A 55,623-nucleotide genomic window follows, 5' to 3' on the forward strand; every position below is an offset into this window, starting at 1 on the left:
TCCGCTGGGCTTGCTCTCTCAGGCGCTGTACGTGCTGATCGGGGCGCAGCTGGTCGCGCGGGGAAGCGCGCACTGGACGATGAACTGGACCGGCCCGGGCACCCTCGTGCCGCCCGAGGGCCTCGCGCCCGGGACGATCCGGGACTGGGCCGACACCGCCGTACGCGAGCCGGGCCAGACCCAGCGCCTCGCCCTGTACCTGGCCGCGCTGGGCGTGAACGAGCGGGCGCCGCTGCCGGGGGTGGCGGGGGACGCGGCGCGGGAGCCGGTGAAGAAGGCGGCCATCAGCATCGCCCCCGGCGTGGACGAGCCCGCCCGGCGGCGTATCTCCGGCATCCGGGTGCTGGCGCTCACCGTGCTGCTGGGGCTGACGGGCGTGTCCTGGCTGCTGTGGGCCGACCGCGAGGAGCGGCCGTCCCCGAGGCCGGCGTGGCAGCCGGTGACCCCGACCGCCACCTACGATCCGGTGCCAGGCGGTACCGGCCTGCCCGGGGAGATGCCGGGCGGAGCCTCGGGCGGAATCTCTGGTGGCATCCCGACCCGCTTGCTGCCCACGGGCCCGATCTGGACACCCGGGCTGTCGCTGCGGCCGAGCTTCGACCTCGAGTCGCTGGTGCCCAGGCGCCACACCCCGTGACCCGCCCGGCGCCTCAGCCGGCCGGGATTGCCCGCATCAGTACCGCGTACCCGGCCGCGGCCAGCGTTCCCGTCACCGCGCACGCCGCCCAGAGCACATCCGCCCCGTAGTGGTCGATCACCGTCCCGCCCGCGAGCGGGGCGACGAGCGCCGCGAGCGACCAGGAGAGCACATAGACGCCCTGGTAGCGGCCGCGCCCGTGGGTCGGGGAGAGCCGGGCCACGAGCCCCATCTGGATCGGGGTGTTGATGATCTCGCCGATGGTCCAGACGCACACGGTCAGGGCGTACATCCCGACGGACCCGGCGAAGGCGGTGAGCCCGAAGCCGTAGCCGATCAGCAGCGCGGCGCCGACCAACAGCCGGGTGGGCTCGCGGTGCTCGATGAACCGGGTGACCGGGATCTGCAGGGCCACGATCAGCACCCCGTTCGCGGCGACCGCCAGCCCGAAGTCCGAGCTGGACAGGCCGCTCGCGCCCATCGCCACGGGCAGCCCCACGAAACCCTGCTGGATGATCGTCGCGATCAGGAACGACAGCGCCACCACGGCCATGAACCCGCGGTCGCGTAGCACGGCCCCGAGCCCGGCCTCCGGCTCGTCCACCGCCGGCCCCATCGCCCCGTCCTCCCCGTCCTCCCGCACCGGGCGGGACTCCGGCAGCTTGACGAAGACGACGACGGCGCACAGCAGCGTCATGATCGCCTCGCCCAGGAACAGCGCCAGATAGCCGTGCTCGGCGATCAGCCCGGCCACGGTCGCGGAGAACGCGAAGCCGAGGTTGACGGCCCAGTAGTTGAGCGAGAAGGCGCGGATCCGGTCTTCGGGGGCGACGATGTCGGCCATCATGGCCTGCACCGCGGGCCGCGACCCGTTGTACGCCATGCCGACGAGGAAGGCGACGGCGGCGATCGCGGCCGGATCCTGGACGAAGCCGAGCACGGCGACGCTGACCGCCGTGGCGCTCTGCGAGATGAGCAGCGTGGGACGCCGCCCCAGCCGGTCCGTCATGACCCCGGCACCCACCGCCGACACCGCCCCGCCCAGCCCGTGCAGCGCGCCGACCAGACCGGCGTACGTGGCCGAGTAGCCGCGGTCCACGGTCAGGTACATGGCCAGAAACGGAGCGACGAAGCCGCCCAGCCGGTTCACCAGCGTGGAGGTCCACAGCCACCAGAACGCCCGCGGCAGCCCCGAGACGCTCTCCCTCGCTGCCTGCCTCATCCGGGCGACGGACGGTACGGCGACGGACATCGGGCGACCCCCAGTGCGCGGGATGTAAGTGGCGCAAGTGCTAGCCGCAAATTACCGACCGCGTCCCCCGTGCGCCACCGGATTGACCGGGTGTGTCAATCGGGGCGTTCATGCGGGTCAAGTAGGGTCAAGTAGGCTCGACGGCATGGCCGACGCACCGTACAAGCTGATCCTCCTCCGCCACGGCGAGAGCGAGTGGAACGCGAAGAACCTGTTCACCGGCTGGGTGGACGTCAATCTCAACGAGAAGGGTGAGAAGGAGGCAGTCCGCGGCGGTGAGCTGCTCAAGGACGCCGGCCTGCTCCCCGACGTGCTCCACACCTCCCTCCAGAAGCGCGCCATCCGCACCGCGCAGCTCGCCCTGGAGGCCGCCGACCGCCACTGGATCCCGGTCCACCGCTCCTGGCGGCTCAACGAGCGCCACTACGGAGCGCTCCAGGGCAAGGACAAGGCCCAGACGCTCGCCGAGTTCGGCGAGGAGCAGTTCATGCTCTGGCGCCGCTCGTACGACACCCCGCCGCCGCCGATCGAGGCCGACTCCGAGTGGTCGCAGGCCGACGACCCGCGCTACGCGACCATCCCGCCGGAGCTGCGGCCGCGCACCGAGTGCCTCAAGGACGTCGTCGAGCGCATGCTCCCGTACTGGTACGACGGCATCGTCCCGGACCTGCTGGCCGGCCGTACGGTCCTGATCGCCGCGCACGGCAACTCGCTGCGCGCGCTGGTCAAGCACCTCGACGGCGTCTCCGACGCCGACATCGCGGGCCTGAACATCCCCACCGGCATCCCGCTCTCCTACGAGCTCGACGCCGACTTCCGCCCCCTCAACCCGGGCGGCACCTACCTCGACCCGGAGGCCGCGAAGGCCGCCATCGAGGCGGTCAAGAACCAGGGCAAGAAGAAGTAAGCCGACGCTCGTAGGCCCCCTACCCGCGGTTTCTCCGCGAGTAGGGGGCTTACTGCTGGGCCGGGGCCGAGCGTCCGCGGCCCTGGGGTTACTGGGACGAGGAGTCGAACCGTAGTAGCTGGACCTCGGCGAGGTTGGTGTTGCCGCCGTGCCCGTCGTAGACGCGCAGCATCGGGATCACGGTCCGCTGAGGCAGCTTGAAGGTGTACCACTGCTGGTCACTGGTCATGCCCGTGATGGTCAGGAAGGTCGTCCAGGTTTTCCCGCCGTCGGTGGAGCCCTGTAGCACCGTGCCGTTGGCCCGGTCCGGGTACTTCGCGCGGGGGCGGATCATCACGGCGTCGGCTGCCAGGGAGGAGCCGTCGGTCGGTTTGACGGTCACCCAGCCGTTCGAGGTGGTGGTATCGGTGTAGGTGGCGATGTCGCTGTCGAACATCCGCCATCCGTTGGCTGCCGTGGTGCCGCTGCCCGGCCATTGCGGGGTGGACGCGTCGACCCAGGCCTGGTCGATCCGGTCGGACACGATGTGGGTGTTCCACAGTTGGAGCGACGACCCGTCGGTGGTATGGAAGACCGTCGAGCCGATTTCGTCGTCGGCCGTTGTGTAGTCGGCCGTGAAGCGCAGTGCGCGGCCGAAGTCCACGTCTTCCGGCAACACCACCGTGGCGCGCCAGTGCTCACTGTCGGTGCTGGTGACGTGCGCGTCGGTGTCCTCGATGCGCACGTTCACCTTGGCCAGTGGATCCGTGGTCACCAGGTCGAGGGTCACCTTGTCGCCGTTGACGGCCCGTGCCGGGTCGTCATTGCTGGAGGAGAGCGTCGCCGACTTGACGGCCTGCGCTGTTTCGATCCGGGAACCGTGGATCCGGAATTCGCCGAAGGAGGAGATCCCGGGGTAGCTCGGGTCGGTGGGCACGCCCGGGTCGTCGACCTGGACCTTGAGGAAGCGGAACGCCTTGTCTTGGACCTTGGAGAGAACCGGGATGGTCTCCATCTTGAAGTCCGGGGTCGTGTTCGTGGTCTCTCGTGAGGTCAGCAGGGTCCAGGTGGAGCCGTCGTTCGACCCGTAGACGTTGGCGCCCTGGGAGCGGTTGCCGAAGTTGTACCGGGCCTGTAGCCCGAACGCGTCGGCCCGCACCCGGAACCCGGTTCCGAAGTCCAGCGTGAACGGAGCCTTCAGATCGCCGGAGAAGGTGTTGATGTCACTGTCGGTCATGTTCCAGACATTGGGTGCGGACAGGGACGAGGTCACCAGCGGCGGGTAACTCAGGGTGCCGTCGGCGAGCTTCGGATTGAGCAGTTGCAGCGCTTTCACCGCGTCCTGCACGGTGACCAGCCCGGCCAGGAAGGTGCTGTCATCGGCCGTGTCGATCGTGGCCTTGACGGAGGACACCGCGTCCTCGAATCCCTGGAGGGGCTCGCGGACGTACGTCGCCTTGGGATCGAACCCGTCCTGTGCGGCGGTGAGCGCGCCCGCCCGGTCCGGTGCGACCACCAGGTCGAGCTTCAGGACGGTGTCGGTCTTGCCGTCGGAGGCGACGACGGACGCGTGGACGTCACCTGTCCGGGAGCTGGTGGGTGTCCAGCTGAACGCTCCGGTGGTGCTGTCGAGCGTGGCGCCCTCGGGAAGACCGGAAGCCTCGTAGGTGAGGGTCTCGTCGCCCGAGTCGGTCGCGGCGAGCGACCGCTTGAGCGGCGCCCCGGCCACACCGACCAGTGTGGTCCGCTGCCCCTGCGGGAAGGTCGGCGGGGTGAGCTGGGCCTTGGCCTGGAGGTTGACGCTGTCGATGTCGACGTTCACGTCCGAGGCGCCGACGACCGTGTAGTACGCCAGGTTGTCGCCCGCGGTGCTCCCGTGAAGGATGCCGAGGTCCATGTCGTACGTGACGTAACGCCACTTGCCGTGGGTGTCGGGCAGGCTCACCGTGTGGTACGGCTTCAGCGACATGTCCTTGCGGATCTCCAGGGTCGCCGGGCCGTTGGTGCGGATCAGCACCCCCACAGGGCTGTATCCGTTACGGCTGTCGTACATCAGGGTGCGGACCGCGATGGTGGCGCCCTTCTTCGACGCCCGCATCCGGACCATGTCGCGTCCGTCCTCCTCGCGGACCCCGGAGCGGCCGTCGAGGGGAATGCTGCGGTGCGCCATCCGCACCAGGGGTTTTTCCTGCTTCGGACGGGTCTGCCCGGCCACCTTCTCGGGCAGCGACAGCCAGTAGTCCGGGTTGTAGTCGGGGTTGCTGTTCCAGAAGTTGTACGCCCCTGTGCCCCAGAAGAACTCGGGGCCGTCGGCCTGCTCCTTCACCTTCGCGAGGTTGGGGGCCGCTTCCTTGACGTCGACCCCGAACTCGTACCGGTAGATGTTGTAGAGCTCGTCGATGGGTTGGAACACGCGTCCCCGGTAGGCCTCGGAGAGCTTGCCGGGACCGCCCGTGGTGTCGATCCAAGGGACGGTCTTGCCCGTCATGTACGCGTACCAGGCGTCCGCTCCCGCGAGAAGCCGGTCGTTGCCGAACCGGAACGGGGACACGGCGTTCGGCTTGGTGGACACGGTGCCGGCGACCGGGTCCAGCCGGGTTTTCTGCACCGTGAGCATGCGCGAGATCTCCGTCGCGATGTCGATGCCGTCCCATGCGTGCGCCTGGTCGCGGCCCATCTCCTGGTGCTGTACGAACGAGTAGCCGTAAGTGTTCAGCGGGTCGTCCGCGCTGATCACGCGGAGCAGGGAGTTCAGGGCCCCGTTGGTGTGGCGGTTCGGGTTGGACTTGTTGACCGAGAACCACTCGACAGCCTGCTCGTAGCCGGCCCGGTTGTCGGTGAACACGTAGCCGGCCAGCTCACCGACGATCGGGTACAACTGCTGGTTCATGAAGAAGGTGTTGCCGTAGAGCAAGGTCTTGATGACGGGCGTCACGAGGTTCTTGGTCAGGTTCGTGGTGTCCGCGTCGGTCCAGGTGGTGTCGTAGCCGTCGGAGCCGGGATTCACGCTGGAGTAGCGGAAGATCTCGGCCGCGGCGAGCATGCGCATCAACGGGACGCCGGCGTGGATGTGGTCGTCCGGATACGGCGCGACCTTGTCCGGGTCCATGTGGGACCACGTCCGGATGATGTGCATACCGTTCGCGCGGTAGACGGGGTCACCCGTGATGAAGTACTCGATCGCCTGGGTGTAGGCACCGAAGGCATCCTCGATGAACCTGGACTCGATGCCCTGCGAGTTGAACGCGTCCGACTTCGGGGTGTCGACCCCCGATCCACCGTTGACGGGGGTGAGGGTGCGTGACGCGTACTTGGTGCCGTGCATGGACGCGTAGTAGGAGGCCCACGGCTCCACGCCGTCCAGCACCTGCCGACGGGCCAGCCGCAGGCTCGACGCGCTCACCGCGATACCGGGGTGGACGAACCCGTCGCTGCTCGTGACCTCCTTCAGCGTGACGGCGGGGAATTCGCCGGCCGCCGGATCGGAGGTCGTCGCCGCTGCCGCGGAGGACGCCGGAACAAAGGTCGCGAGCAGAGCACATACCACGGTGGCCATCGCCCACCACCGCGTATGTCTGAGCCTCATCCCTGGTTCTTTCCACATACAACTCTCCATGGGGTGTGGTGCCTGCCGGCCCGGGCCCGGACGCCGGTGGTCGTGGGCCGCGGTCGGCCGATCGAGGAGGCATGAGTGGGGGGCGAGGGTTGGACTCCGGTCGGACGGCGCCCTGGGTGAGAACCGCGAGGTTGGAATACGTTTTCTTCATCCGCGGGTCGCGACGGTGCCCGATGCGGGTGAGTACGGCTGTAACGCGCTCCCCATGCCCAGGTGACGCCGGTTCCCCGCGTGATTCCGCATCACGCGGACCTCCTAGAAACCGATTTCTACGAACCATAGGTACCTGGGCCCCACCACACAAGAGGCGTGAGCAGAGAGTTCCGACAGGCATATGCGGCCGCGCCCCGGCCGCCCGCCGCCCGTCGCGCGGCGCCGAAGCCGGCGAACGCGTCGGGATCAACTACCGGACGGGCAAGCGGTGGCGTAACGGCCGGGCGGCCTCGGGCAAGGACAGGGCGGCACCGCCGGTCCCTGCCGTGACGGCGCCTGAGGGCCCGTCGAGGTATCTGGACCCCGGCGGCGCATGCCGAAGGGCCTTCGACCGGCATCCGGTCGAAGGCCCTTCGGCATGAGGTGAATGCGATGAAGCGAATGCGATGAGAAGAGGGCGTCAGCCGCAGTTGCCGCCGCATGAGCAGGATCCGCCGGACTGGCAGCCGCAGGAACAGCCGGAACCGCAGCCGCAGGCGCCGAGGATGGGCAGCGGGGGGCGGTGTTCGGCCGCCGGCCGGGTGGGGTCGGCGGGGGTGGGAGTGGGGAAGTCGGCCATGAGTCGCCTCCAGGGAGGTCTCGGGAGGGTGCACCTCCTGCCCATGGTGCCGGTCCCCCGGCCCCTGCCCGTAGCGGCGCATGGACGGCGCGCGGATGCACGGGGCTCGCCGCGCGGTGGGCGCGCGCCCGGCGCGTGAGGGCGCACAGCGCCGCCCTCACGCCCCGAACCGAACCGAACCGGGCCGGCGGTCACGCGCCCTCGGGCGCCTCCGCCTGCGCGATCTCGTCGGCGTGCTCGCCGGTGACCAGGTACACCACACGCTTGGCGACCGAGACCGCGTGGTCGGCGAACCGCTCGTAGTAGCGGCCCAGCAGCGTCACGTCGACGGCCGTCTCTATGCCGTGCTTCCAGCGGTCGTCCATCAGGTGCTGGAAGAGGGTGCGGTGCAGCAGGTCCATCGCGTCGTCGTCCTCCTCCAGCTGGAGCGCGAGGTCGACGTCCTTGGTGATGATCACCTCGGCGGCCTTGGCCATCAGCCGCTGCGCCAGCTGGCCCATCTCCAGGATGGTCGCGTTCAGGTCACGCGGAACGGCCGAGTCCGGGAAGCGGAGCCGGGCCAGCTTGGCGACGTGCTGCGCCAGGTCGCCGGACCGCTCCAGGTCGGCGCTCATCCTCAGGCTGGTCACCACGATCCGCAGATCCGTGGCGACCGGCTGCTGCCGGGCCAGCAGGGTGATGGCCCGCGCCTCCAGGTCGCGCTGAAGGTCGTCGACCTTCTCATCTGCGGCGATGACGCTCTCGGCGAGCTTGAGGTCCGCGTCGAGTATCGCCGTCGTCGCCCGTCCGATCGCAGAGCCCACCAGCCGGGCCATATCGACCAGGCCATCCCCGATCGAGTCGAGCTCCTCGTGGTACGCGTCCCGCATCACTGACCTTCTCTCGCTGTTGTCTCGCTAGTGGATCTCGGTGGACTCGCGGACTCGCCGCCCCCCCAGGCTTCCACGTTCCGGCCAAAACGCGTCGGGCTCCGGCATCCGGAGTGAACCGCCACTGACTCCCCGGTGAACTCTGGGAAACGTCTCCCTGAGGGTGCCCGTCTGGGACTGTGGAGCTGTCTCGCGCCGCGCATAACCTGGATGCATGAACGTGAACGCGGCGATCGCCGCACTGGCGGCGCTCGCCGGGCTGTGCACCGGCGTCATCGCCATGCTGGCGTTCCGCTGGAGCGAACGCGAACAGGCGAAGCCTACGCGCTCCTCGCTGCACACCGATGCCGTGCTGCCGCCCGGCGTGGACACCGTGCTCTCCGTACTCCGCTCCTCGGCAGTCGTCCTCGACGAGGCGGACTCCGTGGTCAAGGCCAGCTCCGCGGCGTACGCGCTCGGGCTGGTCCGCGGCGGGAAGCTGGCCGTGGAGCCGATGCTCCAGATGGCTCGCGACACCCGGCGGGACGGGGAGATACGGCAGATCGAGCTGGACCTGCCCCGGCGCGGCACGGGCCGCGGCGAGGCCCTCGCCGTGTCGGCCAGAGTCGCCCCGCTGGGCTCCCGGCTGGTGCTCCTGCTGGTCGAGGACCTCACCGAGGCCCGCCGGATCGAGGCCGTGCGGCGCGACTTCGTCGCCAACGTCAGCCATGAGCTCAAGACTCCGGTCGGCGCGCTGTCCCTGCTGTCCGAAGCGGTGATGGACGCGTCCGACGACCCCGAGGCGGTCACCCGCTTCGCCGGGCGGATGCAGATCGAGGCGACCCGGCTGACCAGCCTGGTCCAGGAGCTCATCGACCTCTCCCGGGTACAGAACGACGACCCGCTGGAGGACGCGGAGCCGGTCCGCGTGGACGAGCTGGTCACCGAGGCCATCGACCGGTGCCGCCACCAGGCGGGCACCAAGCAGATCACCATGGCCACCGGCGGCACCGCCGATCTGCATGTGTGGGGCAACCGCGGCCAGCTGGCCGCCGCGCTCGGCAATCTCGTCGAGAACGCGGTGAACTACAGCCCGGCCCGCACCCGTGTCGGCATCGCCGCCCGCCGGCTCCCCGCCACCGGTGGCGATCTGATCGAGGTCGCCGTCACCGACCAGGGCATCGGCATCTCGGAGAAGGACCGCGAGCGGATCTTCGAGCGCTTCTACCGGGTCGACCCGGCACGCTCGCGGCAGACTGGCGGGACCGGCCTCGGGCTCGCCATCGTCAAGCATGTGGCCGCCTCGCATGGCGGGGAGGTCACTGTGTGGAGCGCCGAGGGACAGGGCTCCACCTTCACCCTGCGGCTGCCGGAAGCCGGCTCGGTACGCGACCGCGACCGATCCCGCGACCGCTCGTCGCGAGAGCCGTACGAGACCAACGCTGACCTCGATGGAGAGGACCAGGACCGGCCGTACGAGACCAATTCCTGTGATCACCTTTCTGCCCCGGAGGTCCTTCCGTGACCCGAGTTCTGGTCGTCGAGGACGAGGAATCGTTCAGCGACGCGCTGTCGTACATGCTTCGCAAGGAGGGATTCGAGGTCGCCATCGCGGCAACGGGACCCGAGGGGCTTGACGAGTTCGAGCGCAACGGCGCCGATCTGGTGCTGCTCGACCTGATGCTGCCGGGCCTCCCCGGCACGGAGGTGTGCCGCCAGCTGCGCGGCCGCTCCAACGTCCCGGTGATCATGGTGACCGCCAAGGACAGCGAGATCGACAAGGTCGTCGGCCTGGAGATAGGGGCCGATGACTATGTGACCAAGCCCTTCTCCTCGCGCGAGCTGGTGGCCCGCATCAGGGCCGTGCTGCGCCGCCGCGGGGAGCCGGAGGAGGTCACCCCGGCCGCGCTGGAGGCGGGGCCGGTACGGATGGACGTGGACCGCCACGTGGTGACGGTCGGCGGCGGCAAGGTGGATCTCCCGCTGAAGGAGTTCGACCTGCTGGAGATGTTGCTGCGCAACGCGGGCCGGGTGCTGACCCGGATGCAGCTGATCGACCGCGTGTGGGGCGCGGACTACGTGGGCGACACGAAGACGCTGGACGTCCACGTGAAGCGGCTGCGCGCGAAGATCGAGCCGGACCCGGGCGCGCCCCGGTACCTGGTGACGGTCCGCGGTCTGGGCTACAAGTTCGAGCCGTAAACCCGGGCCCGCGATGGCCGGGCGGAGTCCGGCGCAGCGTCCCGAAGCCCGTGAGGCCCCCTGGGGCCGATCGGTGCGAGGGGCGCACGGGGGAGGGGGTTCGAGCCGGACCCGGGCGCGCCCCGGTACCTGGTGACGGTCCGCGGTCTGGGCTACACGTTCGAGCCGTAAACCGTAAGTAAGCCGTAAGCCACACGCTGCTGGGCCCTGGAAGTCGCTTCCAGGGCCCCAGCGGCGTCTGTACGTCGGTGGCCTACTGGTTGGGCGCCGGCTCGCCCGAGGCGATGCCGTTGGACGGCGCGTTGCTCTCGCCCGCCTCGCCGGACGGCTTGTTCGTGGCCTCACCGGACGGCTTGTCGGTTCCCGTCCCGGTGCCGGACGGCGTGCTGCCCGGCTTGCTGCTCTGCTTGCCGGCCGGGGTCGTCGGCGTCGTGTTCGTGGGGGGCGCGGTCGGCAGCTGCGAGGGGCCCCAGCCCTCGAAGTAGTGCTGTGCCGGAACCACGAACGCGGTGATCGGCACGTCGCCCGTCTTGCTGAGGTCGAAGACGACCCGCTGCGCGTCGCCGTCCCTGGCGGCCTCGCGCCCGTTCGCGATGACCGCGGAGGGGTTGCCCTTGCCGCCCAGGAGTACCGCGCCGCCGGCCGGGACGACGACCGGGCCCGTGCCCTTGGCCGGGGACACCTTCACCGTGGAGCTGGTCCCGGGGAGGGTGATGGCCTTGATGGTCTGGTCGGAGCCGCCGTTGTTGAAGATCTTGGCCGTGACGACGGCCGGGCCCTTCGCCTCGCGCTCCGGCTGGGTCACGATGCTGGCGTTCTGGATCTTGATATCGCCGACGGACGTCGCGGCGTTGTCCGGCTTGACCTCCAGCGTCTGCGCGTCGTTGCCGGCTGCGCAGGCGGAGATCGAGGCGACCGGGACCACGAGGGCGGCGGCGAGGACGCCGCGTCGAAGGCTGCTGCTCACGGCGGCGGCATCTCCTAGGGCTAGGTAGGGCTGTGTAAAAACTGGATCAGCGGGCTTAGGTTACCGATCCCCCTGCCCGGGGCCGCACCCGACCCACCCGGTGCCACGCCCCGCCGCTGTGGCGCCGTCCGGTGATCCGATCTTCGGCTCGTCCACGGCCCGTCTTCGGTCTGACTTCGGCCCGTCTTCGGTCTGTCTTCGACCCGCCGGGTTCACTTCTGAGCGCGCGTGTCCCGCTTCTGACTCCCGTCTCCGACGTGCGTGACGAATATCGGCCCGGTGTCGGTAGAGGCGATTATCGGTAAGGAATGTGTGGACGTCCGAGAATTGATCAACACTGTTGATCCACCCTTGATCCATCCTTGATCCACTCTGGCGTGATCAATTCGGGAAACGGGATGGGAACAGTCGCTCCGGGCCCGAACGGAGTAGCGGAAGTCCTTCGACCGGACTCCGGCATAACGGGACGTAAGGTCACTCTTGGGGGGCTGTCGGGGGGTGTAACGTACGGGTTTCGCCGTGCCCGCGCAGCCGCTCCCACCTGCGAATACCCGCTTCCACGGGCCCCGCCCAGCACGTTCCGCCTGCTGTTGTCAAGCCCCGAGATATGCCCTGACCTGCGAAAACGCCATTCAGAAGAAGGCGTTCCCGTGTTACCCTGGATAGCCACGGAAGGGGTACCTGTCACATGACGTTCAAGGTTGGCGACACCGTGGTCTATCCCCATCACGGGGCCGCGCTGATCGAGGCCATCGAAACTCGCCAGATCAAAGGCGTGGACAAGACCTACTTGGTGCTCAAGGTCGCTCAGGGTGACCTGACGGTTCGTGTGCCGGCGGACAATGCGGAGTTCGTCGGTGTGCGTGATGTGGTCGGCCAGGACGGGCTGGACCGGGTCTTCGAGGTGCTGCGCGCGCCGTACGCCGAAGAGCCGACGAACTGGTCCCGTCGCTACAAGGCAAATCTCGAGAAGCTCGCCTCCGGCGACGTTATCAAGGTTGCCGAAGTGGTGCGCGACCTGTGGCGTCGAGAGCGGGAGCGCGGACTTTCCGCCGGTGAGAAGCGCATGCTTGCCAAGGCACGCCAGATCCTGGTGAGTGAGCTCGCCCTCGCGGAGAACACCAACGAAGACAAGGCCGAGGCCCTGCTCGACGAGGTCCTCGCGTCCTGACACATAGATGCCGCGGTGCCCGAGTGACTCAGACCTAGCGTGACCTAGCGTCTGTCGTGTCGCCGGGCGCTGCGGCATGTGCGCATGCCGGTGCTTGCCGCCAGTGATCCGGCTGCTGGTCCCACTGCCGCCGGCTCCGCGCCGACGGTGCTGGTGTGCCGGGCCCGGGCAGCTGGCTCGACCAGTCGTCACGGAAGGGGCTGGTCGGGGCATCGCGCCCGGCACGCTGTGGCCATACCCACTTCGGTTGAGGAAGCAAACCTGAACGCCAACTCAATGTCCGCATCAGGGCAGTCCGCGAATCCCGGGGGCGCCGAGAGCCCCGCCCGCCCCACCCGTACCGCCGCCGTCATCCCGGCGGCGGGCCGCGGGGTGCGGCTCGGGCCCGGCGCGCCGAAGGCGCTGCGCCCGCTCAGCGGCACGCCGATGCTGGTCCATGCCGTACGGGCGATGGCCCGGTCCCGTTCCGTCACGCTCGTGGTCGTGGTCGCCCCGCCCGACGGGGCCGATGAGGTCCGCCGGCTGCTCGACGCCTACCCGCTCACCGGGAACACCGACGTGGTGGTGGTGCCCGGCGGCGAGACCCGTCAGGAGTCGGTCCGGCGCGGCCTGGCCGCCGTCCCCGAGGACGTCGCGATCGTCCTCGTCCATGACGCGGCGCGCCCGCTGGTCCCCGTGGACACCGTGGACGCGGTCGTCGCCGCCGTACGGGAGGGGGCGCCCGCCGTCGTGCCGGCGCTGCCGCTCGCCGACACCGTCAAGCAGGTCGAGCCGCGCACCGGTGACCGGGCGGGCGAGCCCGAGCCGGTGGTCGGCACCCCGGAGCGCGCCCGGCTGCGCGCCGTACAGACCCCCCAGGGCTTCGACCGGGCCACGCTGGTCGCCGCGCACGAGAAGATCGTCCTGGAGGGCGACGGTGCGACGGACGACGCCGGGATGGTGGAGCGGCTCGGGGCCGAGGTCGTGGTGGTGCCCGGCCACGAGGAGGCGTTCAAGGTGACCCGGCCGCTGGATCTGGTGCTGGCCGAGGCCGTGCTCGCCCGGAGGAGGGCCACCGATGGCTTCTGACCTGACCGGGCTGCCGCTCGTGGGCATCGGCACGGATGTGCACGCCTTCGAGAAGGGCCGCGAGCTGTGGTGCGCGGGTCTGCTGTGGGAAGGCGATGAGTACGGAGGATATGGCCTGGCCGGGCACTCCGACGGCGATGTCGCCGCGCACGCCGCCTGCGACGCGCTGTTCTCCGCCGCCGGGGTCGGCGACCTGGGGGCCCACTTCGGCACCGACCGCCCCGAGTGGGCCGGGGCCTCAGGGGTCACGCTGCTGGCGGAGGCCGCCCGGATCGTCCGGAGCGCGGGCTTCGAGATCGGGAACGTGGCGATCCAGGTGATCGGCGTGCGCCCGAAGATCGGCAAGCGGCGGGACGAGGCGACGAAGGCGCTCTCGGCGGCGGTCGGCGCCCCCGTGGCCATCTCGGGCACCACCACCGACGGACTGGGCCTCACCGGCCGCGCCGAGGGCCTCGCGGCGATCGCCACGGCCCTCGTGGTGCGAGCGGCCTAGCCGCCTGCGGTGAGCGGGGGAAAGTCGCTCCGCCGAACGGTCCTCTCGCGGGGATTTGACGGTGTGTCGGGCGCCCATCGGGTATCCGACACACCGTACGCATCTCGTGTACGTATCGCGCGAGGGAAGGAACCGCCGTGTCAGCCGCACTCTCCGACGAGCTCAAGCGTCTCCTCGACACCCCCGTCTTCGTGACCGTCGGGACCATCCAGCCCGACGGCAGCCCGCAGCTCTCACCGGTCTGGGTGATGCGGGACGGCGACGAGCTGCTGATCTCGACCACCATGGGGCGGCAGAAGCAGAAGAACATCGCCCGGGAGCCACGGGTGTCGGTCGTGGTGCAGCCCTCCGAGGAGCCGTACACGTACGCGGAGATCCGCGGCAGCGCCGCCTACAGCACCGAGGGCGCCGACGCCCTGATCGACGAGCTGTCGCTCAAGTACACCGGGAAGAGGTACGCCGAGTTCAATCCGGCGGCCGCGGAGGACGCCCAGCGCATCGCCGTACGGATCACCCCGCGCAAGATCGTCGGAAGGGTCTGAGCCGGCCGGAGCGTCCCAAGTGTCACGCTTCTGTGTCCCTGCGGCCATAAGGTCGCGGGGCACTGCCCCCTTCCGTCTACCCTTGATGCGTGACTATTCGCCTGTACGACACCAGCGCCCGGCAGATTCGTGACTTCACCCCGCTCACGCCGGGCTGTGTCTCGATCTACCTGTGTGGCGCGACCGTGCAGGCCGCCCCGCATATCGGGCACATCAGGTCGGGCCTCAACTTCGACATCATGCGCCGCTGGTTCACCTACCGCGGCTATGACGTGACGTTCATCCGCAATGTCACCGACATCGACGACAAGATCATCGCCAAGTCGGCCGAGCAGAACCGCCCGTGGTGGGCGATCGGCTACGAGAACGAGCGCGCCTTCAACTCCGCGTACGACGTCCTCGGCTGCCTGCCCGTGACCTACGAGCCCCGGGCCACCGGTCATGTGCCGGAGATGATCGAGATGATGCGGGGCCTGATCGAGCGGGGCCACGCCTATGCCGCCGAGGGCAGCGTCTACTTCGACGTGCGCTCGTACCCCGGCTATCTCCAGCTGTCCAACCAGGAGCTGGACGGGCTGCGCCAGCCCTCCGGCGAGGGTGAGTACGGCAAGCGCGACCCGCGCGACTTCGCCATGTGGAAGGCGGCCAAGCCCGGCGAGCCGAGCTGGGAGACCCCGTGGGGGCGCGGCCGGCCCGGCTGGCACCTGGAGTGCTCGGCGATGGCCCACAAGTACCTGGGCTCGGCCTTCGACATCCACGGCGGCGGCGTCGACCTGATCTTCCCGCACCACGAGAACGAGATCGCGCAGGCCAAGGCGTTCGGCGACGACTTCGCCGCGTACTGGGTGCACAACGCCTGGGTGACCATGAGCGGCGAGAAGATGAGCAAGTCGCTCGGCAATTCGGTGCTGGTCTCCGAGATGGTCAAGCACTGGCGCCCCATCGTGCTGCGCTACTACCTCGGCACCCCGCACTACCGCTCCATGATCGAGTACAGCGAGGAGTCGCTGCGCGAGGCCGAGTCCGCGTTCGCGCGCATCGAGGGCTTTGTGCAGCGGGTCACCGAGAAGGCGGGGAAGGTCGTCCCGCCCGCGCCCGAGGTGCCGCCCGCGTTCGCGGAGGCGCTGGACGACGACTTCGGCGTCCCGCAGGCGCTCGCGGTCGTCCACACCACCGTCCGCCAGGGGAACTCCGCCCTGACCGCCGACGACAAGGAGTCGGCGGTCGCGCGGCTGGCCGAGGTGCGTGCCATGCTCGGCGTGCTGGGCCTCGACCCACTCGACGAGCACTGGGCGGGCGGCCCGGACCGGGGTGAGGATCTGCACGGCGTGGTCGACTCGCTCGTACGGCTGGTCCTGGAGCAGCGGCAGGCCGCGCGGACCCGTAAGGACTACGGGACGGCGGACGCCATCCGCGATCAGCTCCAGCAGTCGGGGCTGGTCATCGAGGACACCCCGAGCGGGCCGCGCTGGGAGCTCGGCTCGCGCTGACCCGGGCCCGCCCCGCCCTGACCGACGCGGTGTGCCGACCGGCACACCCACCACGACATGACACAAGCAGGCAGCCGCCGGACCAGGCCCGGCGGCACAGCCGCGCGAAGCCGTGAGGCCCCCAGGGCCGGGCGGCCGGCGGGCGGCCACGGATGAGAAACAGGTGAACCCCATGGCCGGCAACAGCCAGCGCAGGAACCGCCGCACCGCCAACAAGAAGGGCGCGACGGTCGGCAGCGGCGGCAAGCGGCGCCGGGCCCTGGAGGGCAAGGGCCCCACCCCGCCCGCCGAGATGCGCAAGGGCCACGCCAAGCAGCGCGTCGCCCATGCGCGCGCCAAGCAGGCGGCCCGCCGTCCGGCCCCCCGGCGCGGCGGCGGCAAGGGCACGAATGAGCTGGTGGTGGGCCGTAACCCGGTTGTCGAGGCGCTGCGCGAGGGCGTGCCGGCCATCATGCTGTACGTCCAGCAGTTCATCGACAGCGACGACCGTGTGCGCGAGGCGCTGAAGCTGGCGGCCGACCGCGGCGGCATACACCTCATGGAGGCCCCGCGCCCCGAGCTGGACCGGATGACGAACGGCCTCAACCACCAGGGGCTGGTGCTCCAGGTGCCGCCGTACGAGTACGCGCACCCCGAGGACCTGGTCGCGGCCGCGGCCGACGAGGGCCAGGACCCGCTGATCGTCGCCCTCGACGGGGTGACCGACCCGCGCAATCTGGGCGCGGTGGTGCGGTCGGTGTCGGCGTTCGGCGGCCACGGTGTGGTGGTGCCGGAGCGGCGCGCGGCCGGGATGACGGCGGGGGCGTGGAAGACCTCGGCGGGCACCGCGGCGCGTACGCCGGTGGCGCGGGCGACCAACCTCACGCGGGCGCTGGAGGCGTACAAGAAGGCGGGCCTGATGGTGGTCGGCCTGGACGCGGACGGCGACACCGAGGTGCAGGACGCCGAGGTGCTGGAGGGCCCGGTGGTGATCGTGGCCGGCAGCGAGGGCAAGGGGCTGTCCCGGCTGGTCGCCGAGACCTGCGACGTACTGGTGCGCATTCCGATGCCCGGCGGCGCCGAGTCGCTCAACGCGGGCGTCGCGACGGGCGTCGTGCTGTACGAGGCGGTCCGGCACCGGATGTGAGCCGACCGGGTGTCCGGCAGGGCTTGTGTGATCATGACTTGACGGGCCTCGGACACCCCGGGGCGGTCACGGCAGTGTCTTATCCGCGCGTCACTCGGTTAGATGAGCGTGGAGACCAGAACACCCCGCACGCCCACGGGGGGACGCGCACCGGGTTTTGACGACGAGCCACAGCTGGCCATGGCCAAGGTGCCGAGCGATCCGGCGCAGGTCACCGTCAATCCCGCGAGCTTCCGGGTACAGCTCGCCACCCCGGTGGTGAGCAGCGCGCTGTCGGACACCACGCGGCTCGCCCGCGTCCCGGCCGCCGCCAGGCGCCGCCCGCCCGTGGTCTGGAGCGGCCGCACCCGGCCCGGCGGCGACGTGGCGGCCACCCGGCTGCTCCAGGCCGTGCGGTACGCGGGGGAGGGACCCGCGGAGACGGGCGCCGTCGGCGGGGACGGCGTCGAGGAAGCGGCCGCCACTCAGGTGCTGCCGCGCCTCACCTTCGACGACGGCCCGCCCACGGTCGTCGGCCCGCGCCGCAGCCCGCGTGACGAGGCCCTGCCGCCGGCCGACCGGGCCGGGGCCGGGGCCGGGGCGCGGCACGGGGCACCGCGGGAGCCGCGCGCGCCGCAGGGGCGGGCCGCCCGCAGCGCGGATGTGCCGCGCCCGCGCCGCCACTCCGACTCCGCGCGGCACCAGGCCTACTACCCCGGCCGCCGGATGAACCTGGGCGTCGTGCTGCTCCCGCTGCGCATCTTCCTCGGCCTCATCTCCGTCTACGCCGGCATGGGCAAGCTCTCCGACCCGGTCTACTTCGACGGCGGCGAGCGCGGCTCCATGGTCACCTGGCTGCGGTCGCTGCACCCCTGGCCGATCGCGGAGCCGCTGCGCGACCTCGCGCTCGGGCACCCGGTGGGCGCGGGCCTGACGGTGGCCTTTCTCCAGGTCGTGGTGGGGGTGCTCACGGTCCTCGGGCTGTGGCAGCGGCTGGCGGCCTTCTTCGGCGCGACGCTGTCGGCCGCGCTGATCCTCACCGTGAGCTGGCGGACCGTGCCGGTGTACGACGCGCCGGACATCATCTACCTCGCCGCCTGGAGCCCGCTGATCATCGCGGGCGCCCCGGTGTACTCGGCTGACGCCCGGCTCGCGGGCGAGGCGTGGCGGCGGCTCGGGCCGCGGGTGGGGGTGTGGGAGCTGCGGCGGCGGGTGCTGCGCCGGGGCACCTTCATGGCGCTGATCGTGGCCGGGCTGACGCTGCTCCTCGGTTCGATGCTCGGCGGCGCCGTACGGGCGTCGGAGACGGTGCGCGGCCCGGAGCCGAGCGACATCCCGACCAACAACCTGCCCGGCTCGCCGCTGCCGCGGCGGGCCGACCAGAGCCCCACCGGCGCCACCCGCGGGCCCCTCGGCGGGGGCGGGGCGCCGTCCCCGCGCGCGCCCGTGACCAGCCCGACGCCCCCGTCGGCCGCCGCGTCGACGGGGGCGCCCAGCGCGTCGGCCCCGGCCGTCGGCTCCGCCCGCCCCAGCCACTCCCCGGGCGGCGCGCGGACCGCCCCGCGGCGGCCGGGGCGGCCCGTCGCGCCGGAGACCCCGGAAGGGCCGTCTTCGGCGGGCGGCCGGGCGGGCCGGGGCGGCCTGGGGATCGGCGAGGGCGAGACCTGGCCCGAGACGGTCACGGGCAGCGGCGGCACGTCCGGCGACGCCTACGGCTACACCGAGGGCGCCACGGAGGGCAGCAGCGGCGCACTCGGCGGCCTCCTCGGCTGACGCGCACAGCGACGCCGACACCGACACCGACACCGATACCTACACAGACGCCGACCCGGCTCAGGCAATGCCTGGGCCGGGTCGGCTGCTGTCGGGGCTTGGTGGCTCAGCACGCCCCTGGGGCGGCCGCCCCAGGGGCTGCGCTCACGCCTGCTGCGCGGCGGAGGCCTGGCCCAGCGAGCCGTGCGGCGGGGACCCGGCGGCCAGCTCCTTCGCCGCCTCGGTCAGGTCCTTGGCGGTGTCGATGGCGCGCCAGTACGCGCCGTGGGGCAGCGGGAACCCGGCCAGGCGGCGCTCGCGGGCGAGCCGGGGGAAGGTGGTGCGCTCGTGGTCCCCCCGGTCGGGGAGCAGCTCCGTGAAGGCGGCGGAGAAGACGTAGACGCCGGCGTTGATGAGGTATGGCGACGGCGGCGCCTCGATGAAGTCGAGGACGTGGCCGAACTCGTCGGTCTCCACCGCGCCCCAGGGGATGCGCGGGCGGGCCAGGGCGAGCGTGGCGACCGCGTCCCGCTCGCGGTGGAAGTCGGCCATCTCGCGGAGCGAGAAGCGGGTCCAGATGTCGCCGTTGGTGGCGTACCAGGACCGGTCGGGGTGCGGGAGCGACGCCGCGGCGAACTTCAGACCGCCGCCGCGGCCGAGCGGCTCCTTCTCGACGACCGTGGTCACCCGCAGCGGCAGGTCCGCCGACTCCAGCCAGTCCTGGAGCACCGCCGCGAGGTGACCGCAGGAGACCACGGCGTCGGTGACGCCCTCGGCGGCCAGCCAGGCGAGCTGGTGGCCGATGATCGGGGTGCCGGTGCCGGGGATCTCGACCATCGGCTTGGGGCGGTCGTCGGTGTAGGGGCGCAGCCGTGAGCCCTGGCCTCCGGCCAGGACGACGGCTTGCGTGGGGCGGGCCGGCAGCGGGTGCCGCGCGGCGGTGCGGGCGTCATCTGTCATGGGCCGCACGATATGCGGGACCGCCGAGGACATAAGGGTGGGGGCCGCGAGCCGCGTCAGGGGCGGGACCGGGCCACGCCGGTCGCGTACGAGGTGTCGCAGACCGGGCGGGAGTAGGCCTGGGCGCGGTCCGTGCCGCCGTACTTGGCGACCGCGGCGCGGCCGAGGGCGCGGGCGATGGAGGCGCAGTGCCTGGCCAGCGAGGGGCGCTCGGAGGTGGCGACCTGGAGGTGGGTGAGCGCCACGCCCGGGTCCTTCTCCTGGAGCTCGGCGAGCAGCCGGTCGCGCAGCACTTCGTGCGGGGCGCGGTGGACGGCGCGGGTGGACGCCTTGTCGGAGGAGGCGGTGAGGATCTGCGACTCGGACGCCGGGGATGCCCACGGGACGCGGGTGACGGCGAGCGTCCCGGAGAGGACGAGGACGACGGGGAGGACGAGGGCGAGAGTTCTGCCGATGCGGCGTGCTGCGGTGTTCAAGGACGTTCCTCGCGGTTCGTGGCCGTGCTCGACGGTCGGTGCGTACGGGACTGAGGTACGCGGCGATCGTAGCGAGGAGCGATGATTTGGCGACATTTAGTCACCGTTTCGGGGGATGCGATACCCCTGGGAGTGGGATGCGCCTTGACGGGTTGGGGTGAAATGCCTGATATGGAAGGGTATTTATCTGTCGGGGTATTTGTCGATACGGCAACAGATGCCCGCTCATGTCGACGCAACAGACGGCGGCGCCGCCCGCCCGCACGAGGCGGAGGGGCGGCGCCGCGGAGTCGAGTCGTTCGCCGGTCGGCGACCGTCGGCTGACCTCGCTCAGTCGGTCAGGCGCTCGCCGGTGGACGTCGAGAAGACGTGGGTCTCGCCCGGCCGCGGAACGACGTGCAGCGTGGAGCCCTTGTCGGGCACCGAACGGCTGTTGACGCGCACGACGAGGTCCTTGGTCGCGCCGTCGACCTCGACGGTGCCGTAGACGTAGCCGTCGGCGCCCGTCTCCTCGACGACGTTCACGGAGACGGCGAGGCCGGCCGGGGCGTCCTTGCTCTCCTTGGTGAGGGCCTTGGCGGCGGCGCCGTTCTCCTCGACCACGTCGAAGTGCTCGGGGCGGACGCCGACGGTGACCGTGCGGTCGCCCTTGTCCGCCGCCGCGCTGAGCGCCTCGCGGCTGACCGGGACGACGCTGTTGCCGAACTTCACGCCGCCGTCGGTGATCGGCACCTCGATGAGGTTCATCGCCGGGGAGCCGATGAAGCCGGCGACGAAGAGGTTGGCGGGCTTGTCGTACATGTTGCGCGGCGAGTCGACCTGCTGGAGCAGCCCGTCCTTGAGCACGGCCACCCGGTCGCCCATGGTCATGGCCTCGACCTGGTCGTGGGTGACGTACACGGTGGTGATGCCCAGCCGGCGCTGGAGGCTCGCGATCTGGGTACGGGTCTGCACACGGAGCTTGGCGTCCAGGTTGGACAGCGGCTCGTCCATGAGGAAGACCTGCGGCTCACGCACGATGGCGCGGCCCATCGCGACACGCTGCCGCTGACCACCGGACAGCGCCTTGGGCTTGCGGTCCAGGTACTCGGTCAGGTCCAGGATCTTGGCCGCTTCCTCGACCTTCTGCCGGATCTCCGTCTTGTTGACGCCGGCGATCTTCAGCGCGAAGCCCATGTTCTGGGCCACGGTCATGTGCGGGTACAGCGCGTAGTTCTGGAACACCATCGCGATGTCCCGGTCCTTGGGCGGGAGGTGGGTGACATCGCGGTCGCCGATCCGGATCGCGCCGCCGTTGACGTCCTCGAGGCCGGCGAGCATCCGCAGGGAGGTGGACTTGCCGCAGCCGGAGGGGCCGACGAGAACGAGGAACTCGCCGTCCTCGATGTCGATCTCGAGCTGATCGACGGCGGGCTTCTCAGTGCCCGGGTAGATCCGGGTCGCCTTGTCGTACGTAACCGTGGCCATGCTGATCTGGTCCCTTCACCGGCAGGAACGTGCCGGACGATCCGAGTAAAGGCAGGGGTCTAGTCCACTCTCATGGACTGGCCGCGACCTTACTTCGGGGTGGGGCTCCCTGTCTCTACCTGTGCGGATCAAAGTTTGGACCGGCGGGGAATTTCGAACGGATCACCCCTGCGGCGTGGGTACACTGCTGTGGACGCGCCGACTTAGCTCAGCTGGTAGAGCACCGCTCTTGTAAAGCGAAGGTCGTCGGTTCGAGCCCGACAGTCGGCTCCATGCGCGCGCGGCCCTTCGTGGCGGATCACGGGGGGCCGTTCGTCTCGCTCCGTGAGCATCCCCGCTTCCACCCCCCGCCGCGGCTGTCAACAAATTGCCAGCCTCGCCCCTCCTTGATCGCCCACCGTGGCCTTCCGGATGCGCTGCGCGTTCGTGGTGGGGGCGTCGGGGGCGTCGGGGGCGGAGTTTCCCGGTCGGTGTGCAACTTGCTGACAATCCCGTGGGTGCCGCGTCATTGCGTTAAGCAGAAGTGGCGCAAAGGTGAGTGATTTTACCTGATCTTTACGAACTGAAGTGCGTTGACTGGCTTGCTGAGGGCGAACTAACCTCGCGCCGCAGGGGCTTGTGCGGCCTTTCCGGTCACAATCCACCCACTGGACAAGGGCTTCTTGGCTGCGGAAGAGAAGAGTTACTCGCGAGTTGAGAACCGGTGGGCCACGGTGGCGTGGAAGTTCGGTATGCGGAAGTTTCGTGATTCTGGTTGGCGGCGGTGTCATTGCAGATTCAATTACGGGGCGGCCGCCGACCGCCATCGCGGCCGTTCTTGGTCACCTTGGACGGTCGGCAGCAACCGACGGGTATGCGACGGACGTGTCGTGTGCCGCATGGGGGAGTCATGGCTGAACTGTCCAGTCTGAAACTGTCCAGTACGTCCAGTACGACCAGTGCGACCTGCATGAAGGAAGAGCCGGCGGTGTCCGTACTCGGCGCCCCGGCACAGTCCCCGCCGATGGTGCTGGCCACCGACGGCCCCGCCGTCAGACAGGCCATCGGGCAGCTGCTGACGCGCGCCAGGCACAGCATCAGCCTGATCGTGCCCGGCACCTTCGAGCGGGCCAAACCCATCCTCCCGCAGATGGGCCGGTTCACCGCCGTCGCCAACTCCGGGGTCACCGTGCGCGTGCTCTGCACCCCGCAGGTCCTGGCCCCGCTCGGCATCCTCGCCGCCGCGCGGCGCGGCCCCCTGGGCTATGAGGTCCGGGTCGCGGACGTCGATCTCCAGGGGACCGTGATCGCCGACGGCAGGGCCGCCTTCGGCCGGTCCGGCGGCGAACACGGCGGCCGCTACGCGACCTTCAACACCGACCCCGCCTCGGTCCGCGCGCTGGACCTGATGTTCGCCGGGGCCTGGGGCAGCGCGATGCCGTTGGAGGAGCACCAGCGCCTGGCCGAGCGGCTGCGCTCGGACTCCGTACGGATGATCCTGGAGCGTCTGCGAGAGGGCCACACGGACGATGTGGCGGCGCGCCAGATCAGGGTCTCGCTGCGCACCTATCGCCGCCATGTCGCGGCGATCATGCGTGACGTCGGGGCCAACTCCCGCTTCCAGGCCGGGGTGCGCGCCGTCGAGCTGGGGCTGTTGTCGGACGTCGACTGACGTGACCGGGCACGAGGAGGGCCGCACCGACAGCGAGCGGGCCGATGAGGCCATCGCCCAGGAACTCCTGGCGGTTCGCGCGCTCATAGCATCCACGGTCGTCGAAGCCGCCGCCGCCGAAGCCGCCGCCGCTGAATCCGCCGCCGCTGAATCCAGGGCCGCCGATTTCGCTGCCGCCGGATCCGTGACCGGTGAATCCGCGACGGCCGAATCCGTGACGGGTGAATCCGCGACGGCCGAATCCGTGACGGGTGAATCCGCGGCCGGCGAATCGGTGATCGGTGATTCCGCTGCCGCCGAGGGCTCCGGGCGACCGCTCGGGAAGTCCTGGGTCGCGGCGGTGGAAACGGACGAGGGAGAAATTCGAACGGCTGCCGAAGAGCTGATCCGGGAGGCCGAGGGGAATGTCGACGTCGTGCTCGCGGCGGAGGCCGCGCATGTCGGGGCGCTGCATTCCGTACTGAGCGAATGGCTCCGTTCCGGCGGCGAGGACGTGAGAACACGCGTGCTGTGCGCTCAGAACTCGCTCGACTGGAATTTTGTGCGGCGGCACGCCCGGGACGGACGGCCACTGGAGGTCCGGGTCGCCCGGATTCCGCTGCTCGCCGCGTTCATCGTCGACGGCCGCGCCGCGCTGGTGTGCGCCGACTCGGCGGTCGGACGCCGGGCCTCGGCGATCCGGGACCCGGGGGTCATCGAGACCCTCCAGACCCTCTTCGACGGGATCTGGCGCAACGCGGTGGTGGTGAACGAACAGGTCGATCTCGGCGGCCACGCCCGGATGGAGATGGTGCGGCCGATCCTGGAGTGGCTCAGGCTCGGCGTCACCGACGAGGTCGCCGCGCGCGAGCTGTCGGTCTCGGTGCGCACCTATCGCCGCTACGTCGCCGAGATCATGGCACTGCTGGGCGCGAGCTCCCGGTTCCAGGCCGGGGTGCGCGCCGCTGAGCTGGGGTTATTGCCGGCCAACCCGCCCGGTGACGCCCCGCGGGAGCCGCCGCGGGACGCCCCGCGTCACCGGCGCTGAGCCGGTGGCGGGGCGGGGCGGGCCGTGGCCGGTTGAGGTGCTGGCAGCTTCCTGTAGCCGCATTGCGGGTGCTCTGGGCGGACGGCTAGACATGATGAACTGACCTGACGAAAGCCGTGGTTGCGGACGGTCCTGGCGCATGGGAGTGACCGGCCCGACAAGGAGGCACTCTTATGGCGATCTCAACTCCTGAAAAGGTCCTGACGAGTCACCGGAAGGCGACGCGCGGAAAGCCGGCCCCGGCGGCTCCGGCGGCCCAGCCGGCGCCGATGGCGCCGACCGTCGCGGAGCGGACCTCTCCGGAGCAGCTGCTGAGCGGGGTCGGCGTGCTCGACAAGGCCTCGCTCCTGCTCGGCGTCCTGGAAGCGGGCCCGGCGTCCCTGGCCAGGCTGGTCTCCGCCACCGGCCTCAAACGCCCCACCGTGCACCGGCTGGTGCTCGCCCTTGAGCGGCTTCGGCTGCTGGCCCGGGACGCGCAGGGCCGGTTCATCCTGGGGCCGAGGCTCGGGCTGATGGCCCTGGAGGCGTGTCGGGACCACCTGGCGACATCGGCGGAGCCGGTGCTCTGCGAGCTGCGCGATCTGACCGGCGCCAGCGCCCGGCTCTACCGCCGCCGCGGATACATGCGGATCTGTGTCGCCGAGGCCCCGGTGGACGGCAACCCGGTCGCGCAGGACCGGGTGCCGGTCGGCGCCTCCCTGCCGATGAACGCCGGTCCCGTAGCCCAGGTGCTGCTGGCCTGGGAGCGGCCCGAAGACCTGTACGAGGGGCTGCGCGGCGCGCAGTTCACGGCCGCCACCCTCTCCGGCGTACGGCGCCAGGGCTGGGCGCAGAGCGTCGGCGGGCGGGAGCACGGGATAGCCGCCGTGGCGGCCCCGGTGCGCGGCCCCGGCGGCCGGGTGGTCGCCGCGCTGTCGATCTCCGGGCCCGTCGGGCGGATGTCCGGCACCCCGGGCCGGGTCTACGGCAGCGCGGTGATCGACGCGGCCGTCCGGCTGGGCAGCGGATTCCAGCGCTGACGCGCGGGGGGCGCTGACGCGCCGCCGGTACGGAGGGCTGAGCCGGGGGTGCCGCGGTCCGGGCGCTTCGTGTCGTGGGGCCCGTCGGCTCCGGCCCCTCACCAAGGCCCCGCCGCGGGGCCCGCGCCCCTGTCGCGGGTCTTCCGCCCCCTGTCGCGGGGTGGGTGCCGCTGCGGGATGCTGTCCGCATGCCGACGCCCGCCGAGCAGCAGCTCGCCCCCATGACCCTTGAGGACTACACCGCCCGGATGGCCCGGGCGGCCCGTACCGCCGCCGACGCCGGGCTGGCCGGGCTGGTGGTCACCCCCGGTCCGGACCTGACGCATCTGTGCGGCTACCGCCCCCCGGCGGTGACCGAGCGCCTCACCGCACTCCTGCTCGTCCCCGGGCAGACGCCGCGGCTGCTGGTACCCCTGCTGGAGCGGCCCGACGCGCTGGCCGCGACCGGCGCCGGGGCGATCGAGGTGACCGGCTGGACCGACGGCAGCGACCCGTACCGGACGGCGGCGGACACGCTGCCGGCGCGCGGCCGTTACGGCGTCTCCGACGAGACCTGGGCCGCCCACCTGCTCGGCCTCCAGCGCGCCCTCCCCGACACCTCCTACTCCGCGATCGGCGAGGCGCTGCCCATGCTGCGCGCGGTCAAGGACACCCACGAGGTGCAGCGGATCGCGGCGGCGGGGGCGGCGGCCGACGCGGCGTACGAGGAGATCGTGCGGGTGCGCTTCGCCGGGCGGCGGGAGCGCGACATCGCCGCCGACCTCAGCGAGCTGCTGCTGCGACACGGGCACAGCCAGGTCGACTTCACGCTCGTGTGCTCCGGCCCGAACGGCGCCGATCCGCACCACGAGGCCGGGGAACGGGTCATCGAGGAGGGCGACATGGTGGTGCTGGACTTCGGCGGCCTCAAGGACGGCTACGGCTCCGACACCACGCGCACCGTGCACGTCGGCGAGCCCACGAAGGAGGAGCGCAAGGTCCACGAGGTCGTACGGGAGGCGCAGCAGGCGGCGTTCGAGGCGGTCCGCCCGGGGGCGGCCTGCCAGGACATCGACCGGGCGGCGCGCCAGGTGATCACCGAGGCGGGCTACGGCGAGTACTTCATCCACCGCACCGGCCACGGCATCGGCGTCACGACGCATGAGCCGCCGTATATGACGGAGGGCGAGCAGCTCCCGCTGGTGCCGGGGATGTGCTTCTCGATCGAGCCGGGGATCTATCTGCCGGGGCGCTTCGGGGTGCGCATCGAGGACATCGTGACCTGCACGGAAACGGGCGGGCGGCGGCTGAACAACACGGCGCGGGAGCTGCGCGTGGTGGCGTAGCGGGCCTGGGCCTGGGCCTGGCCTCGGGTTTGTGCCCCGCGCCCCGCCGGGCCCGTCCCGCTCTCCCCACGTGGAGCGGGGCGGGACCCGGCGGGGCGGGGTGATCAGGGGACCAGGACGACCTTGCCCATCGTGGCGCGGGTCTCCAGGGCCCGGTGGGCGGCGGCCGCCTCGGCGAGGGGGAAGCGGTGGACGGCCGGGACGAGGCGGCCGGACGCGGCCTCGGCCATGGAGCGCTCTTCGAGGGTGCGGATCGGGTCCGGGCCGCCGGCCCTCTCCAGCATCGGCGGGCCGAGCACGACCTGGGAGGTGATGCCGCGCGCCGCCAGCTCCTCCTCGCCGAACTCCAGCGGGCCGCCACCGCCGGTGAGCAGCCCGCCCGAGGACCAGCCGAAGACGAGGTGACGGCCGCCGGGGCCGAGCAGGTCCACGCCCGCGCGGCCGGGCTCGCCGCCGACGCCGTCGAACAGCACGGTCGCGGGGCGGCCGCCGAGGGCGGCGCGGACCTGGTCCGGCCAGGCCGGGTCGGTGTAGTCGACGGCGATGTGGGCGCCCAGCTCGCGTACCCGCGCCACCTTCTCCGGTCCGCCCGCGAGCCCGACGACCGTGGCGCCGGCGTGCCCCGCGTACTGGACGACGAGCTGGCCGATCCCGCCCGCCGCCGAGGTGACGACCGCGACGTCGTCGGCGGCCAGATCGGCGAACTGGAGGATCCCCATGGTGGTCCTGCCGGTGCCGATCATGGCGACGGCCTGGGCCTCGTCCAGGTTGGCGGGCACCTCGTGCAGCTTGCCGGCGGCGACCACGGCCAGTTCGGCGTAGCCGCCGGGGACCATCCCGAGGTGGGCGACGACGCGCTTGCCCAGCCACGCCGGGTCGGTGCCCTCGCCGAGCGCCTCGACGGTGCCCGCGACCTCACGGCCGGGGATGGTCGGCAGTTCGGGCGCGGAGTGCACGGCGGAGGTCAGGCCCTGGCGCAGTGCGGTGTCGAGGAGGTGGACACCGGCGGCGGCCACCGCGATCCGGACCTCGCCGGGGCCGGGGAGCGGATCGCCGGTCTTCTCGAGGACCAGGTTCTCGGCGGGGCCGAAGGCGTGCAGACGGACGGCGTACATGGGGTCTCCCAGGGGTTGCGGGGCTGTCGTACGGCCACCCTCCAACCTCAACCAAAGGTGAAGTCAAGGAGTGTTGAGCGGCGCGGAGACGTGACGGCCCTCACCGCGACCTCCACCTGTGCGCCACCCGTCGAGCGCGAGGGCGGCGGCGGTGAGGGCGCTGTTGAACGACACCTCGCAGAGCACTCCCGGCGCGGCCACCTGGTCGCCCGCCAGATACACCCCCTCGCCCCGGTCGACCGCCGGCCGGTCGTGCCAGGTGGTGCCGGGCGCGTCCACCGCTCCCGTACGCCCGTTGGCCGTGGACTCCCGCCGCCAGACCGTGCGCTCGCGCCAGCCCGGGAAGCCCAGGTCCAGCAGGCGTTCGGCGCGGGCGACGCCGTCCGCCCTGGTCTCGTCCGGGGCGATGGGCAGCTGGCCCTGGATCAGCTGCTCGCCGGGCGGGGCCAGGGTGGGGTCCTGGGCCGTGAAGCGCTCGATCCAGCCGGGGGAGTCGAGGTCGGAGACGGCGAACGCGTCGCCGCGCCGGGTGCGTACGGCCAGGTCGAGCAGCACCGTGCGGCCGCTGTCCCAGGTCAGGGAGGCGTCGCCGAGGAGCGCGCGGGCGGCGGGCAGCGCGGTCGCGACGATCACCGGCCCGCCCGGGGCGGCGGGCAGCGCGTCCATGCGGGAGCCGGTCTCGATCCGTACGCCGAGCTTCCAGGCGTAATCGGCCATGCGTTCGATGGTCGTGCCCCAGCCGCCGCGCACATAGTGGGCCTCCGGCGGCACCTTGGCGGCGCGCCGGAACCGCTCCTGGACGAACGCGGCGGACAGCCGGCCGGGGGCGTGGTGGAAGAGGGCGACGGCGGCGTAGTTCGCGGCCGCGCGCGCCCCGGCCGCGCCGACCACGCCCGTCGCCCAGGTGGCGAAGTCGGCGTCGACCGGCGCCCGCCTGGTCAGCAGCAGCCTGAGCATGGCGGCCGGGGGTACGCGGCGCAGCCGTCCGCCGCGGTGGAAGCGCAGCCGGGCGGCTTCCAGGGGCGGGAGGCCGGCGAGCGGGCCGAGCAGCCCGCGCTGCCTCAGCCATGGCCAGTGCGGCCCGCCCGCGTAGAAGGCGTGCGGGCCCTCGTTGACGCGGTACGGGCCGGGGGCGGTGCGGGCGCGGCCGCCGAGCGTGTGGTGGGCCTCGTGCAGGGTGACCGGGGCCCCGGCCTCGGCGGCGGCGATGGCCGCGGTGAGGCCCGCGAGGCCGCCGCCGATGACGGTGATGCGGTGCATGGGCAGCACTCCTTCCCGTGCTGCGACCCGGGTGGGACCGGATCGCTTCCCCTGTACGACGACGCGGTGGCGCGAGATGTGACATCGGGCCGCTGTCCGGCCGTTGTCAGTGGCGTGGTTCACGATGGAGAGCGGGCCACGGCGAGCGCGAATGGACGGAGCGGTGATGGCAGGGCGCGGCAGGAGCGGGACGGCGGCGGGCGCGGTGCGGGCGGCGCGGCGGCCGGAGGTGACGCTGCCCGGGCTGCGGCCCTACGAGGGCGGGGAGCTGGAGCCGGAGGGGGACTACGACGGGCTGGAGTTCGCGGACCTGGACTTCGCCGGGCAGCGGGCGGGCGGCGCCCGCTTCCTGGACTGCGGGATCCGCCGCTGCGCGTTCGACGAGGTCCGGCTGGCCCGGGCCAGATTCCTCGACTGTGTGCTGGAGGGCGTGCGGGGCGTGGGCACCGATGCGTCCGAGGCGCGGCTGCGGGATGTGGAGCTGGTCGACGCCCGGCTGGGCGGGGTCCAGCTGCACGGCGCGGTGCTGGAGCGGGTGGTGGTGCGCGGCGGGAAGATCGACTATCTGAATCTGCGGACGGCCCGGCTCACGGACGTCGTCTTCGAGGGGTGTGTCCTCGCCGAGCCGGACTTCGGCGGGGCGGTGCTGGAGCGCGTGGAGTTCGTGGACTGCGCGCTGCGCCGGGTGGACTTCAGCCAGGCGCGGATGAAGGACGTGGACCTGCGCGCGGTCGCGGAGCTGGACATCGCGCGGGGCGTGGAGGACCTGGCGGGCGCGGTGATCAGCCCGACCCAGCTGCTCGACCTGGCCCCGGTGCTCGCGGCCCGGCTGGGGCTGCGGGTGGAGGACGCGGCCCGGACCGGGGATCAGAGGCGGGGGTAGCGGGCCTGTAGGTCCCACACCGCCGGGTTGTCGGCCAGCCCCTCGTGCATATCGGTGAGGTCCGCGATCAGGTCGTGCAGGAAGTCGCGGGCCTCCCGGCGCAGCGCGGCGTGGTTGAAGGTGAGCGGGGGCTCCTCGGCCGGCGCCCAGTCGGCCGTGACGTCCACCCAGCCGAAGCGCCGCTCGAAGAGCATCCGGTCCGTCGACTCGGTGAAGTCCAGCTCGGCGTGGACGGGGCGCGCGGAGCGGTTGCCGCGCGGGTCGCGGTCGAGCCGCTCGACGATGTCGCACAGCGCCCAGGCGAAGTCGAGCACGGGCACCCATCCCCAGGCTGTGGACAGCTCCCGGTCCGCCTTGGTGTCGGCGAGGTAGACATCGCCGCAGAACAGGTCGTGGCGCAGGGCGTGCACGTCCGCGGTGCGGTAGTCCGTCTGCGGGGGGTCGGGGAAGCGGCGGGAGAGGGAGTAGCCGAGGTCGATCACACGGTCGATGGTGTCACGGCGCCCGCACCCGCCGTGCGGTGCCGTCCCCGTCCTGCCGGGGCGGGACGGCACCGCACGCGAGCACATGGCTCAGTGGCCGCGGGCGATCCACTCCTCCAGGTGCGGAGCCTCGTCGCCGATGGTGGTCGGGTCGCCGTGGCCCGTGCGGACGACGGTCTCCGGCGGCAGCGACAGCAGCCGCTCCCGGATCGACTCGATGATCGTCGGGAAGGACGAGTACGAGCGGCCGGTCGCCCCGGGGCCGCCCTGGAAGAGCGTGTCACCGGAGAAGACGGTGGTCAGCGTGGGGGCGTGGAGGCAGACCGCGCCGGGGGAGTGGCCGGGGGTGTGCAGCACCCGCAGCTCGGTGCCGGCCACGGTGAGGACGTCGCCGTCGGCGAGCGCCCCGTCCGGCTTGCGGTCCGGGTGGCGCATGCGCCACAGCACCTCGTCGTCCGGGTGCAGCAGGATCGGCGCGCCCGTGCGGTCGGCGACGTCCGGGGCCGCGTCGATGTGGTCGTCGTGGCCGTGGGTGCACAGGATGCCGAGCAGCCGCCGGTCCCCGACCGCCTCGATGATCGCGTCCGCGTCATGGGCGGCGTCGATGACGTACACCTCGCTGTCGTCGCCGACCAGCCAGACGTTGTTGTCCACCTCCCAGGTGGAGCCGTCCAGGGAGAAGGTGCCGGAGGTGACCAGCCGGTCGACGCGTACGGGCGGTGGCGTCATCAGAGCGTCACCACCGAGCGCAGCACCTCGCCGCGCTGCATCTTCGCGAACGCCTCCTCGACATCGTCGAGCCCGATCGTCTCGCTGACGAACGCGTCGAGGTCGAGCCGCCCCTGGAGATACAGGTCGATCAGCATCGGGAAGTCGCGGGAGGGCAGACAGTCCCCGTACCAGGAGGACTTGAGCGCGCCGCCGCGTCCGAAGACGTCCAGCAGCGGCAGCTCCAGCTTCATCTCCGGGGTGGGAACCCCGACCAGTACCACGGTGCCGGCCAGGTCACGGGCGTAGAAGGCCTGCCGGTAGGTCTCGGGGCGGCCGACCGCGTCGATCACGACATCGGCGCCGTGGCCGCCGGTCAGCTCCCGGATGGCCTCGACGGCATCGGCCGTCTTGCCGTTGACCGTGTGGGTGGCGCCCAGCCCGCGCGCCTGCTCCAGCTTCCGGTCGTCCACGTCCACCGCGATGATCTTCGAAGCCCCGGCCAGCAGGGACCCGGCGATCGCCGCGCCGCCGACGCCGCCGCAGCCGATGACGGCGACCGAGTCGCCGCGCCCCACCCCGCCGGTGTTGATGGCCGCGCCGAGGCCGGCCATCACGCCGCAGCCCAGCAGGCCCGCCGCCGCGGCCGATGCGGCCGGGTCGACCTTGGTGCACTGCCCGGCGGCGACGAGGGTCTTCTCGGCGAAGGCGCCGATGCCCAGGGCCGGGGAGAGCGGGGTGCCGTCGGTGAGCGTCATGGGCTGGTTGGCGTTGTGGGTGTTGAAGCAGTACCAGGGGCGGCCGCGGCGACAAGCCCGGCACTGGCCGCACACCGCACGCCAGTTCAGGATCACGAAGTCACCGGGGGCCACGTCCGTGACGCCCTCCCCGACGGACTCCACGACGCCCGCCGCCTCGTGGCCGAGCAGGAACGGGAACTCGTCGTTGATGCCGCCCTCCCGGTAGTGCAGGTCGGTGTGGCATACACCGCAGGCCCGTACCTGCACCACCGCCTCGCCGGGACCGGGGTCCGGAACCACGATCGTCTCGATCCTGACCTGCTCGCCTTTGCCCGGGGCGATGACACCGCGTACGTGTTGAGTCATGGCAGCAGCGTAAGCGCCATCAGCGGTGCGGACGGAGACGGGCCGCACCGGGGTGCGGTGCGGCCCGTCGCCGCTTCGGCGCTCTTGGCGCGCGCCTACTTCGGGTGCTTCAGGCGTTTCTGGTGTTTCAGGTGCTTCAGTTCACGCTGATCCCGGTCCAGGCGGCCGCGACGGCCTTGTACTCGGCGCTGTTCGCCCCGTACAGGTCGGTCGCCGCGCTGAGCGTGGCGGTGCGGGCCTGTGCGTACTTGGAGGTGGAGGTCAGGTACGTGGTCAGCGCCTTGTACCAGATCTTGGTGGCCTTGTCCCGGCCGATGCCGGTGAGCGTGGCCCCGTTGGACGTCGGGCTGTTGTAGCTGACGCCGTTGATGGTCTTCGCGCCGCTGCCCTCGGACAGCAGGTAGAAGAAGTGGTTGGCGGGCCCGGAGGAGTAGTGGACGTCGATGTTGCCGAGCGTCGAGGACCAGTAGTCCCGGGACGCCCCGTCCTTGCTGGGCTTGTCCATGTAGCGCAGCGGGGTGCCGTCGCCGTTGATGTTGATCTTCTCGCCGATGAGGTAGTCACCGACGTCGGAGGCGTTGGCGGAGTAGAACTCCACGGCGGTGGCCATGATGTCGGAGGTGGCCTCGTTGAGGCCGCCGGACTCGCCGCTGTAGTTGAGCTTGGCGGTGGCCGCGGTCACGCCGTGGCTCATCTCGTGGCCGGCCACGTCCATCGAGGTGAGCGCGTTGTTGTTGCCGGAGCCGTCGCCGTAGGTCATGCAGAAGCAGGAGTCCTGCCAGAAGGCGTTGACATAGCTGTTGCCGTAGTGGGTCCGGGAGTACGAGCCGACGCCGTCGTTCTTGATGCCGTTGCGGCCCAGCACCTCCTTGTAGAAGTCCCAGGTCTCGGCGGCACCGTAGTGTGCGTCGACGCCGGCGGTCTGGCGGCCGCCGCCCCACACGTCGTCGGCGTCGGTGAACAGGGTGCCGGTGCCCGACGTGCCCTGGTTCAGGTCATACGTCTTGTGGTTGCCGCGCGTGCTGTCGGTGAGGCTGTAGGTGCTGCCGCTCTTGGTGGTGCCGAGCGTGACCGTGCCGCTGTACTTGCTGGTGCCGGAGCCGGTCTTGACGGCCTCGTCGGTGAACAGCTTCTCGCCGGTGGCGGCGTCGGTGATGACGTGCAGCTCGCTCGGGGTGCCGTCCTTCTGCATGCCGGTGACGACGGTCTCCCAGGCCAGGACCGGCTTCCCGGTCGCCGCCCAGATGACCTTGCGCGGCGACTTGCCGGCCTTGTCGTCGGTGGGCGCCGCCTTGAGGGCGGACTTCTTGGCGTCGGCGGACGGTACCTCCGCGGCCGTGCTCGCCACGGATATCCGGGCCGAGGTCGCCTTGGTCACGCTGCGCGCGCCGCTCGTCTTCTCGTGGACGACGAGGTCGCCGCCGAGGACGGGCAGGCCGTCGTAGGTGCGCTCGTACCGGGTGTGGACGGTGCCGTCCGCGTCCTTGATGACGTCCCGGACGACCAGCTTCTCCTTGGCCCCGAGCCCGAGGTACTCGGCCTGGGCGGAGGCGTCGGCCTGCGCGGCCTGGATCGCGGAGGCGCGCTCCTGGGCGGAGAGCGGCAGCGCCGTCGCGCCGGCCTCACGGCTCAGCTCGGCCTGGGCGTTGGCCGGGCCGGACTGCATGCCGATCACGACCATCGCGGCGGAGGCGACGAGGGCGGCCGCGCGGACGGACTTCTTGCGGGTGGCGGAAGCTATGGATCTCACTCGGTCTCCTAGCCTTGGGGCCGCTGGGTCGCGGCCCTGTGTAGGGGGTGCGGGCAGCCGTGGGTGGGCCGCCCGGTGGTGCGAGGAGTGGTGCGTGAGTGGTGCTTGCTTCGGTGGTGCCGACACCTGGCGCGCGGTCAGCTGACGCCGACTGAAGCTGACGTGCATCTGACATGCGCGGTGACCGAGCAGAGATTGTCATCGAACGATCGGTTCGGACAGGTCTGAAACAAGAATTTGACTTTGCGTTGTCTCTGGCGGAAGCGATTCCGGTCAGGTTTTCGCCACTTACCCGCGCCTGGAAGATGAGGGCTTGTCAGTTTTCGTGCGGTCGTCCATGTCCCCCCGACCGGACCCGCCCTGACCGGCCGACCAGCTCGCGAGCACCGCCAGCTTCTCCGCGGCGGCCGAACCCGGAACCGCCGCGTAAGTGACCAGGAGTTGGTCAGGATCGCCAGGGAGCGCCAGCGTTTCGTACGACAGTTCCAGATCGCCCACGACCGGATGGCGCAGCCGCTTGAGCCCGTGTGTCTTCTCCTTGACCGGGTGATCGGCCCAGAGCCGGCGGAATGTCTCGTTCTTCATCGCCAGCTCGCCGATCAACGATGCCATCAGGGGATCGTCCGGGTGCCGACCCGCGTCGAGCCGCAGATAGCCCACCGTCTCCGCGGCCACGGTGGGCCACTCCGCGTAGAGCTCGCGGGCCGCCGGGTCCAGAAAGGTGTGCCGGGCCGCGTTGCGCTCCCCCTCGGGCATCGCGGAGAACCCCGACACCGCGTCCGCGAGGGCGTTCCAGGCCAGGACGTCCATGCGCCGGCCGAGAAGGAACGCGGGCGTGCCGGTCATGGTCTCCAACAGCGTGTGCACGCCCGTACGCACCCGCTGACCGCCCGCCCGGCGCCCCGCCGCGCCCCGGCCCGGGCCCCGCCGCGGCCGGGCCAGATCCCGCAGATGGGTGTGTTCCGCCTCGTTCAGCCGCAGCACCCGCGCCACCGCGTCGAGCACCGCGTCGGACACATTCGTCCCGCGCCCCTGCTCCAGCCGGACGTAGTAGTCCACGCTGACCCCGGCCAGCTGGGCCACCTCCTCCCGGCGCAGCCCCGGCACCCGGCGCCGCCCATGGGAGATCAGCCCCACGTCGTCAGGGCGTATACGGGCGCGCCGTGAGCGGAGGAAGTCACCGAGAGCGTCATCAGCCATGCCTCGAGAGTAGGTCAGACCCCTTCCGCCAACCTGGTACTGGCAGACCCAGGAAAAGCGTCACCCTGGGTACGGCGGCGCGGCGGCCGCAACCTTGAGGACGTGCCGGACGGCACGACACCACCGCACGACACCTCAGGAGCATCCGAGATGAACCACGCAGACTCGCGCCAGAACGACCTCGCCGGGCGCACCGCCGTCATCACCGGGGCCGCCAGCGGCATGGGCGCGGCGACCGCCCGGCTGCTCGCCGCCCGGGGCGCCCGGGTGGCGCTGTGGGCGCGGCGCGCCGACCGGCTGGACGGACTGGCCAAGGAGATCGCCGCCGAGGGCGGCCAGGCCCTCGCGGTCCCGGTCGACGTGACCGACGAGGCCGCGGTCGCCGCCGGCGCCGCCCGGGTGCACGACGCCTTCGGCCCGGTGGACCTGGTGATCAACGGCGCCGGGGTGATGCTGCCCAACCCGATCGACGCCGGCCGGACCGACGAGTGGACCCGCATGGTGGACACCAATCTCACCGGCGCGCTGCGCGTCGTGGGCGCCTTCACCCAGGACCTGCTCGCCGCGGCGGCGGACGGCAGGCCGGCCGACCTCGTCAACATCTCCTCCATCGGGGCACATGTGCCGTTCCCCACGTATGCGGTGTACTCGGCGACGAAGGCCGCGCTCACCCAGCTGTCGGCGTCGCTGCGCACCGAATTCGGCCCGCGGAATGTGCGCGTCACCAACATCGAGCCGGGGCTGACCGAGAGCGAGCTGGCCGACCATGTCGACAACGCGACGGCGACCGGCCAGCTGGACGACATGTTCGCCGCGCTCGGGGGGCTCTCCTCCGAGGACATCGCCGACCTGATCGCGTACGTCACCAGCCGCCCGGCCCATGTGAACCTGCGCCAGGTGATCGTCCTGCCGACGCGGCAGGCGTGAGCAGGGCTGTGCTGCCGCCGGGGTAGTTACCTGTTGTGACAGTGGAATTGCTGCGGGTGTCCTAAATTGGATGGCGCAAGTGGCCCCTTGCGCCATCAAGGGGCGGAAACGGGACAAGGGGTGGGCACATGCCGTTCCAGCCGCGCGAACTCCAGCCGGATCGATCCGCTCGTGATCTGCTCGGCTTCGAGATCCGGCGCTATCGGGAGAAGGCGGGCATGTCACTCCGGCGGCTCGCGGAGGTGTTGAACTACAGCAAGTCGCACCTCGCACGGATCGAGGGAGGGGAGTCCCTGCCGGAGGATGACCAACTGCCGTCGAAGCTCGACACCTGCTTCGGCACGGAGGGGCTCTTCATCAGGCTGTACGGGTTGGCGAGAAAGGAGCCGTTCCCCGGCAAGTACCGCCGTGTGATGGAGATCGAGAGCCGGGCGCTGGCCATTGAGTCGTACGTGAGCGCCACCGTGCACGGCCTGCTCCAGACCCCGGAGTTCGCGGACCGGTGGCTACGGTGCGGGCACCCGGACGCCCCGGACGGGGAAATCGCGTCGCTGGTCAAGGCGAGGCTCGACCGACAGACGCGCCTGAGCGCGTCCAGGCCGCCGCGCTGTTGGTTCGTTCTCGACGAGACGGTGCTGCGGCGCCGGGTCGGGACCCCTGAAGTGATGCACCACCAGATGGCAAGGCTGCTCGAGCGCGCGGCTCAGCCGAACATCACTGTCCAGATCCTGCCCTTCGCCGCAGGCGGCGAGCACCCCGATCTGGGTGGTTCGCTGACGCTCTTCACGCCGCCAGACCACGCGCAGGTGGCCTATGTAGAAGGCAGCCGATTCGGGACGATCATCGAGGACCGGGACGGGGTGGTAGAGCGCCAGCAGTCCTACGATCTGTTCAGGGCCATGGCCCTCTCGCCTTATGACTCCGAGGCGATGATCCGAGCGGCGATGGAGGACTGGAAGGCATGTCGACCACCCCTGACCTGAGCACCGCTGTCTGGCGCAAGAGCAGCTACAGCAATGCTGACGGCGGCGAATGCGTCGAGGTGGCCGACGGCCACCCCGGCATAGTCCCCGTACGTGACTCCAAGCACCCCCACGGCCCCGCCCTGATCTTCCCCGCCCCCGCGTGGTCCACCTTCGTGGCGGAGCTCAAAGGCGACGGCATCGCCATGCGCTGACCCCCGAAACGACCGAGGGCCGCCCCTCTGGCAGGGCGGCCCTCAGCGTCTTGCGCGCTACGTCCGTCAGACGTTGACGCCGAAGTCCTTGGCGATGCCCGCCAGGCCCGCGGCGTAGCCCTGGCCGACCGCGCGGAACTTCCACTCCGCGCCGTTGCGGTAGAGCTCGCCGAAGACCATCGCGGTCTCGGTCGCCGCGTCCTCGCTCAGGTCGTAGCGGGCGATCTCGGCGCCGCCGGCCTGGTTGATGATGCGGATGAACGCGTTCCGAACCTGGCCGAAGTTCTGGCTGCGGGACTCGGCGTCGTAGATGGAGACCGGGAAGACGATCTTCTCGACGTCGGCGGGGAGGCCCGCCAGGTTGACGTTGATCTGCTCGTCGTCGCCCTCGCCCTGGCCGGTGACGTTGTCACCGGTGTGGACGATGGACTGGTCCGGGGTGGACTTGTTGTTGAAGAAGATGAAGTGCTGGTCCGAGTAGACCTTGCCGCTCGGGTTCACGGCGATGGCGCTCGCGTCCAGGTCGAAGTCGGTACCGGTGGTGGTGCGGACGTCCCAGCCGAGACCCACCGTGACGGCGGTCAGGCCCGGTGCCTCCTTGGTGAGCGAGACGTTGCCGCCCTTGGACAGGCTTACAGCCATGGGGAGTCCCTTTCGTGGTCGAGTCCTCGGTGCTTCGTACTCCGGACGAAGCTACCGTCACCCTCCTCAACGCGGTCCGCCACCCACCGGTTCCAGCTTCCTTTACCTTCTTTGCCAATCTTTAGCGCCGGGCGGTCCGGACAAAAGCAGGTGACGAGCCCGCGGCGGCGCGGGATCATGGGGGACATGTCCGGGCCCTATGTCATCCGTGGCTCGGTCTCCCTGCCGGAGGCCGAGCTCATGTGGCGTTTCTCGCGGTCGTCCGGGCCGGGCGGGCAGCACGTCAACACCAGCGACAGCCAAGTGGAGCTGCGCTTCGACCTGGCCGCGACCGAGGCGCTTCCGCCGGTGTGGAAGCAGCGCGCGCTGGAGCGGCTGGCGGGGCGGCTGGTCGGCGGGGTGGTGACCGTGCGGGCCTCCGAGCACCGCTCGCAGTGGCGCAACCGCGAGACGGCGGCGGTCCGGCTCACGTCGCTGCTGGCCGAGGCGACCGCGCCGCCGCCCAAGCCGCGCCGTCCGACCCGTATCCCACGCGGTATCAACGAGCGGCGGCTGCGGGAGAAGAAGCAGCGCGGCGACACCAAGCGGGGGCGGTCCGGGCGGGACTGGGGCTAGGTGCGGGCTCGGGGCCTGAGTTGTGGTGAGTATCGGACAGCGACACGCCGACACCACGGCGTGTCGCTGTCCGATACTCACCACAAAATCACTGGCGCAGGACGGAGCGGACCGCGTCCGGGGTGCGGCCGACCACCGTCGTGCCGTCGTCGGCCGTGATGATCGGTCGCTGGATCAGGATCGGATGGGCGGCCAGCGCCTCGGTCCACCGGGCGCGGGCGGACTCCTCGCGCGGCCAGTCGGCCAGGCCCAGTTCGGCCGCCACGGACTCGCCGGTGCGGGTGATGTCCCAGGGCTCCAGGCCGAGGCGGCGCAGCACGTCCTCGATCTCCTGGGCGGTCGGCGGCGCCTCCAGATAGCGGCGCACCGTGTACTGGGCGCCCTCGGCGTCCAGCAGGGTCAGCGCGGAGCGGCACTTGGAGCAGGCCGGATTGATCCAGATTTCCATGGCGGAGGACGTTACCCCAGCGTGCGGTAGCGGCTCCGGAAGTACATCAGCGGGCCGCCGTCCGCGCTCGGGGTGCCCGCCGAGAGCACTCGGCCGATCACGAGCGTGTGGTCGCCAGCCGTCACCCGCTGCTCGGTGCGGCTCTCCATGACCGCCAGCGCGCCGCCGACGAGGGGTGCGCCCGAGGCCTCGCCGCGTGAGTAGGGGATGTCTTCGAACAGCAGCCTGTCGCTGATGCGCCCCTTCATGGCGAAGCGTCCCGCTATATGGCGCTGGCTTTCCGACAGGACCGATACCGCCCAGAGGGGCTGTCGGGCCAGTAGGTCGTCCATCCGCGAGCCGTTGCGAACGCTCACCATGACGAGCGGCGGGTCAAGTGACACCGACATAAACGCGGTGGCCGTCATGCCGACGTCCTCGCCGCGCGGCCCGTCCTCCGGGTCGTGGGCGGTCACCAGCACCACGCCCGCGGACAGCCGGGACAGGGCGGCGCGGAACTCGTCCTCGCTCACCCCACCAGCATGGGGGATGGCGGGCTGCGCGGGCGCGGAAGACGATGAGTGCGGCACGTATTGAACGCTAACGTCGGCCCGGCCGGTCCCGCATCGGACCCCGGGACCAGGCCGGTCCTAGGTCGCGGGCCGTATGTGCCGTACGCCCCGGGTGGCAGCCGGCCGCCTTCGGATGACTGGCGAGGGGCGTTTCAGGATTTGCAATCACAAAAATAAGGAGCGCTCCCACGCTTGTCTCCAAGGCTTGAACACTGTCTGTGACATGACTCACACCAGGCAGTAATTGTTGACCCTGTGTACCGAGTGAACAGCTCGCTGTGATTCAGTGGCCATGGCATTCGGACGACGAGAAGGACGACAAGAAGCCAGGAGTTGCTGTCGAGGTCTCGGGGGAGTAGCGATCGATGGAGACCGAGTCGGAGCCGTACATCCGCCTTGCGACCCTGCGGCTGTTGCACCAGGTGGTCGCCGATCTGAACACCGCCCGCAGCCTCGCCGACACCGTGCAGACCGTCGCCGACGGGGTGATCGCCGGGCTCGGTTTCGAGCTCTCGGCCGTCCATCTGGTCCGCCCGGACGGTGACCTGGTCGTCGCGGCCGTCGGCGGCAGCGCCGGGGCCGAGGCCCTGATGGCCGGCCGGGTCGGCTCGCGCGTCGCATGGGACCGCCGGCTGTCCATGGGGGACCGCTGGGGCGATCTGCGCTTCATCCCGTACAGCGAGGGGTGGGTGCTCGACGACGACGACGTTCAGGAGTGGCACACCCCCGGGCCCGCGCCCCGCTTCCCCGACGAGTGGCACCCCATGGACCGCCTGTTCGCCCCGATGTACACGGCGGGCGGCTCCGGCGGCGAGCTGATCGGCGTCATCTCCGTCGACAAGCCGCGCAGCGGCCGGCGCCCCGGCGCCTGGGGGCGCGAGGCCCTCCAGATGTACGCCTTCCACGCCGCCACCGCGATCGGCAACGCCCGCCTGCGCGCCAATATGCAGCGCGCGCTGCTGCGCCTGGAGCGTGAGCAACAGGCCCTGCGCGCCAGCGAGGAGAGCTTCCGGCAGGCCTTCGAGTACGCGCCCAGCGGCATGGCCATCGCCGAGATGGGCGGCGACCAGCAGGGGCGGCTGCTGCGCGCCAACGACGCGCTGTGCCGGCTGCTGGGCCGGCCGGCCTCCGCCCTGCGCCGCTACTCCTTCTCCGACCTCGTCCACCGCGAAGACATCGGCACCCTCGTGCGCACCTCCGCCGAGGGCGGCCGCTCCGAGCTGCGGCTGGCCCGCCGGGACGGCAGCTATGTCTGGGTGAGCCTGCGCAACTCCGTGGTCGCGGACGCGGCCGACGGCCCGCGCTTTCTGCTCACCCACGTCGAGGACATCGAGGAGCGCAAGACCCATGAGCTACAGCTCGCCCACCGCGCCAGCCACGACTCGCTGACCGGCCTGCCCAACAGCGCCGAACTGCGCGCCCGCCTCGGCAGCAGGCTGTGCGGCAGCCCGCCGGGGCCGGGGGAGTACGGGTCGGGGTACGGGTCCGCGGGCGACGCCGCGGAGGCGGGCGGGTTCTCCCGCGGCTACGACGAGTTCGACGGGCCGGGGCTGTTCGACGGGCCGGGCGGGCCGGGCTTCGGCGGCGGCATTCCGTACGAGCCGCATGTGCACACCATCGCGCCGCGGGGGGACGGCGACGTCGACGACGGCCACAAGGGGCTGGCCGTTCTCTTCTGCGACCTGGACGGCTTCAAGTCGATCAACGACCGGTTCGGCCACCATGCCGGCGACGCCGTCCTCATCGAGGTCGCCCGCCGGCTGGCCGCCGGGGTGCGGGAGGGGGATACCGTGGCCCGTCTCGGCGGCGACGAGTTCGTGGTCCTCGCGGACGGCCTCGGCCGGGCCGACGCCAAGGACCTGGCCGGCCGGCTGCGCAACGCCATCACCCCGCCGATCCGGGTCGACGGCCGGGCCGTCCGGGTCGGGGCCAGCTTCGGTATCGGCTGGGCCGGTTGCGGAATGACCGCCGAGGAAGTGCTCCGCTCGGCCGACCAGCGGATGTATATCGAGAAGCGGTCCCGTAGCAAGGAGCGCCGCCGCGCGGGATGAGCGCTCTGGAACCGGGGTTGTGTTCGTCGCGGTAGGCTGCCCCGATGCGGCACTGCCGCCGACGGTGAATCGATCATGAATATTGGCCATCCGGACAGTGCATGCCCTGTTGCGGCCTTCCCGGCCCTGATATGAGCTGTCATGGCGCGTACGCACCTGAGCGCCGTTGGCCATATGCACAGGGGAGTGACGAGAGGGATGACGGCCGGTAACAACGGCTCGGACGCGCCGGAGAACGACGACCCGTTCGCCTATCTGTACCGCTCGGAAGGCGGGCAGGGCGGAGAGTCCGGCTCCGCCTCCCGGGCCGGCGGCTACGGCTACCCGGGCCCGGCCGCCCCGCAGCAGCCAGGGGTCCCCCGCACCTCGTACAACCACGTCCGCGCGGTCGGCGAGCGCACCTACGGGCAGCAGAACCAGCAGGGGCAGCAGGGGCAGCAGGGGCAGCAGATCCCGAATCAGCAGGCCCACTACGCCGCCCCCGAGACCCTTCCCGGCGGAGGCGGCTCCCGCCGGGCCGCCCCCTCGCGCGGCGCCGGCGGCCGCGGCCCCAACAACAAGGGGCTGCTCATCGGCGCGATCGCCGTCGTCGCCGTGGTCGTGGTCGGCATCGGCATCGCGATGATCACGAACAACGGCGACGACAAGGACGACAAGGCCGGCCCGACCAACTCGCCCACGGCGTCCGCGAGTGCCGAGCCCAGCGAGACCCCCGGGGCCTCCAAGGATCCGTCCGAGTTGCCCAGCGAGGACGCGTGGGGCTTGCGTCTGGAGGGCGGCGCGGGCCCCGCGACGGACATCCCCGGCGCCAAGGGTGAGGGCGGTAAGTACGTCGGCGGGCTGAACACCCCCGGCGCGTCCGTGACCTGGAACGTGGACGTCGCCAAGGCGGGCCCGTACCGGGTGTACGCGAGGTACGGCGTGCCCGGCGAGAACCAGTCGCTCTCGCTCACCGTCAACGGGGAGCGGTCGACCCGGCCGATCAATATGGAGAACTTCATCCCGGACGCGAAGAAGGGCGACTGGGAGAAGAGCTGGACGAGCACCTGGTCCCTCGTCAACCTCAAGGAGGGCGCCAACACCGTCAAGGTGTCCTGTGAGGCCGGTGACAAGTGCGAGGTCATCCTCGACCAGCTGTGGCTCACGGGTAAGGACGGCTGACGGCCGTCGGCTGAGGGCGGTCAGGCCGCCGGGTCCTCGGTGACCTCGATCCGCCCCAGCAGCTCCTCGTAGGTGCCGCGGTCGAACTCGCCCGCCGCCGGGGCCCGTACGGCCGCCGCCGACAGGGCCACCGCGCGCGCCAGCCGATCCGGCCACGGGGCCCCCTCGACCAGGCCGGACAGCAGCCCGGCCACCGCGGAGTCCCCCGCCCCCGTCGGGTTGCCCGCGAGGCGGCGCGGCGGGGCGGCCCGCCAGGTGCCCTCGGCGGTGACCGCGAGCATGCCGTCCGCGCCGAGCGAGGCGGCCACCGCGTGCGCCCCACGCCGCCGGGCGTCCCGCGCGGCGCGCAGCGGCTCGGTGGAGCCGGTGAGCCCGGCGAGTTCGTGGGCGTTGGGCTTGACGATGTCGGGGCGCGCGGCGACGCCGCGGCGCAGGGGCTCGCCGCTGGTGTCCAGCAGTGTGGGCACGCCCGCCGCGCGCGCCTCCCGGATGAGCCGCGCGTACGTCCCCACGGGGACGCCGGGCGGCAGGCTGCCGCACAGCGCCACCGCCGACGCCTCGCGCAGCAGCTCGGCGTACGCGCCCAGGAAGGCGGCCCACTCGGGGGTGGTGACGATCGGGCCCGGCTCGTTGAGCTGGGTGGTGTCGCCGGAGTCGGCGTCGACGACGCCGACGGTGCGGCGCGTCGTCCCGGCGATCGGCACCAGGGCGTCCGTCACGGCGCCGCCGAGCTCGGCGAGCCGCTCCCGCAGGACGGTCCCCGTCACGCCTCCGGCGAAGCCGGTGACGACGGCGCGGTGGCCGAGGGCGGCCAGCACCCGGGCGACATTGAGGCCCTTGCCGCCGGGCCGTTCGGTGACCTCGGTGACGCGGTGGGTGGTGTGGGCGCGCAGGCGCGGCACCTGATAGGTGATGTCCAGGGCGGTGTTGAGCGTGACCGTCAGGATCACCCTGGCATCCCCTTCGTCCGTCCCCGCCCGGCCCGAATCCCCGGCGTTGCGGCACACGCACGCGCGAACATCCGTGCGCCCGTGTGTGCCGCCACATGTGTGCCTGTGCGAGCCGCGTGTGTGCGGCTGTGAAGGATCATGCCAAAACGGCGGCGGCGGGCCCAGTCCCCCGGGGAGACCGGCCCGCCCGACCGGGGTGTCGAATCAGCCCACTTCGGGATCGACCACCCATGCGCCATGGCGCATCACGCCCACCACCGCGAAGTCCTCGCCGAGCACCACGAGATCGGCGTCCTTGCCCGCCTCGAGCGAGCCCACCCGGTCGTCCAGGCCGAGGACCTTCGCGGGGGTGGCGGACAGCGCCCGTACGGCCTCGGGCACGCTCAGCCCGTCCAGGGTCACGGCCCGCGCGAAGGCGCGGTCCAGGGTCAGGGTCGAGCCCGCGATGGAACCGGCCGTCGGGCCGGTGCTGATCCGCGCGACCCCGTCGGTGACCTCGACCTCCATCGGGCCCAGCGGATAGATCCCGTCGCTCATGCCGGCCGCGCCCATCGCGTCCGTGATGAAGGCGACCCGGCCGGCGCCCGCGCGGTGGAAGGCGAGCCGCAGCGCGGCGGGGTGCAGATGCGTGCCGTCGTTGATCAGCTCGACGGTGACCCGCTCGTCCTCCAGCAGCGCGGCGACCGGCCCCGGCTCGCGGTGCAGCAGCGGCGGCATCGCGTTGAACAGGTGGGTCGCCACGGTCGCGCCCGCCTCGACGGCCTCGAGCGCGGCGTCGTACGCGGCGTCGGTGTGGCCGACGGCCGCGATGACGCCGCTGTCGGCCAGCAGCCGTACGGAGTCCAGGCCGCCGGGCAGTTCGGGCGCCAGGGTCACCATCTTCGCGGTGCCGCGGGCGGCGTCGACGAGCTTGCGCACATCCGCCGGGTCCGGGTGGCGCAGCAGCGACGGCTGGTGGGCGCCGCAGCGGTGCGGGGAGATGAACGGGCCCTCGAAGTGGACGCCGGCCAGCTCGCCCTGTTCGACCAGCTCGGACAGCGCCGCGGCCTGCCGGGCGAGGTCGTCGAGGTCGCCGGTGACGGTGGAGGCGAGCAGAGTGGTGGTGCCGTGGCGGCGGTGCGTATGAGCGACGGTGAGGGCTTCCTCGGCGGTGCCGGACGAGAAGGACGCGCCGCCGCCGCCGTGCACGTGCATATCGACGAAGCCGGGGACGATCCAGTGGCCGGTCAGGTCGAGCGCCGGGCCGTCAGGGGCCCCCTCGCCACCCGCCGTCGGTGCGCTGCCCGCGCCCGCCTCGACGATGTGCCGCCCTTCGACCGTCACCCGCCCGTTCTCGACCACCCCGGTCGGCAGCACCACTCGGGCGCCCCTGAGAACCGTTCGAGCCGTTCGAGCCGTTCGTCCGACCATCAGGCGCTTACCTCCGTGGAGAGAAGATCCCAGGCGAGCAGACCCGCGCCCAGGCATCCGGCGGTGTCCCCGAGGGCCGCCGGGACGATAGAGGGCAGCTTCTGGAACGTGATCCGCTCCTCGACCGCCGTGCGCAGCGGCGCGAACAGGGTCTCGCCGGCCTCGGCGAGCCCCCCGCCGATGATCAGTATTCCGGGGTCCAGCAGGGTGACCCCGGTGACCAGGCCGTCGGCGAGCGCGCCCACGGCCTCGTGCCATACCTCCACGGCCCGCGGGTCGCCGGACTCGACGGCCTTGGCGCAGTCCGCGGCGTCCGCCTCGGGGTCACCGCTCGCCCGCGCCCAGGCGCGGCCCACCGCGGAGGCGGAGGCGAGCGTCTCCAGACAGCCCGACTGCCCGCATCCGCACGCCGGGCCGCCCGGCCGTACGACGATGTGGCCGATCTCGCCCGAGGAGCCGTTGGCGCCGGGGTCGACGCGTCCGCCGATGCCGATGGCGCCCGCGATGCCGGTGCCCAGCGACACGAACAGAAAGCGGCCGGCCCCTTCGCCCGCTCCTATCCGCCCCTCGGCGAGCCCGCCCATCCGTACGTCGTGGGCGAGCGCGACCGGCGTCCCGGCGAGCCGTTCGGCCAGCAGGGCACGCAGCGGCACATCGCGCCAGCCGAGGTTGGCGGCGAAGACGGCGATGCCGCGGGCCTCGTCGAGGACCCCGGGCACGCCGACCCCGGCCGCTGCGGCCGGCCCGCCGTACCGCTGCTCGCCGATCGCGCGCAGCTCGGCGGCGAAGTCGAGGATCCCGGCGACGACGGCCTCCGGGCCGCGCTCCCGGCCCGTGGGCCGCCTGGCCTCATGGAGGAGCGTGCCGTCCGCCCCCACGAGGGCGGCCTTCATACCGGTGCCGCCCACATCGAGGGCGATGACGTGTCTCACGGGAACAGTTTCGCGCGATCCCCGGCGAGAGGTCTAGTCCACTCGCCGTTCAGGCGGTGCTCTAGGCTCCGATTGTCTGCGCAAAGGTGAAGTTCGATACCTAAGCGATATCCGTATGGTGTAGACCCTGTGGAGGAATGCGGGGCAGACTCGCTCGACCCTCCTGGGGACCGGCCAGGAGGGCGGTCAAACCACGAGGGTGGGGAAGAGCAGTGCAGCGTCGGCGATTCATGGGTCTGACGGCGGCGGGTGCCGCGGCGGCGGCGATATCGCCCGCGCTGACGGCGTGCGGAACCGGAAGCGGCGGCTCTGGCGAAGTCACCCTGAAGGTGGTGGCGGCCGACTACGGCGACAGCTCGGCCAACAGCTCGCAGAAGTACTGGGACAAGCTGGCCCGGGCGTTCGAGGCCAAGCACAAGGACATCAAGGTCGATGTCACGATCCTGAGCTGGACCGAGATCGACAAGCGCCTCGGCGAGATGGTCAAGAAGGGCGAGGCCCCGGACATCGCGCAGATCGGCGCGTACGCCGACTTCGCCGCCGAGGGCAAGCTCTACCGCGCCGACCAGATGCTCTCCATACCCACCCAGGCCGGGTTCATCGACTCCATCGCGCGGGCGGGCGAGGTCAAGCGGGTGGCGTACGGGCTGCCCTTCGTCTCGAGCGCCCGGCTCTTCTTCTACAACAAGGGGCTGTTCGACCAGGCCGGCATCACCTCGGTCCCGGAGACCTGGGCCGAGCTGAAGGAAGCCGCCGTCCAGCTCAAGGCGATCGGAGTGAAGATCCCCTACGGGCTGCCGCTCGGCCCCGAGGAGGGACAGGGCGAGGCCCTGATGTGGCTGCTCGGCGGCGGTGGCGGCTACAGCGACTCCAACGGCAGCTACACCATCGACTCGACCCAGAACATCAAGACCCTCGAGTGGCTGCGCGACGAGCTGGTCGGCAAGGGCCTCACCGGCCCCGACGCCCCGGCCCGCACCAACCGCCAGGACATCTTCGACGCCTTCACGCGCGGCGAGGTCGGCATGCTCAACGGCCACCCGACCCTGATGCAGCAGGCGGACGGCCACGGCATCAAGTACGGCACCGCGCCGCTGCCCGGCCGCGACGGGAAGTCCACCTCCACCCTCGGCGTCGCCGACTGGATCATGGCCTTCAAGCAGAACGGCAACCGTAGACAGGCGGGGCTCTTCCTGGACTTCCTGTACGACCGGAAGAACGTGCTCGACTTCACCACCCAGTACGACCTGCTGCCGGTGACCACCAAGGCCTCCGAGGAGATGCGCAAGGAGACCCAGTACAAGCGGCTGTGGAAGTTCCTCGACGAGCTGGGGACGGCGCAGTTCTACCCGGTGGACAAGACCTCCTGGGCGACGGTCAACCAGAACCTGAAGAACAAGATCGGCGCGGCGGTGGCCAAGGGCGGCGACCCGGCGGGCGTGCTCAGCGAGGTCCAGCGCGAGGCCGACGCGATGGAGAGCGCGGCGAGCTAGCGATGGAGCACGGCGGGCAGGACGCGCAGGGGGACGGGCGCGGCGAGAGCGAGTACGGGGACGAGCGTACGGATGAGCGTAGGGAGGGGCGTACGGACGGGCCGGGCGAGGCGCCCGGCGAGGCGGCCGGCCTCTCCGAGCGGGACCGGGCCGTGCTCGCCGTGGAGCGGCACGGCTGGCCGGGCCCCGGCGCCAAGGAGCGTGCGATACGCGAGCGGCTCGGCATCTCGCCGACCCGCTACTACCAGCTCCTCAACGCCCTCCTGGACGACCCCCGCGCCCTCGCCCACGACCCGGTGACCGTCAACCGCCTGCGCCGCGTGCGCGAGGCGAGGCGCGGACGCCGCTGAACGAATCCGGATCGCCCCACCTTCCCACCCGCCCCGGCGATAGGGTCGGCCGCATGGGCAGCCACAGCCACCCTCTTCCCGTACCCACGACAGCGGCCGGCCGTGAAGGCCTCGACGCGATCCTCCAGCGGCCCGGGGAAGCCGTCGTCGCACTCGACTTCGACGGCACCCTCGCCGACATCGTCCCCGACCCCGACCAGGCGCGCGCCCACCCCGGCGCCGTGCCCGCGCTCTCCCGACTCGCCCCGCGGCTGGGCTCCGTCGCGGTGATCACCGGCCGTCCCGCCGCCCTCGCCGTGGAGTACGGCGGCTTCGCCGAGGCCCCGGACCTCGACCACCTCGTGGTCCTCGGCCACTACGGCGCCGAGCGCTGGGACGCCGCCGACCGCGAGGTCACCGCCCCGCCCCCGCACCCGGGCGTTGCGGCGGCCCAGGCCGGCATCCCGGACGTACTCGCCGCGGTCGGCGCCGCGCGCGGCGCCACCGTGGAGGAGAAGGGGCGCGCCGTCGCCGTCCACACCCGCCGCGCCGCCGACCCGCAGGGCGCCTTCGAGGCGCTGCGCGAGCCGGTGCGGCGGCTCGCCGAGCGGCACGGGTTGATCGTGGAGCCCGGCCGCCTGGTGCTCGAACTGCGCCCGCCGGGCGTGGACAAGGGTGTCGCCCTCACCGAGCACGTACGCGAGACCGGGGCCTCGGCGGTGCTGTACGCGGGCGACGACCTGGGGGACCTGGCCGCGTTCGCGGCGGTGGAGCGGTTGAGGGCGCAGGGGGTGCCGGGGGTGCTGGTGTGCAGCGGCAGCAGCGAGGTCACCGAGCTGGCCCAGCGGGCCGACCTGGTGGTCGACGGCCCCGCGGGTGTCGTCGCCCTGCTGACGGCGCTGGCCGCGGCGGTCGAGGACCGCTAGCTCGCGCCTTCCCGAACCGGGGCTCCGCCCCGGACCCCGGTCCTCAAACGCCGGACGGGCTGGCTGTGCTTTGCCCTCAAGCGCCGGGCGGGCTTAGTCCAGCCCGTCCGGCGCTTGAGGACACGCCCGAAGGGCGTCCGGGGGTCCGGGGGCTTGCCCCCGGTTGCGGGAAGGGGCGGGTAGGGGACAAGGCCCGCCGCAGGCGTCAGACATCCGTCAGCTCGCGCAGCTGCGCGAGGAACCACTGCGCGGGCGGCAGCGCAGTCGCCGCCGCGGCCAGCCGCTTCGTGCGCTCCGCCCGCTCGCCGTCCCCAATCGACAGCGCCTCGTGCAGCGCCCGCGCCGTCGCCTCGATGTCGTACGGGTTCACCACCAGCGCGTCGGCGCCCAGCTCCGCGTACGCCCCGGCCTCCCGCGAGAGCACCAGCGCGCACCCCTGCTCGGAGACCACCGGCACCTCCTTGGCGACCAGGTTCATCCCGTCCCGGATCGGGTTGACCAGGGCCACGTCCGCCAGCCGGTAGGCCGCGAGCGACCGCGCGAAGTCGTCCTTCACATGGAGGGCGACCGGCTGCCAGCCTTCCGTGCCGTAGTCGGCGTTGATCGCGTCGGCGACCCGCCGCACCTCGTCCGTGTAGTCGCGGTAGACGGCCAGGTCCTGGCGGGAGGGGTAGGCGAAGGCCACGTGCACCACGCGCTCCCGCCACTCGGGGCGGGTCTCCAGCAGCCGCCGGTAGGCCAGCAGCCCGCGGACGATGTTCTTGGACAGCTCGGTGCGGTCCACCCGGACGACGGTCTTGCGCCCGGGGCCGATCTGCGCGCGCAGGGCCGTCAGCCGCTCGTCGACGTCCGCGGCCCGGGACCGCTTCCGCAGGAAATCCGCGTCCGCGCCGAGGCCGTGCACGCCCAGCCGGGTCTCGCGCCCCTCGAGGCGCACGGACAGCCGCGGGCCGTCCCGCACCACCTCCGCGCCGAGCACGGCCGCGGCGCAGTCGGCGAAGGCCAGGGCCCAGCGCTCGGTGAGGAACGCGGCGCGGTCGCCGCCCAGGATGCCGCGCAGCACGTCCGCCGCCACGTCGTCCGGCAGCAGCCGGTAGTAGTCCGGGGGCGCCCAGGGGGTGTGCGAGAAATGGCCGATCCGCAGGTCCGGCCGGCGCTCGCGGAGCAGTCCTGGCACCAGCGCCAGGTGGTAGTCCTGGATCAGCACGGCGGCGCCGTCGGCGGCCTCCTGGGCGAGGGCGTCCGCGAAGGCCGCGTTGTACGTCCGGTAGGCGTCCCACTGGGCGCGGAACTCCGCGCCGAAGACCGGCTCCAGCGGCGTCTGGTAGAGCAGGTGGTGGACGAACCACAGCACCGAGTTCGCGATGCCGTTGTACGCGGCGTCGAAGATCTCCGGCGCGATGTCGAGCATCCGCACCAGCTGTCCGCCGGTGTCGCCCGGGTCCAGATGGCCGGGCCCGGCCCGCCGGGCCGCCTCGCGGTCGCCGTCGCCCAGCGCCGCGCAGACCCACACCGCGCCGGCGTCCGGCCCTATGGCGCTGAGGCCGGAGACCAGCCCGCCGCCGCCGCGCTTGGGGGCAAGCGACCCGTCCTCCCGCAGGGCGTACGAGACCGGGCCGCGGTTGGACGCGACGAGGACCTGTGCAGCAGTGTGCTCAGAGGCCATGTCGCGTACCTAGCCATCCCACGCGTCGCGCAAACGTGCGTGCGGTTTCTTCCCCCTCACGCCGCCCGCCGCTCCGCGTACTCCGGGATCTCGATCATCGGCGGCCGCTCCTCCGTGTCCACGGCGCTCGTCCGCGCCACAAAACCGCCCTCGTCCCGGTCGAACTGGGTCAGCCGCGGCCGCACCAGATGCCCGCGCGCCAGCCGCAGCTGGGCCGTGCGGTAGATCGTGGCCGCCATCCGGCCGAGCGCCTGCGGGTCCTGGTGGCGGTGTTTGCGCACGCCGAGGTCGACCTGGGCGAGCGCGCCGAGTCCGACCGTGTGCAGCGAGTCGATGAGAATGGCCAGCTCCACCCCGTATCCGACGGGGAAGGGCAGCCGCTCCAGCAGCGAGCGGCGCGCCGCGTACTCGCCGCCGAGCGGCTGTACGAAACCGGCCAGCTGCGGCCAGTGCAGATTGAGCAGCGGCCGGGCGACCAGCTCGGTGACCCGCCCGCCCTGGCCGGAGGCGTTGCCGAGCGGCCGGTCGTACATCCCCTTGACCAGGTGTACGTCCGGGTCGGTCAGCAGCGGGCCGACGATCCCGGAGACGAAGCGCGCGTCGAATTCCCGCAGGTCGGCGTCTATGAAGCAGATGATGTCGCCGCTGGTCGCCAGCAGCGAGCGCCACAGCACCTCGCCCTTGCCGGGCAGCGTGGGCAGCTCGGGCAGCACGGCGTCGCGGTGCACCACCCTCGCACCGGCCGCCGCGGCGACCTCGGCGGTGCGGTCGGTGGACCCGGAGTCCATCACCACCAGCTCGTCGACCAGCGGGGCGGCCTCGCCCATCAGCTCGCGGCGGATGGCCGCGGCGATCTCGCCGACCGTCGCCTCCTCGTTGAGGGCGGGCAGGACGACGCTCACGGTCCTGCCCGTGGCGCGCTTGGCGGCCAGCAGGCGGTCGAGCGGACGGTCGCCGGCGGACCAGGACCGCTCCTTCAGCCAGCGTTCCACCTCTTCCAGCACGGCCATGCCTCCCTGTTGTGCCTGGCGCGCGTCAGCTGTGACCCATCTCGCGCCTCGGACGACTATCTCAACCATCCAGGCCTTCGGTTACAGTCTTGAACAACGCACGTGACCGTCGTATGTCGGGGGTCCGCGTGCGACAAAAACGCCGCGCTGTGCCCGGCGTCATACCGCTCATCCAGAGGGGCAGAGGGAACGGCCCGTTGAAGCCCCGGCAACCCTCCAGCCGGTCCTGCGTTCTACGCGAAGCGGGGCCCCGGCTCGGGAAGGTGCCAATTCCGGCTCGCGGCGAGATGCGCCGTGAGGAAGATGAGGAGAAAGGGCCTCGCCTCCCATGGCTGTGCAAGCTGTCGAAAGCTCCACCACCTCTTCCGTCTCGCTCGGTCCCGCCGTCGCACTGTCCTGTCGCGAGTGCGGTGAGCGTTTCCCCCTCGGCCCCATTTTCGCCTGTGTGGAGTGTTTCGGGCCGCTCGAGGTCGCGTACGACCTGCCGACCGGCGACCCGGAGGGGCTGCGCCGGCGGATCGAGGCGGGCCCGAACAACATCTGGCGCTACGCCCCGCTGCTGCCCGTCCCGGCGGACGTGGCCGACAAGCCCAACATCAACCCCGGGTTCACCAAGCTGGTGAAGGCCGACAACCTCGCCCGCGAGCTGGGCGTGACCGGCGAGCTGCACATCAAGGACGACTCCGGGAACCCGACGCACTCCTTCAAGGACCGCGTCGTCGCCCAGGCCGTCGAGGCCGCCCGCGCCTTCGGCTTCACCACCCTCTCCTGCTCCTCCACCGGCAACCTCGCGGGCGCGGTCGGCGCCGCGGCCGCCCGCGCGGGCCTGCGCTCCTGCACCTTCATCCCGCACGACCTGGAGCAGGGCAAGGTCGTCATGGCCGCGATCTACGGCGGTGACCTGGTCGCCATCGAGGGCACCTACGACGACGTCAACCGCTTCTGCAGCGAGCTGATCGGCGACCCGGCGGGCGAGGGCTGGGGCTTTGTCAACGTCAACCTCCGCCCGTACTACGCGGAGGGGTCCAAGACCCTCGCGTACGAGATCTGCGAACAGCTCGGCTGGCGGCTGCCGGACCAGCTCGTCATCCCGATCGCCTCGGGCTCGCAGCTGACGAAGATCGACAAGGGGCTGAAGGAGCTCATCGAGCTCGGCCTGGTCGAGGACAAGCCGTACAAGATCTTCGGCGCCCAGGCCGAGGGCTGCTCCCCGGTCTCCACCGCCTTCAAGGCGGGCCAGGACGTGGTGCGGCCGCAGAAGCCGAACACCATCGCCAAGTCGCTGGCCATCGGCAACCCGGCGGACGGGCCGTATGTACTGGACATCGCGCGCCGCACGGGCGGGGCGGTGGAGGACGTGAACGACGAGCAGATCGTGGACGCGATCAAGCTGCTGGCCCGTACGGAGGGGATCTTCGCGGAGACCGCCGGCGGGGTGACCCTGGGCGTGACGAGGAAGCTGCTCGAGAACGGGGTGCTGGACCCCACCCTCACCACCGTCGTGCTCAACACCGGCGACGGCCTCAAGACGCTCGACGCGGTCGCCCCGACGAGTGGACCCACGGCGGTGATCCGCCCCAGCCTCGACGCGTTCCGCGAAGCTGGTCTGGCCTGAATCGGGCCCGCTCAAACCAGCTGGCTTGAATTCGCCCCTCGAATTCGCCCTCGCCCCCCGCAGCAGTTCCCTTGGAAGGTGAAACCCTCATGAGCGTCAATGTCCGGATCCCCACCATCCTGCGCACCTACACCGGCGGGCAGGCCGAGGTCAGTGCCGAGGGCGCGACCCTCTCCGAGGTCCTCGCGGACCTGGACCGGAATCACCAGGGCATTGCGGCCCGCGTCCTGGACGACACCGGCAAGCTGCGCCGTTTCGTCAATGTCTACGTCAATGACGACGACGTTCGCTTCTCCGAGGGCCTGGAGACCGCGACTCCGGACGGCGCCGGTGTCTCGATCATTCCGGCGGTCGCGGGCGGCTGCTGAGCCGGTCGCTCCCCCGCCACAGGCCGGTTGTGGCCCCGCCGCGGGCCGATGTGAGCCGGCCGTACCCCCGAGGTAAACGGAATCGCCCGGTCCTGATAGAAACGGACCGGGCGATTCCGTGTGTTGAATCGCGCTACAGTTGAGCCGTTCCCCTTCTGTTGGCCTCATGGGCGGCCGCATATGAGAACTCGTCAACTTGTGCGTAAAGTGTGCGCGTGAATTGTCGGGTTGATTCCCTTATGCCTGGCCCGACTTGCCCGGAATTCACGGGAATTCTCCACTTATTACCGATCGACCGTCGCCAGAATTCTCGTCCGATTGACCTGTTGCACAGGGCAGTGGGACAGATACATTCAGCGGCGGTCGACGCGTTCCGGCGCACACCCCCCACGACCGGGGGGTGAGGTCTGACCCGGGTCCGCGGAGTGCGGTCCTGCGCAGGGGCCAGCAATAGGGGAGTTAGGAATGGCTCAGGGCACCGTCAAGTGGTTCAACGCGGAGAAGGGGTACGGCTTCATCGCGGTCGACGGTGGTGCGGACGTGTTCGTCCACTACAGCGCGATCCAGATGGACGGTTACCGCACCCTCGAAGAAGGCCAGCGGGTCGAGTTCGAGATCTCGCAGGGCCAGAAGGGGCCGCAGGCGGACATGGTCCGCGTGGCTGTTGGCTGAAGCGCCGACGCGAGGCACTGACTGGACCGTTCAAAGGGCTCGTACCCCCTAGGGGCACGGGCCCTTTGACATGCGTGTTCACATGGGTGTTGACCTGTGCGCCGATGGCCGCTCACGACCGCCTTGTCCCAAGCTGTCACCCCACTCACGCTTGCACTCTCAGGGGTCGAGTGCTAATCATTGGCGTTAGCACTCTGAAGGTGAGAGTGACAGAAGGATCGGGTCGGTGAGGTCCGTCAGGCCACGCGGGGCAAGGAACCGCGGGGCAGACAGGCCGTCCGTCGCGGGCGCCAGGCGCGGTCCGGAGCAATCCACCCCGTCTTGGGAGGACCACTTCACATGGCCAAGATCATCGCGTTCAACGAGGAGGCGCGGCGCGGCCTCGAGCGCGGGATGAACCAGCTCGCCGACGCCGTCAAGGTCACCCTCGGCCCCAAGGGTCGCAACGTCGTCCTCGAGAAGAAGTGGGGCGCCCCCACGATCACCAACGATGGTGTTTCCATCGCCAAGGAGATCGAACTCGAGGACCCGTACGAGAAGATCGGCGCCGAGCTGGTCAAGGAGGTCGCGAAGAAGACGGACGACGTCGCCGGTGACGGCACGACGACCGCGACCGTCCTCGCCCAGGCGCTGGTCAAGGAGGGCCTGCGGAACGTCGCCGCGGGCGCCAACCCGATGGCCCTCAAGCGCGGCATCGAGAAGGCCGTCGAGGCCGTCTCCGCCCAGCTGCTCGAGCAGGCCAAGGACGTGGAGACCAAGGAGCAGATCGCCTCCACCGCCTCCATCTCCGCCGCCGACACCCAGATCGGCGAGCTCATCGCCGAGGCGATGGACAAGGTCGGCAAGGAAGGCGTCATCACCGTCGAGGAGTCGCAGACCTTCGGGCTCGAGCTTGAGCTCACCGAGGGCATGCGCTTCGACAAGGGCTACATCTCCCCGTACTTCGCCACCGACATGGAGCGTATGGAGGCGTCGCTCGACGACCCGTACATCCTGATCGTCAACTCGAAGATCACCAGCGTGAAGGACCTCCTCCCGTTGCTGGAGAAGGTCATGCAGTCGGGCAAGCCGCTGCTGATCATCGCCGAGGACATCGAGGGCGAGGCCCTGGCGACCCTGGTCGTCAACAAGATCCGTGGCACCTTCAAGTCCGTTGCCGTCAAGGCCCCGGGCTTCGGTGACCGCCGCAAGGCCATGCTCGGCGACATCGCCATCCTCACCGGTGGCACCGTCATCTCCGAGGAGGTCGGCCTCAAGCTGGAGAACGCGGGCATCGACCTGCTGGGCCGCGCCCGCAAGGTGACCGTCACCAAGGACGAGACCACCATCGTGGACGGCGCCGGCGACACCGACCAGGTGCAGGGCCGCGTCAACCAGATCCGCGCCGAGATCGAGTCCTCGGACTCGGACTACGACCGCGAGAAGCTCCAGGAGCGCCTGGCGAAGCTGG

At 71.3% G+C, this 55,623-nt stretch carries 50 protein-coding genes, 1 tRNA gene, 2 pseudogenes and 1 riboswitch (2 of these 54 running past the window's edge); of the genes and pseudogenes, 31 read left to right on the plus strand and 22 right to left on the minus strand.

Annotation, left to right across the window (positions count from 1 at the left end):
- A protein-coding gene (locus ACZ4WQ_RS38095) for a M48 family metalloprotease (RefSeq protein ID WP_468022782.1) crosses the window boundary here: on the plus strand, positions 1–637 show its final stretch. 1,358 nt of this gene lie to the left of the window's left edge; only the last 637 of its 1,995 coding nucleotides appear in the window; its start codon lies off the left edge, out of view; the stop codon is at positions 635–637.
- A 13-nt stretch (positions 638–650) separates the two neighbouring features.
- Here ACZ4WQ_RS38095 and ACZ4WQ_RS38100 read toward each other — a convergent pair whose 3' ends face one another.
- Positions 651–1,889, minus strand: coding sequence for an MDR family MFS transporter (locus ACZ4WQ_RS38100; RefSeq protein WP_398374830.1), 1,239 nt, complete (start codon positions 1,887–1,889; stop codon positions 651–653).
- A 145-nt stretch (positions 1,890–2,034) separates the two neighbouring features.
- Here ACZ4WQ_RS38100 and ACZ4WQ_RS38105 point away from each other — a divergent pair, with 145 nt between their 5' ends.
- Positions 2,035–2,796 carry a phosphoglyceromutase gene (locus ACZ4WQ_RS38105; protein WP_352133527.1) on the plus strand — a complete coding sequence of 254 codons (762 nt, stop codon included), beginning with the start codon at positions 2,035–2,037 and terminating at the stop codon, positions 2,794–2,796.
- Positions 2,797–2,884: 88 nt separating this feature from the next.
- Here ACZ4WQ_RS38105 and ACZ4WQ_RS38110 read toward each other — a convergent pair whose 3' ends face one another.
- Entirely contained in the window at positions 2,885–6,331 is a 3,447-nt protein-coding gene (locus ACZ4WQ_RS38110) for a putative Ig domain-containing protein (protein WP_398374828.1), read from the minus strand.
- 437 nt (positions 6,332–6,768) lie between these two features.
- On the opposite strand from ACZ4WQ_RS38110, the pseudogene ACZ4WQ_RS38115 reads away from it, so the two are divergent.
- Positions 6,769–6,903, plus strand: a pseudogene (locus ACZ4WQ_RS38115) (IS30 family transposase); the annotation flags it as partial.
- 451 nt (positions 6,904–7,354) lie between these two features.
- Here ACZ4WQ_RS38115 and phoU read toward each other — a convergent pair.
- Positions 7,355–8,032, minus strand: coding sequence for a phosphate signaling complex protein PhoU (gene phoU / locus ACZ4WQ_RS38120; RefSeq protein WP_311724512.1), 678 nt, complete (start codon positions 8,030–8,032; stop codon positions 7,355–7,357).
- A 214-nt stretch (positions 8,033–8,246) separates the two neighbouring features.
- Here phoU and phoR point away from each other — a divergent pair, with 214 nt between their 5' ends.
- The gene (gene phoR / locus ACZ4WQ_RS38125) at positions 8,247–9,536 is read left to right on the plus strand and encodes a two-component system sensor histidine kinase PhoR (RefSeq protein ID WP_311724511.1); all 1,290 of its coding nucleotides are present in this window, start codon (positions 8,247–8,249) and stop codon (positions 9,534–9,536) included.
- The gene (gene phoP, locus ACZ4WQ_RS38130) at positions 9,533–10,213 is read left to right on the plus strand and encodes a two-component system response regulator PhoP (protein WP_009716928.1); all 681 of its coding nucleotides are present in this window, start codon (positions 9,533–9,535) and stop codon (positions 10,211–10,213) included. The genes phoR and phoP overlap by 4 nt, the downstream gene beginning before the upstream one ends.
- Before the next feature lie 253 nt (positions 10,214–10,466).
- On the opposite strand, the gene ACZ4WQ_RS38135 is transcribed toward phoP, so the two are convergent.
- On the minus strand, positions 10,467–11,180 hold the full coding sequence (locus ACZ4WQ_RS38135; protein ID WP_398374825.1) for a DUF461 domain-containing protein: 714 nt from the start codon (positions 11,178–11,180) through the stop codon (positions 10,467–10,469).
- A gap of 688 nt (positions 11,181–11,868) precedes the next feature.
- On the opposite strand from ACZ4WQ_RS38135, the gene ACZ4WQ_RS38140 reads away from it, so the two are divergent.
- The 7 genes from ACZ4WQ_RS38140 (at position 11,869) to ACZ4WQ_RS38170 (ending at position 18,822) form a co-directional block, all read left to right on the plus strand.
- Positions 11,869–12,351, plus strand: coding sequence for a CarD family transcriptional regulator (locus ACZ4WQ_RS38140; RefSeq protein WP_003953493.1), 483 nt, complete (start codon positions 11,869–11,871; stop codon positions 12,349–12,351).
- A gap of 276 nt (positions 12,352–12,627) precedes the next feature.
- A complete protein-coding gene (gene ispD / locus ACZ4WQ_RS38145) occupies positions 12,628–13,419 on the plus strand; it encodes a 2-C-methyl-D-erythritol 4-phosphate cytidylyltransferase (protein WP_311724509.1) in 792 nt (263 codons plus the stop codon).
- On the plus strand, positions 13,409–13,912 hold the full coding sequence (gene ispF / locus ACZ4WQ_RS38150; RefSeq protein WP_311724508.1) for a 2-C-methyl-D-erythritol 2,4-cyclodiphosphate synthase: 504 nt from the start codon (positions 13,409–13,411) through the stop codon (positions 13,910–13,912). Before ispD ends, ispF begins: the two co-directional genes overlap by 11 nt.
- 137 nt (positions 13,913–14,049) lie before the next feature.
- On the plus strand, positions 14,050–14,454 hold the full coding sequence (locus ACZ4WQ_RS38155) for a PPOX class F420-dependent oxidoreductase (RefSeq protein WP_311724507.1): 405 nt from the start codon (positions 14,050–14,052) through the stop codon (positions 14,452–14,454).
- Between the two features lie 89 nt (positions 14,455–14,543).
- Positions 14,544–15,944 (plus strand): cysteine--tRNA ligase, encoded by a 1,401-nt coding sequence (gene cysS / locus ACZ4WQ_RS38160; RefSeq protein ID WP_311724506.1) that lies wholly within the window; start codon positions 14,544–14,546, stop codon positions 15,942–15,944.
- A gap of 172 nt (positions 15,945–16,116) precedes the next feature.
- Positions 16,117–17,070, plus strand: a complete 954-nt coding sequence (gene rlmB, locus ACZ4WQ_RS38165) for a 23S rRNA (guanosine(2251)-2'-O)-methyltransferase RlmB (protein WP_398374822.1) — start codon at positions 16,117–16,119, stop codon at positions 17,068–17,070.
- Between the two features lie 102 nt (positions 17,071–17,172).
- A complete protein-coding gene (locus ACZ4WQ_RS38170; RefSeq protein WP_398374820.1) occupies positions 17,173–18,822 on the plus strand; it encodes a DoxX family membrane protein in 1,650 nt (549 codons plus the stop codon).
- A gap of 144 nt (positions 18,823–18,966) precedes the next feature.
- Here the strand turns inward: ACZ4WQ_RS38170 and ACZ4WQ_RS38175 are convergent, their stop codons facing one another.
- The 3 genes from ACZ4WQ_RS38175 to ACZ4WQ_RS38185 form a co-directional block, all read right to left on the minus strand.
- Positions 18,967–19,761 carry a nucleotidyltransferase family protein gene (locus ACZ4WQ_RS38175; RefSeq protein ID WP_311724503.1) on the minus strand — a complete coding sequence of 265 codons (795 nt, stop codon included), beginning with the start codon at positions 19,759–19,761 and terminating at the stop codon, positions 18,967–18,969.
- A gap of 56 nt (positions 19,762–19,817) precedes the next feature.
- The gene (locus ACZ4WQ_RS38180) at positions 19,818–20,237 is read right to left on the minus strand and encodes a hypothetical protein (protein WP_311724502.1); all 420 of its coding nucleotides are present in this window, start codon (positions 20,235–20,237) and stop codon (positions 19,818–19,820) included.
- Positions 20,238–20,567: 330 nt separating this feature from the next.
- Positions 20,568–21,704 (minus strand): ABC transporter ATP-binding protein, encoded by a 1,137-nt coding sequence (locus ACZ4WQ_RS38185; protein ID WP_311724501.1) that lies wholly within the window; start codon positions 21,702–21,704, stop codon positions 20,568–20,570.
- A 197-nt stretch (positions 21,705–21,901) separates the two neighbouring features.
- On the opposite strand from ACZ4WQ_RS38185, the gene ACZ4WQ_RS38190 reads away from it, so the two are divergent.
- The 5 genes from ACZ4WQ_RS38190 to ACZ4WQ_RS38210 all read left to right on the plus strand — a co-directional run bounded on the left by ACZ4WQ_RS38190 (position 21,902) and on the right by ACZ4WQ_RS38210 (position 26,726).
- Positions 21,902–21,977: transfer RNA gene (locus ACZ4WQ_RS38190), tRNA-Thr, on the plus strand.
- A gap of 676 nt (positions 21,978–22,653) precedes the next feature.
- The gene (locus ACZ4WQ_RS38195; RefSeq protein WP_311724500.1) at positions 22,654–23,355 is read left to right on the plus strand and encodes a hypothetical protein; all 702 of its coding nucleotides are present in this window, start codon (positions 22,654–22,656) and stop codon (positions 23,353–23,355) included.
- A 1-nt stretch (position 23,356) separates the two neighbouring features.
- Entirely contained in the window at positions 23,357–24,382 is a 1,026-nt protein-coding gene (locus ACZ4WQ_RS38200) for a LuxR family transcriptional regulator (protein ID WP_398374817.1), read from the plus strand.
- A gap of 269 nt (positions 24,383–24,651) precedes the next feature.
- The gene (locus ACZ4WQ_RS38205) at positions 24,652–25,401 is read left to right on the plus strand and encodes an IclR family transcriptional regulator (RefSeq protein ID WP_398374815.1); all 750 of its coding nucleotides are present in this window, start codon (positions 24,652–24,654) and stop codon (positions 25,399–25,401) included.
- A 221-nt stretch (positions 25,402–25,622) separates the two neighbouring features.
- Complete coding sequence (locus ACZ4WQ_RS38210) at positions 25,623–26,726, plus strand: aminopeptidase P family protein (RefSeq protein ID WP_311724642.1); 1,104 nt, start codon at positions 25,623–25,625, stop codon at positions 26,724–26,726.
- Positions 26,727–26,830: 104 nt separating this feature from the next.
- On the opposite strand, the gene ACZ4WQ_RS38215 is transcribed toward ACZ4WQ_RS38210, so the two are convergent.
- Together ACZ4WQ_RS38215 and ACZ4WQ_RS38220 are read right to left on the minus strand one after the other, a co-directional pair.
- A complete protein-coding gene (locus tag ACZ4WQ_RS38215; RefSeq protein WP_398374813.1) occupies positions 26,831–27,841 on the minus strand; it encodes a zinc-binding dehydrogenase in 1,011 nt (336 codons plus the stop codon).
- Between the two features lie 63 nt (positions 27,842–27,904).
- A complete protein-coding gene (locus ACZ4WQ_RS38220; protein ID WP_398374811.1) occupies positions 27,905–29,101 on the minus strand; it encodes an NAD(P)-binding protein in 1,197 nt (398 codons plus the stop codon).
- A 166-nt stretch (positions 29,102–29,267) separates the two neighbouring features.
- Between ACZ4WQ_RS38220 and ACZ4WQ_RS38225 the strand changes: the two genes are divergently transcribed.
- Positions 29,268–29,984 carry a pentapeptide repeat-containing protein gene (locus ACZ4WQ_RS38225; protein WP_398374809.1) on the plus strand — a complete coding sequence of 239 codons (717 nt, stop codon included), beginning with the start codon at positions 29,268–29,270 and terminating at the stop codon, positions 29,982–29,984.
- On the opposite strand, the gene ACZ4WQ_RS38230 is transcribed toward ACZ4WQ_RS38225, so the two are convergent.
- From ACZ4WQ_RS38230 to ACZ4WQ_RS38250, 5 genes are all read right to left on the minus strand, one after another.
- Positions 29,969–30,466 carry a hypothetical protein gene (locus ACZ4WQ_RS38230; protein ID WP_352133549.1) on the minus strand — a complete coding sequence of 166 codons (498 nt, stop codon included), beginning with the start codon at positions 30,464–30,466 and terminating at the stop codon, positions 29,969–29,971. The two genes, ACZ4WQ_RS38225 and ACZ4WQ_RS38230, sit on opposite strands and share 16 nt — an antisense overlap.
- Before the next feature lie 90 nt (positions 30,467–30,556).
- Positions 30,557–31,195: an MBL fold metallo-hydrolase gene (locus ACZ4WQ_RS38235; protein WP_398374807.1), complete on the minus strand. Its 639-nt coding sequence runs from the start codon at positions 31,193–31,195 to the stop codon at positions 30,557–30,559.
- Positions 31,195–32,280, minus strand: a complete 1,086-nt coding sequence (locus ACZ4WQ_RS38240) for an S-(hydroxymethyl)mycothiol dehydrogenase (protein ID WP_398374805.1) — start codon at positions 32,278–32,280, stop codon at positions 31,195–31,197. The genes ACZ4WQ_RS38235 and ACZ4WQ_RS38240 overlap by 1 nt, the downstream gene beginning before the upstream one ends.
- A gap of 136 nt (positions 32,281–32,416) precedes the next feature.
- Positions 32,417–34,030, minus strand: a complete 1,614-nt coding sequence (locus ACZ4WQ_RS38245; RefSeq protein ID WP_358846089.1) for a M4 family metallopeptidase — start codon at positions 34,028–34,030, stop codon at positions 32,417–32,419.
- Between the two features lie 288 nt (positions 34,031–34,318).
- Complete coding sequence (locus ACZ4WQ_RS38250) at positions 34,319–35,230, minus strand: helix-turn-helix transcriptional regulator (protein WP_398374803.1); 912 nt, start codon at positions 35,228–35,230, stop codon at positions 34,319–34,321.
- Positions 35,231–35,380: 150 nt separating this feature from the next.
- Between ACZ4WQ_RS38250 and ACZ4WQ_RS38255 the strand changes: the two genes are divergently transcribed.
- The 3 genes from ACZ4WQ_RS38255 (at position 35,381) to ACZ4WQ_RS38265 (ending at position 37,334) form a co-directional block, all read left to right on the plus strand.
- Positions 35,381–36,157, plus strand: coding sequence for an SDR family oxidoreductase (locus tag ACZ4WQ_RS38255; protein ID WP_311724489.1), 777 nt, complete (start codon positions 35,381–35,383; stop codon positions 36,155–36,157).
- Positions 36,158–36,285: 128 nt separating this feature from the next.
- On the plus strand, positions 36,286–37,140 hold the full coding sequence (locus ACZ4WQ_RS38260; RefSeq protein ID WP_398374801.1) for a helix-turn-helix domain-containing protein: 855 nt from the start codon (positions 36,286–36,288) through the stop codon (positions 37,138–37,140).
- On the plus strand, positions 37,119–37,334 hold the full coding sequence (locus ACZ4WQ_RS38265; RefSeq protein WP_385346986.1) for a DUF397 domain-containing protein: 216 nt from the start codon (positions 37,119–37,121) through the stop codon (positions 37,332–37,334). The genes ACZ4WQ_RS38260 and ACZ4WQ_RS38265 overlap by 22 nt, the downstream gene beginning before the upstream one ends.
- A 66-nt stretch (positions 37,335–37,400) precedes the next feature.
- On the opposite strand, the gene ACZ4WQ_RS38270 is transcribed toward ACZ4WQ_RS38265, so the two are convergent.
- Positions 37,401–37,976: a TerD family protein gene (locus ACZ4WQ_RS38270; RefSeq protein ID WP_311724486.1), complete on the minus strand. Its 576-nt coding sequence runs from the start codon at positions 37,974–37,976 to the stop codon at positions 37,401–37,403.
- Positions 37,977–38,153: 177 nt separating this feature from the next.
- Between ACZ4WQ_RS38270 and arfB the strand changes: the two genes are divergently transcribed.
- The gene (gene arfB, locus ACZ4WQ_RS38275) at positions 38,154–38,591 is read left to right on the plus strand and encodes an alternative ribosome rescue aminoacyl-tRNA hydrolase ArfB (protein WP_398374905.1); all 438 of its coding nucleotides are present in this window, start codon (positions 38,154–38,156) and stop codon (positions 38,589–38,591) included.
- 88 nt (positions 38,592–38,679) lie between these two features.
- Here arfB and ACZ4WQ_RS38280 read toward each other — a convergent pair whose 3' ends face one another.
- Both ACZ4WQ_RS38280 and ACZ4WQ_RS38285 read right to left on the minus strand, forming a co-directional pair.
- A complete protein-coding gene (locus tag ACZ4WQ_RS38280) occupies positions 38,680–39,039 on the minus strand; it encodes an arsenate reductase family protein (RefSeq protein ID WP_398374798.1) in 360 nt (119 codons plus the stop codon).
- 11 nt (positions 39,040–39,050) lie between these two features.
- Positions 39,051–39,551 carry a flavin reductase family protein gene (locus ACZ4WQ_RS38285; protein WP_311724483.1) on the minus strand — a complete coding sequence of 167 codons (501 nt, stop codon included), beginning with the start codon at positions 39,549–39,551 and terminating at the stop codon, positions 39,051–39,053.
- 404 nt (positions 39,552–39,955) lie between these two features.
- Here ACZ4WQ_RS38285 and cdgB point away from each other — a divergent pair, with 404 nt between their 5' ends.
- Positions 39,956–41,641: a diguanylate cyclase CdgB gene (cdgB, locus tag ACZ4WQ_RS38290; RefSeq protein ID WP_398374796.1), complete on the plus strand. Its 1,686-nt coding sequence runs from the start codon at positions 39,956–39,958 to the stop codon at positions 41,639–41,641.
- A 198-nt stretch (positions 41,642–41,839) separates the two neighbouring features.
- Positions 41,840–42,802, plus strand: a complete 963-nt coding sequence (locus ACZ4WQ_RS38295; protein ID WP_398374794.1) for a CBM35 domain-containing protein — start codon at positions 41,840–41,842, stop codon at positions 42,800–42,802.
- A gap of 20 nt (positions 42,803–42,822) precedes the next feature.
- On the opposite strand, the gene ACZ4WQ_RS38300 is transcribed toward ACZ4WQ_RS38295, so the two are convergent.
- The 3 genes from ACZ4WQ_RS38300 to ACZ4WQ_RS38310 form a co-directional block, all read right to left on the minus strand.
- Positions 42,823–43,752, minus strand: coding sequence for a 1-phosphofructokinase family hexose kinase (locus ACZ4WQ_RS38300; RefSeq protein WP_358846100.1), 930 nt, complete (start codon positions 43,750–43,752; stop codon positions 42,823–42,825).
- A gap of 204 nt (positions 43,753–43,956) precedes the next feature.
- A complete protein-coding gene (nagA, locus tag ACZ4WQ_RS38305) occupies positions 43,957–45,162 on the minus strand; it encodes an N-acetylglucosamine-6-phosphate deacetylase (RefSeq protein WP_311724479.1) in 1,206 nt (401 codons plus the stop codon).
- Complete coding sequence (locus tag ACZ4WQ_RS38310; RefSeq protein ID WP_358846102.1) at positions 45,162–46,094, minus strand: ROK family protein; 933 nt, start codon at positions 46,092–46,094, stop codon at positions 45,162–45,164. The genes nagA and ACZ4WQ_RS38310 overlap by 1 nt, the downstream gene beginning before the upstream one ends.
- 212 nt (positions 46,095–46,306) lie before the next feature.
- Between ACZ4WQ_RS38310 and ACZ4WQ_RS38315 the strand changes: the two genes are divergently transcribed.
- From ACZ4WQ_RS38315 to otsB, 3 genes and pseudogenes are all read left to right on the plus strand, one after another.
- Positions 46,307–47,587, plus strand: a complete 1,281-nt coding sequence (locus tag ACZ4WQ_RS38315; RefSeq protein WP_361194228.1) for an extracellular solute-binding protein — start codon at positions 46,307–46,309, stop codon at positions 47,585–47,587.
- A 113-nt stretch (positions 47,588–47,700) separates the two neighbouring features.
- Positions 47,701–47,937 (plus strand): annotated as a pseudogene (locus ACZ4WQ_RS38320) (DUF3263 domain-containing protein); the annotation flags it as partial.
- A gap of 53 nt (positions 47,938–47,990) precedes the next feature.
- A complete protein-coding gene (otsB, locus tag ACZ4WQ_RS38325) occupies positions 47,991–48,842 on the plus strand; it encodes a trehalose-phosphatase (RefSeq protein ID WP_385346998.1) in 852 nt (283 codons plus the stop codon).
- 205 nt (positions 48,843–49,047) lie between these two features.
- On the opposite strand, the gene ACZ4WQ_RS38330 is transcribed toward otsB, so the two are convergent.
- Both ACZ4WQ_RS38330 and ACZ4WQ_RS38335 read right to left on the minus strand, forming a co-directional pair.
- On the minus strand, positions 49,048–50,508 hold the full coding sequence (locus ACZ4WQ_RS38330; RefSeq protein WP_468022783.1) for an alpha,alpha-trehalose-phosphate synthase (UDP-forming): 1,461 nt from the start codon (positions 50,506–50,508) through the stop codon (positions 49,048–49,050).
- A 56-nt stretch (positions 50,509–50,564) separates the two neighbouring features.
- Positions 50,565–51,512: a glucosyl-3-phosphoglycerate synthase gene (locus ACZ4WQ_RS38335; RefSeq protein ID WP_398374903.1), complete on the minus strand. Its 948-nt coding sequence runs from the start codon at positions 51,510–51,512 to the stop codon at positions 50,565–50,567.
- Between the two features lie 171 nt (positions 51,513–51,683).
- Positions 51,684–51,828, plus strand: a riboswitch (SAM riboswitch).
- A gap of 18 nt (positions 51,829–51,846) precedes the next feature.
- Between ACZ4WQ_RS38335 and thrC the strand changes: the two genes are divergently transcribed.
- From thrC to groL, 4 genes are all read left to right on the plus strand, one after another.
- Positions 51,847–53,133: a threonine synthase gene (gene thrC / locus ACZ4WQ_RS38340; protein ID WP_385350844.1), complete on the plus strand. Its 1,287-nt coding sequence runs from the start codon at positions 51,847–51,849 to the stop codon at positions 53,131–53,133.
- An 89-nt stretch (positions 53,134–53,222) separates the two neighbouring features.
- Positions 53,223–53,501, plus strand: coding sequence for a MoaD/ThiS family protein (locus ACZ4WQ_RS38345; RefSeq protein WP_311724471.1), 279 nt, complete (start codon positions 53,223–53,225; stop codon positions 53,499–53,501).
- 465 nt (positions 53,502–53,966) lie between these two features.
- Positions 53,967–54,173 (plus strand): cold-shock protein, encoded by a 207-nt coding sequence (locus ACZ4WQ_RS38350; protein WP_009716982.1) that lies wholly within the window; start codon positions 53,967–53,969, stop codon positions 54,171–54,173.
- 339 nt (positions 54,174–54,512) lie between these two features.
- Positions 54,513–55,623, plus strand: partial view of a chaperonin GroEL gene (gene groL, locus ACZ4WQ_RS38355; protein WP_311724470.1) — the 5' portion only. It continues 515 nt past the right edge of the window; the window shows 1,111 of its 1,626 coding nt (coding positions 1–1,111); it begins with the start codon at positions 54,513–54,515; the stop codon falls past the right edge of the window.

The sequence above is a fragment of the Streptomyces sp. NPDC028305 genome (assembly GCF_055569495.1).

What these genes read in the sequence shown, in the direction of transcription:
- ACZ4WQ_RS38100 (WP_398374830.1), bottom strand. Translation starts at nt 1,889, where the DNA reads ATGTCCGTCGCCGTACCGTCCGTCGCCCGGATGAGGCAGGCAGCGAGG.
- ACZ4WQ_RS38140 (WP_003953493.1), top strand. Translation starts at nt 11,869, where the DNA reads ATGACGTTCAAGGTTGGCGACACCGTGGTCTATCCCCATCACGGGGCC.
- cdgB (WP_398374796.1), top strand. Translation starts at nt 39,956, where the DNA reads ATGGAGACCGAGTCGGAGCCGTACATCCGCCTTGCGACCCTGCGGCTG.
- thrC (WP_385350844.1), top strand. Translation starts at nt 51,847, where the DNA reads ATGGCTGTGCAAGCTGTCGAAAGCTCCACCACCTCTTCCGTCTCGCTC.
- nagA (WP_311724479.1), bottom strand. Translation starts at nt 45,162, where the DNA reads ATGGTCGGACGAACGGCTCGAACGGCTCGAACGGTTCTCAGGGGCGCC.
- ACZ4WQ_RS38250 (WP_398374803.1), bottom strand. Translation starts at nt 35,230, where the DNA reads ATGGCTGATGACGCTCTCGGTGACTTCCTCCGCTCACGGCGCGCCCGT.
- ACZ4WQ_RS38295 (WP_398374794.1), top strand. Translation starts at nt 41,840, where the DNA reads ATGACGGCCGGTAACAACGGCTCGGACGCGCCGGAGAACGACGACCCG.
- ACZ4WQ_RS38185 (WP_311724501.1), bottom strand. Translation starts at nt 21,704, where the DNA reads ATGGCCACGGTTACGTACGACAAGGCGACCCGGATCTACCCGGGCACT.
- ispD (WP_311724509.1), top strand. Translation starts at nt 12,628, where the DNA reads ATGTCCGCATCAGGGCAGTCCGCGAATCCCGGGGGCGCCGAGAGCCCC.
- ACZ4WQ_RS38350 (WP_009716982.1), top strand. Translation starts at nt 53,967, where the DNA reads ATGGCTCAGGGCACCGTCAAGTGGTTCAACGCGGAGAAGGGGTACGGC.
- ACZ4WQ_RS38220 (WP_398374811.1), bottom strand. Translation starts at nt 29,101, where the DNA reads ATGCACCGCATCACCGTCATCGGCGGCGGCCTCGCGGGCCTCACCGCG.
- phoU (WP_311724512.1), bottom strand. Translation starts at nt 8,032, where the DNA reads ATGCGGGACGCGTACCACGAGGAGCTCGACTCGATCGGGGATGGCCTG.
- ACZ4WQ_RS38225 (WP_398374809.1), top strand. Translation starts at nt 29,268, where the DNA reads ATGGCAGGGCGCGGCAGGAGCGGGACGGCGGCGGGCGCGGTGCGGGCG.
- rlmB (WP_398374822.1), top strand. Translation starts at nt 16,117, where the DNA reads ATGGCCGGCAACAGCCAGCGCAGGAACCGCCGCACCGCCAACAAGAAG.
- otsB (WP_385346998.1), top strand. Translation starts at nt 47,991, where the DNA reads ATGGGCAGCCACAGCCACCCTCTTCCCGTACCCACGACAGCGGCCGGC.
- ACZ4WQ_RS38330 (WP_468022783.1), bottom strand. Translation starts at nt 50,508, where the DNA reads ATGGCCTCTGAGCACACTGCTGCACAGGTCCTCGTCGCGTCCAACCGC.
- arfB (WP_398374905.1), top strand. Translation starts at nt 38,154, where the DNA reads ATGGGGGACATGTCCGGGCCCTATGTCATCCGTGGCTCGGTCTCCCTG.
- ACZ4WQ_RS38105 (WP_352133527.1), top strand. Translation starts at nt 2,035, where the DNA reads ATGGCCGACGCACCGTACAAGCTGATCCTCCTCCGCCACGGCGAGAGC.
- ACZ4WQ_RS38235 (WP_398374807.1), bottom strand. Translation starts at nt 31,195, where the DNA reads ATGACGCCACCGCCCGTACGCGTCGACCGGCTGGTCACCTCCGGCACC.
- ACZ4WQ_RS38205 (WP_398374815.1), top strand. Translation starts at nt 24,652, where the DNA reads ATGGCGCCGACCGTCGCGGAGCGGACCTCTCCGGAGCAGCTGCTGAGC.
- ACZ4WQ_RS38240 (WP_398374805.1), bottom strand. Translation starts at nt 32,280, where the DNA reads ATGACTCAACACGTACGCGGTGTCATCGCCCCGGGCAAAGGCGAGCAG.
- ACZ4WQ_RS38195 (WP_311724500.1), top strand. Translation starts at nt 22,654, where the DNA reads ATGAAGGAAGAGCCGGCGGTGTCCGTACTCGGCGCCCCGGCACAGTCC.
- ACZ4WQ_RS38170 (WP_398374820.1), top strand. Translation starts at nt 17,173, where the DNA reads ATGAGCGTGGAGACCAGAACACCCCGCACGCCCACGGGGGGACGCGCA.
- ACZ4WQ_RS38345 (WP_311724471.1), top strand. Translation starts at nt 53,223, where the DNA reads ATGAGCGTCAATGTCCGGATCCCCACCATCCTGCGCACCTACACCGGC.
- ACZ4WQ_RS38265 (WP_385346986.1), top strand. Translation starts at nt 37,119, where the DNA reads ATGTCGACCACCCCTGACCTGAGCACCGCTGTCTGGCGCAAGAGCAGC.
- phoR (WP_311724511.1), top strand. Translation starts at nt 8,247, where the DNA reads ATGAACGTGAACGCGGCGATCGCCGCACTGGCGGCGCTCGCCGGGCTG.
- ispF (WP_311724508.1), top strand. Translation starts at nt 13,409, where the DNA reads ATGGCTTCTGACCTGACCGGGCTGCCGCTCGTGGGCATCGGCACGGAT.
- ACZ4WQ_RS38270 (WP_311724486.1), bottom strand. Translation starts at nt 37,976, where the DNA reads ATGGCTGTAAGCCTGTCCAAGGGCGGCAACGTCTCGCTCACCAAGGAG.
- ACZ4WQ_RS38280 (WP_398374798.1), bottom strand. Translation starts at nt 39,039, where the DNA reads ATGGAAATCTGGATCAATCCGGCCTGCTCCAAGTGCCGCTCCGCGCTG.
- ACZ4WQ_RS38210 (WP_311724642.1), top strand. Translation starts at nt 25,623, where the DNA reads ATGACCCTTGAGGACTACACCGCCCGGATGGCCCGGGCGGCCCGTACC.
- ACZ4WQ_RS38260 (WP_398374801.1), top strand. Translation starts at nt 36,286, where the DNA reads ATGCCGTTCCAGCCGCGCGAACTCCAGCCGGATCGATCCGCTCGTGAT.
- ACZ4WQ_RS38255 (WP_311724489.1), top strand. Translation starts at nt 35,381, where the DNA reads ATGAACCACGCAGACTCGCGCCAGAACGACCTCGCCGGGCGCACCGCC.
- ACZ4WQ_RS38110 (WP_398374828.1), bottom strand. Translation starts at nt 6,331, where the DNA reads ATGGCCACCGTGGTATGTGCTCTGCTCGCGACCTTTGTTCCGGCGTCC.
- ACZ4WQ_RS38215 (WP_398374813.1), bottom strand. Translation starts at nt 27,841, where the DNA reads ATGTACGCCGTCCGTCTGCACGCCTTCGGCCCCGCCGAGAACCTGGTC.
- ACZ4WQ_RS38175 (WP_311724503.1), bottom strand. Translation starts at nt 19,761, where the DNA reads ATGACAGATGACGCCCGCACCGCCGCGCGGCACCCGCTGCCGGCCCGC.